The sequence below is a fragment of the Anabaena sp. FACHB-83 genome, from assembly GCF_014697485.1.
Taxonomy (GTDB): Bacteria; Cyanobacteriota; Cyanobacteriia; order Cyanobacteriales; family Nostocaceae; genus Nostoc_B.
This window is the reverse complement of record NZ_JACJRY010000050.1, coordinates 1-41,676: the sequence shown is the minus strand read 5'-3', so window position 1 is coordinate 41,676 and position 41,676 is coordinate 1. Positions and strand designations below refer to the sequence as shown.

29 protein-coding genes are annotated in these 41,676 nt (G+C 42.2%); 10 read left to right on the top strand and 19 right to left on the bottom strand.

Going from position 1 to position 41,676, the window contains the following annotated elements; genetic code table 11:
* Nucleotides 1-582: 582 nt before the first annotated feature.
* The 9 genes from H6G79_RS37530 to H6G79_RS30910 all read right to left on the bottom strand — a co-directional run bounded on the left by H6G79_RS37530 (nucleotide 583) and on the right by H6G79_RS30910 (nucleotide 7,581).
* Nucleotides 583-708: a hypothetical protein gene (locus H6G79_RS37530; RefSeq protein WP_277877378.1), complete on the bottom strand. Its 126-nt coding sequence runs from the start codon at nucleotides 706-708 to the stop codon at nucleotides 583-585.
* 85 nt (nucleotides 709-793) lie between these two features.
* Nucleotides 794-1,504, bottom strand: coding sequence for an ADP-ribosyltransferase (locus tag H6G79_RS30945; protein ID WP_190594174.1), 711 nt, complete (start codon nucleotides 1,502-1,504; stop codon nucleotides 794-796).
* Between the two features lie 236 nt (nucleotides 1,505-1,740).
* Nucleotides 1,741-2,931, bottom strand: a complete 1,191-nt coding sequence (locus tag H6G79_RS30940) for a strawberry notch C-terminal domain-containing protein (RefSeq protein ID WP_242048645.1) — start codon at nucleotides 2,929-2,931, stop codon at nucleotides 1,741-1,743.
* A 47-nt stretch (nucleotides 2,932-2,978) separates the two neighbouring features.
* The gene (locus tag H6G79_RS30935; RefSeq protein WP_190594173.1) at nucleotides 2,979-4,454 is read right to left on the bottom strand and encodes a hypothetical protein; all 1,476 of its coding nucleotides are present in this window, start codon (nucleotides 4,452-4,454) and stop codon (nucleotides 2,979-2,981) included.
* A gap of 52 nt (nucleotides 4,455-4,506) precedes the next feature.
* Nucleotides 4,507-4,896: a hypothetical protein gene (locus H6G79_RS30930; RefSeq protein WP_190594172.1), complete on the bottom strand. Its 390-nt coding sequence runs from the start codon at nucleotides 4,894-4,896 to the stop codon at nucleotides 4,507-4,509.
* 64 nt (nucleotides 4,897-4,960) lie between these two features.
* Nucleotides 4,961-5,299 carry a hypothetical protein gene (locus H6G79_RS30925; RefSeq protein WP_190594171.1) on the bottom strand — a complete coding sequence of 113 codons (339 nt, stop codon included), beginning with the start codon at nucleotides 5,297-5,299 and terminating at the stop codon, nucleotides 4,961-4,963.
* 50 nt (nucleotides 5,300-5,349) lie between these two features.
* Entirely contained in the window at nucleotides 5,350-6,105 is a 756-nt protein-coding gene (locus H6G79_RS30920) for a hypothetical protein (RefSeq protein ID WP_190594170.1), read from the bottom strand.
* An 87-nt stretch (nucleotides 6,106-6,192) separates the two neighbouring features.
* Nucleotides 6,193-6,747, bottom strand: coding sequence for a hypothetical protein (locus H6G79_RS30915; RefSeq protein WP_190594169.1), 555 nt, complete (start codon nucleotides 6,745-6,747; stop codon nucleotides 6,193-6,195).
* Between the two features lie 108 nt (nucleotides 6,748-6,855).
* Nucleotides 6,856-7,581: a hypothetical protein gene (locus H6G79_RS30910; RefSeq protein WP_190594168.1), complete on the bottom strand. Its 726-nt coding sequence runs from the start codon at nucleotides 7,579-7,581 to the stop codon at nucleotides 6,856-6,858.
* On the opposite strand from H6G79_RS30910, the gene H6G79_RS30905 reads away from it, so the two are divergent.
* The 5 genes from H6G79_RS30905 (at nucleotide 7,564) to H6G79_RS30885 (ending at nucleotide 12,238) form a co-directional block, all read left to right on the top strand.
* Nucleotides 7,564-7,809 (top strand): hypothetical protein, encoded by a 246-nt coding sequence (locus H6G79_RS30905; protein WP_190594167.1) that lies wholly within the window; start codon nucleotides 7,564-7,566, stop codon nucleotides 7,807-7,809. The two genes, H6G79_RS30910 and H6G79_RS30905, sit on opposite strands and share 18 nt — an antisense overlap.
* A 255-nt stretch (nucleotides 7,810-8,064) precedes the next feature.
* Nucleotides 8,065-8,391 carry a helix-turn-helix transcriptional regulator gene (locus H6G79_RS30900; RefSeq protein ID WP_242048644.1) on the top strand — a complete coding sequence of 109 codons (327 nt, stop codon included), beginning with the start codon at nucleotides 8,065-8,067 and terminating at the stop codon, nucleotides 8,389-8,391.
* Nucleotides 8,392-8,567: 176 nt separating this feature from the next.
* On the top strand, nucleotides 8,568-10,250 hold the full coding sequence (locus H6G79_RS30895) for a hypothetical protein (RefSeq protein WP_190594166.1): 1,683 nt from the start codon (nucleotides 8,568-8,570) through the stop codon (nucleotides 10,248-10,250).
* Between the two features lie 88 nt (nucleotides 10,251-10,338).
* The gene (locus H6G79_RS30890) at nucleotides 10,339-11,130 is read left to right on the top strand and encodes a BRO family protein (RefSeq protein WP_190594165.1); all 792 of its coding nucleotides are present in this window, start codon (nucleotides 10,339-10,341) and stop codon (nucleotides 11,128-11,130) included.
* 34 nt (nucleotides 11,131-11,164) lie between these two features.
* The gene (locus tag H6G79_RS30885; protein WP_190594176.1) at nucleotides 11,165-12,238 is read left to right on the top strand and encodes a hypothetical protein; all 1,074 of its coding nucleotides are present in this window, start codon (nucleotides 11,165-11,167) and stop codon (nucleotides 12,236-12,238) included.
* Here the strand turns inward: H6G79_RS30885 and H6G79_RS30880 are convergent, their stop codons facing one another.
* From H6G79_RS30880 to H6G79_RS30865, 4 genes are all read right to left on the bottom strand, one after another.
* Nucleotides 12,239-13,000, bottom strand: a complete 762-nt coding sequence (locus H6G79_RS30880) for a hypothetical protein (RefSeq protein WP_190594164.1) — start codon at nucleotides 12,998-13,000, stop codon at nucleotides 12,239-12,241.
* A gap of 281 nt (nucleotides 13,001-13,281) precedes the next feature.
* Complete coding sequence (locus tag H6G79_RS30875) at nucleotides 13,282-14,538, bottom strand: DUF2934 domain-containing protein (protein ID WP_190594163.1); 1,257 nt, start codon at nucleotides 14,536-14,538, stop codon at nucleotides 13,282-13,284.
* Between the two features lie 94 nt (nucleotides 14,539-14,632).
* Nucleotides 14,633-16,240: a restriction endonuclease subunit S gene (locus H6G79_RS30870; protein WP_190594162.1), complete on the bottom strand. Its 1,608-nt coding sequence runs from the start codon at nucleotides 16,238-16,240 to the stop codon at nucleotides 14,633-14,635.
* 95 nt (nucleotides 16,241-16,335) lie between these two features.
* The gene (locus H6G79_RS30865; RefSeq protein ID WP_190594161.1) at nucleotides 16,336-17,790 is read right to left on the bottom strand and encodes an N-6 DNA methylase; all 1,455 of its coding nucleotides are present in this window, start codon (nucleotides 17,788-17,790) and stop codon (nucleotides 16,336-16,338) included.
* 285 nt (nucleotides 17,791-18,075) lie between these two features.
* Here H6G79_RS30865 and H6G79_RS30860 point away from each other — a divergent pair, with 285 nt between their 5' ends.
* From H6G79_RS30860 to H6G79_RS30850, 3 genes are read left to right on the top strand one after another with little or no spacing between them, the layout of a single operon-like run.
* Complete coding sequence (locus H6G79_RS30860; protein WP_190594160.1) at nucleotides 18,076-18,690, top strand: Uma2 family endonuclease; 615 nt, start codon at nucleotides 18,076-18,078, stop codon at nucleotides 18,688-18,690.
* A gap of 19 nt (nucleotides 18,691-18,709) precedes the next feature.
* Nucleotides 18,710-18,982, top strand: coding sequence for a hypothetical protein (locus H6G79_RS30855; RefSeq protein WP_190594159.1), 273 nt, complete (start codon nucleotides 18,710-18,712; stop codon nucleotides 18,980-18,982).
* Nucleotides 18,983-19,000: 18 nt separating this feature from the next.
* Nucleotides 19,001-19,447 carry an HNH endonuclease gene (locus tag H6G79_RS30850; RefSeq protein WP_190594158.1) on the top strand — a complete coding sequence of 149 codons (447 nt, stop codon included), beginning with the start codon at nucleotides 19,001-19,003 and terminating at the stop codon, nucleotides 19,445-19,447.
* A gap of 20 nt (nucleotides 19,448-19,467) precedes the next feature.
* On the opposite strand, the gene hsdR is transcribed toward H6G79_RS30850, so the two are convergent.
* The 3 genes from hsdR to H6G79_RS30835 form a co-directional block, all read right to left on the bottom strand.
* Nucleotides 19,468-22,800, bottom strand: a complete 3,333-nt coding sequence (hsdR, locus tag H6G79_RS30845) for a type I restriction-modification system endonuclease (RefSeq protein WP_190594157.1) — start codon at nucleotides 22,798-22,800, stop codon at nucleotides 19,468-19,470.
* A gap of 110 nt (nucleotides 22,801-22,910) precedes the next feature.
* Nucleotides 22,911-26,816 (bottom strand): eIF2A-related protein, encoded by a 3,906-nt coding sequence (locus H6G79_RS30840; protein WP_190594156.1) that lies wholly within the window; start codon nucleotides 26,814-26,816, stop codon nucleotides 22,911-22,913.
* Between the two features lie 9 nt (nucleotides 26,817-26,825).
* Entirely contained in the window at nucleotides 26,826-29,027 is a 2,202-nt protein-coding gene (locus H6G79_RS30835; protein ID WP_190594155.1) for a pentapeptide repeat-containing protein, read from the bottom strand.
* Nucleotides 29,028-29,311: 284 nt separating this feature from the next.
* Between H6G79_RS30835 and H6G79_RS30830 the strand changes: the two genes are divergently transcribed.
* The gene (locus tag H6G79_RS30830; RefSeq protein WP_190594154.1) at nucleotides 29,312-30,073 is read left to right on the top strand and encodes a DUF6748 domain-containing protein; all 762 of its coding nucleotides are present in this window, start codon (nucleotides 29,312-29,314) and stop codon (nucleotides 30,071-30,073) included.
* A gap of 18 nt (nucleotides 30,074-30,091) precedes the next feature.
* Nucleotides 30,092-31,903, top strand: a complete 1,812-nt coding sequence (locus H6G79_RS30825) for an endonuclease (RefSeq protein ID WP_190594153.1) — start codon at nucleotides 30,092-30,094, stop codon at nucleotides 31,901-31,903.
* 226 nt (nucleotides 31,904-32,129) lie between these two features.
* On the opposite strand, the gene H6G79_RS30820 is transcribed toward H6G79_RS30825, so the two are convergent.
* The 3 genes from H6G79_RS30820 to H6G79_RS30810 all read right to left on the bottom strand — a co-directional run.
* Complete coding sequence (locus H6G79_RS30820) at nucleotides 32,130-33,332, bottom strand: AIPR family protein (RefSeq protein ID WP_190594151.1); 1,203 nt, start codon at nucleotides 33,330-33,332, stop codon at nucleotides 32,130-32,132.
* Between the two features lie 114 nt (nucleotides 33,333-33,446).
* Nucleotides 33,447-37,655 (bottom strand): DEAD/DEAH box helicase, encoded by a 4,209-nt coding sequence (locus tag H6G79_RS30815; protein ID WP_190594149.1) that lies wholly within the window; start codon nucleotides 37,653-37,655, stop codon nucleotides 33,447-33,449.
* Nucleotides 37,656-37,893: 238 nt separating this feature from the next.
* Nucleotides 37,894-41,676: strawberry notch family protein (locus tag H6G79_RS30810; RefSeq protein ID WP_191049390.1), on the bottom strand; the 3,783-nt coding region annotated here is incomplete at its 5' end.

The window sequence follows — 41,676 nt, the reverse complement described above, 5'->3', positions numbered from 1 at the left end:
AGAAGCACCCAAACAGCAAAATCAATCAAACTTGATGAACCAATGTGGATATGTCCTGTTGTTGAAGTATTATGTGAATTTATCATTTTATTGAGTTATTTAGAAAAATCTAATGAAAATAGCTAACCTATTCAAAAATTGGCTTAAAATTTTAATTACCTAAAAGTTATAAATTAGGAACGTTACTATCTTAGTATGCAAAATGTTGTATCAACTAACTGTAGGCGTAATCAACAGTAGCTTGGACTTCTTTAATTGCTATCGGAAAGTTTTGAGGCAATTTACTGCTTACCTGACTTTGCAGATTACTTTTGTGTTTTTAACGGGAAATTGGGTGAAAACTTTTGATAGTTAGGTTTAAAATGTTTGCTTGTCAGGAAATTTTATGGAACAGAATAATAAATAAAATCCAAAGAGAACCTATATTTGTTATTGTGACTTAGTTTTAAGTTTTTGAGCTTTTCTATGAAACTGTAATTTTAATGCTCCACCATAAAAAGAACCGAAGAATCACAATGTTTTAGAAAAATAAAAGCCCGAAAATGGGGCTTTTATTAATTAGCTTTTTACACTGATTTCAGCTTAATCTTCTTCTTCAAAAACAGTACCATCTGCTTCGTCTTCTGATTCCCAACGTCCAGTTATTCCACCTTCAGAACTATCTTCTGGTTGGGTTGTGGTACTATTGATTTCAGTTGTGTCAATCATAAAATTTCTCCTGTGTTGATGAATAAAAAACCTTGGTCAGTTACTTATATTATAAATAACTGACTATTAATCTGCTGAAAATTGCTCAAAGTTCATCAAGTTCAATAACCACTAGTTCACGAATTTCTCCTGATGTAGTGACTGGATATTGTTGAGACTTGACATTACTTACTTGAAATCGAGTATGTGGAGGAAACAAGATTTCTCCCTCGCGGTTTGCACGTTTAATCGGGTCAACATATCTGCCTTTGGAGGCAGGGTTAGGATTGATGTGAAAAACCGCAGTTGCCTCTTGGCTATATCTTTGCATCAATCCTACAACATCTTGCCAGTAAGTTGTACTAGTAAAAGTGGTTTCAGTAATTGTTTTTCCTAATTTATATTTATCAAGTCTTTCTCTTGACAATTTCTTGTACCGTTTGAGATATTGATATTCGCTTGGAGTAGGTTGAGGCAAAGCTTGTAATTCATCTGTTGTAATTGCGGGAATTTTTAGAAGTGCAATTGTCGCTGCTTTGGCTACAAGTAAGAATTTCTCTGGTTCTTCATCAGAAGTTAAAGCATTTACCAAACTTAAATTGATATTGCGATAGTAATATGTCGGGCCTAAATACATTGATAAAGCCCAAGCCTCAACACGGGATAATGAAGGTGCAAAATTTAAGGTAAATTGAATTTTAGACTCGTGATAGCGACTGTCGAAGAGTCTTTCTGGGTTTGGCTGATTTGGAATTAAGGTTAGAAGGCGAAATTCTTCAACTTCACTCAATTCTAAGTTAAATGGTGGAGTCCACATTTTGTTTTATTCTGCAATACTTCACCAAAAATGTGCGAAGCGAAATTGTTAGAAAAAAATAAGCCACTCTACTAACCCGAATTTCTCACGTATGGGTAGCGGGTGTGGAGAGAGGGGAGTGTGGGGAGTGTGGGGGGAAAGATTTTTTCACCATCCTCCCACACTCCCCACCCCTCCCACACCCCTGGATTTCTCACAAGAGAGAAATCCAGGACTAAGAAAGTGGCTCAAGCCAGTTAACCCAAAATGCCTATCACTGCCGCCAGCACATCAGCAGCTTTATCTCTAGTTGGCACAAATACCCGCTTACGCCAATTTATAATTTCGGTGAAACAACCCTTAGCCACAAGTCTCTCTGCGAGGGAAAGAGCTTCAAGCAATTCCAAGCGAGGTTCACCAGCAATGTAAGAGCGACGCAACGTTACGCCTCCGGGCAATTGCTGAGAATAGCCTTCGTTGAGAACCAGAGATACTAACTCTTGTGGAGAAAGCAGCGTGTTCTTCAGCCCAAGCTGTTCAGTAACGGTCTGGATGTCTGAAGCATGAACCACACGCCCCAGAATTTTCTGACCATCGCTGGTTTGCAACCGAAACACCCGGCTGTTCTTCTGTGGCAGAACTTTCCAAATTGGTAGTAGGATTCCTGTGACCAAGTGCAAGTAGTCAGTTGTGAATCTGGGTAGTTCGTCTACTTCCTTTGACCAAGCTGTAACAAACTCCTGTATTGAAACTTGTTTCCAGGTGGACGATTCTAATCTCTCAACAGGTACGCGCATTTGATTTTGTGGTCGTACTAGCAACACTCTAGGTACTACACTACCATCACCATCGAATACACTATGCGTAGGAATTGATACTGCGGCTTGACCAGATTTTTCATTGATCAAGAACCGCCCCTGGTGCTGAGTTGAAAACTCCAACATTTCGGCAGCCGTTTTGATGTTGTTCCTTTGGGTGCGTTCTATCTTTAGGTAGTTAGTTACGCTACCAGTAGCAGGGTGAGTATATACGGTTTCGCAGCTTTCCACAGTGAACCGTTCAGCCCGAAGCGTTTCTACTCCGATTTCAAAAGTACCATTGGCGATCGCAGTTTCAATCTGTTGACTCAACAACAGTTCAAAACGCTCGAAAATCACGTTTTGCATCCCGATTGTCAAAGCCAGCAAGCGATTGAGGAACTGTCGCAACGGTGGTAAATCTATCTTCATCCCGCCTTCGTGAGAAGTCAGAGATAAACCCGTCATCTGCTCGAACTTGCCCAAAGGCACTTCGTAAAATCGACCTTGGAATATCTGCTTAAAGAGTTCGTACAGCGCGTACTCTGCATACTGAGACTCAAGGTTATCCTTAGTGTCGAAGATGCCATTACCTCCGGTTTGCCGTTGCCGCTTATAAAAAGCTACACATATCAGGGCAGTAAAGCCCAAATCTATGTAGAGAGAAGTTAGCGGTTTATCTTCTTAGGAAATCGTCTTTAACGCCTTTGCTTGCTCTTGTCAGATTTCTCTGACCATTGCTTGACCAAAGACCCCCAGTTAGAGATAGCATAGAAACTGTGACGCTTAATGCTAGATTTCCGAATTAATCTATTTAGTTGATTCCACAGGCTCCATACGTGCTTTCCATCCTTCACGGACAGATAGGCGGTTATAGAGCCTGGAAGATTTTCCGTCAATCGCATACCACGTCTAGCAATGGCTAAAGCAGCAGCTTCATCACTGGCTAAACCGTACTGGCGTGCATATTTAACTAAACCAATTAAACTGGTGTAAGCGGGATTCACTTTCATCAAGTAAATGCCACGATTACTTAAAATACTGTCTAATAATTGATAAAAACGGTTATAAGCCCAACCAGAAAGCATCCGGGCATACTTTCTTCCACGTTCTCTTAATTCCTCTTTTTTACTAGAAAAGTCTAATTCTTCACAAACAATCGGACAAGCAAATATTGTGGCTAATCTCGCCAGATGTAAGCAAGCATGAACAATCTGCGCGTCTTGTTTGCCTGATGGCAGTCCCATCTGTAGCGGGATTTGACCGTGAGATTTAAGATTACCATCTTTATCAATGTATGCCCAACCAATAGAGCCGGGATTCAAATCAATCCCAATGCAGCCGTAAGCCGAATGGCGAGAAACACGCTCAACTGGTTTTGGTGTAAATTTTACGGCTGCATTCCATTTGTTGTGCTTGCGAAAGAAATGCCATGTCTTTGCGCCATCTTTGGGCAATCTGTTGATATTGCGGTCAAAGTTGCCTAGCTTTGTTATGACTTGTTTACCAAACCGTGATTCTAGACAAGCTGGGACACGAAATTTTAAAGTATGACCGTCCCATTGACAAACTTGATTACCAAAGCTTTCATCCTTGGAACCAACTACAAATACTTGATTTTTAGAAATAACTGTTTGAATGGGGGCTATGTTTAAGTGTTCGATTTGTTGAGATAACTTGTAAGCCAGACGTTTTTTATGGTGAATTTGAAAGCGTAAGTTGTTCCAGTTAGTGTTGCGGAGCTTTAAAGAACAATACAGTGGAAAGCGGCATCCTGTTTTAGAATTACGCCAGTTTTTTTGAGCGTAGAACTTAGCCGAATCAGATAATTTTTTCTCTGATTTTGTAATCCAAGAGTTGAGCGATTTTAGTTTTCCTTCCAGTGTTTTAATATGGAGTTTACGGTGTTCCTTAGAAGCATCAACCGCACCTTGAGCAAAACTGATTACACCACTGGTCTGTCGTCTTGATATGCCATAAGTCTTCTGTAAATGAGTGTTCCACTTTGATTTATTAAATGAGCGAGTGGATAAAAGATGATTAGCTGTTTCACACGCTGCTTTATGGAATACCGAGCTATAAACAGTCAGAAACATCTCAAATTCTGTGAATCCTAAGCTATTTAATTCTTCTTTTGGAGTCGGTAATCCTTTAACATACGTGAGAGTCGGCATTTATTTCAACTCGTCAATTATCTTTAGAAACCCTTAGTTTTACTACGAAAAACTACCCCACCAAATACCGAACAACCTGCGGATCTATTGCTGCAATCCGATGTCTAATTGGCTGTGGAGGATGTTTGAAAAACTGTTTTAAGTCTCGGCTTTTGACTTGATAACGATTAGCACAACGCTTTTTGGCTTTCAACCAACCTTGCCTCACCCAATTAACAACTGTGCTTGGAGGCACACAAAGGTTGTTGGCAATTTCACGGCAACTGTAATTATCAAGAACTGGGCGGATAGAGTAACCTAAAGAATGTAATTTATTCTTAACTGCTGATACTGTGCGTGTATATCCTCGTCTTTTGAGTCGAAAAGCTATTTGTTTTGGAGTATACATCTCGGCCATTTCGTCGAGTGTTGTTAATTCATTTTCATCCCATTTAATGCCCATAACTAAATTCCTGATATTCAATGTTGATAAATCAAATATTTCAGGCAGATTTTGTAGTTTTTTATTAGTTTGCTTCTACTGCCCGTGCTTGCTTTAATCGCTTGTATTCATCCCAATTTCTGGGATTGTGGCGTGATAACATTGCTTCTTCAAAATCCCAATTTTGAGAACTGATATCAAACAACTCAATTGCCGTATCAAAACCGCATTGCAAAAATCTGGTATACGATTCTTCTGACCAAAGAATTGATTGAATAATTGCTATCAAAAGATTGAGATTAGTTTCGCTTGCTGCACCCTCTTTTTGCAGCCAATCAATGGTGTTTAGTAATTGTTGTTTGGTAGAAGCCGCAGTTGATTCTGGCAGTGCAGCAATGGGGGTAAAACCTGTTAGTTGTTTCATAATTAGTTAGTGTGGCGATTCATCGGTGAACCGCCATTGTTAGTTTTTAATTACCTTCTCTTGCTGGGTACAACTGCCTGATTCTGTGGTTGTAACGATGCCCGTGCCTCTGTTTCCGAAACTGCTGGCAATGCAGGTCTAATCTCTGCATTTAAAGCCCAACGCTCGTAAGTCTCGTTAGTAACCCAGCCCAATGTCGCCCCAGACTCCGCACCGCTACGTATCATTTCAGCAGCTTCCAGTGCATCCTTTTCAAAATCAGACTGCGGGTTGCGGTATGACCACTGAATGAACCAGTACGTACCCAGCGCACCTTCCACCTTTTGAAACTCGGCACAGAAGATGTAGTTTTTCAACACACTAGCGATCGCCGCATAGCAAAACTCTTTCGGATCTCCCGGCATCCCTTCCTCGCACCACTGCTGAAAAGCACGATGCGCGAAGTGGTTGTACAGTCCTGCAAACGAATCCTTGCTCCGGCGGTGCATCAGAAAAGAAAGCAGCATCGAGGCTGGCCCTTTGAACTGGTCTTTTAACCCACCAGCAACGGGAATCACCCACAGTTCGGTAAATGGCTCGTTGGTGAAGTTCTCGTTAATGGTCATTGGGCGATCTGGGCGAGAAATAGCGATCGCAAAATCAGCCTTGTTACCTTTGAGGTATCCGCCCTGCTGTGCTTCTAAAATTGTCAACTTAGGAGGACAATCGAGAAGAAATTGCCCGTACTCCTTGGCGCAGTTGGCTTGTAATTTTGGTTGGCTGGGTGGAATGAGAAAGACGCTGTTGTTAATTTTGATTGTTTCCATAATTGGGTTGCTTTTGTTGAAAATTGCGTTGATTTGGGATACTGTTCGGGTTAGCTATTTGTGACAGAAACAGAGATTGCTTTAGCCTTAGTCAGCAATATCTAATGCAGGACTTTGATTCGGTTCGAGTTCCAATTCCAAATAAGAAAGCGCAGTTTCAGCATCGCCAATTGTTAAATCTGGCTGATATCCAAGTGTTAGATAATCGGGGTGTTTGGCAATTTCTTGAATGAGGAACTTTGCACCATTAACCAAATCATGCAGAGATGGATAACGCGGTTCCTGGGGCTGTTTGGTGCTTTCTTCAACCAGAGAATTAGCCGCTAAAACGGTGACACCAACTGCTTTCAACTCATGCTTTAGTGATTCAACTTGGTGCAGATGGTTGGTGATTTCGGTTTCTAAAACTGTTTTTAACTCCTGTGGTGAGAGCAGTTTTATGTCCTCTTCAATCCGTGTTTCATCGTCTTCAGTGTTTTTGTTTGGCAGCAAAATATAACGCCAACCCGCACCGTATTCGTCTGCTAAGTATGTGTCTTCGGTGTAATACTTCATGCCGATTATTTGCCCCCATTCTGTTCGTTGTCCAAAGCCAAATCGGGGGTATTGCCAACCCGGAGGAATCGAGATTGTGGGTTCCATGATTGTATTGATGAAGAGATTGGTATAGTTGATTACGTCATTGGATGAGGTGAAGTGCAGGAGGTGAGGGAGTGAATTTTCTCCCTCACCCCTATTTCTTCTCCTCCGCTACGCAGCTACAAACTCCGCACTATCCAGCAGATGCTTCAGTTCCACCGATGGCATTTGCTCAAGCGGTCGGTACTGCAAGTATTCGTCAACAAAATCGGCACACCCTGGCAACTCCGACCTTGAAACATACCAAACCGCGTCTGATGCAGAGTTACAAAAGACTTGCTGTTGATTCGCGTCCGAGGTGCGAGTGAACCACCAGTTACCGCCAGCGCAACCAACTTGTCCAAGTTTCTCGTCGTTGCGGTAAATGCCGTCATCAAGCAGTTCCAGTCCCAGGTTTTCGCATTCTTTGAAAATCTGCACCATGATTTCGTTACCCGTACAAGAGGCAACGGGGCAGGGTGCAGGGTGCAGAGGGGAAAATTCCTCACCTTGTCTCCCTGCTCCCTGCTCCCCTGCTTCTTCTTGAACTGGTAATGAGCCATCCAAGTGATGTGTGTAGATGTAGCGATAACACCTACCCCATGTATCAGCGCGGAATTCTTCTTTATCGTTGACTATTACCAGCCATCTTTGAGTCACAAAATCGCGGTGGTCGTAGGTGATGTGGGCGATGAGTTGACCGTAGGCGTAAATTTCGTGGTTGTAAAAGTCGATTTCAATGCTGGTAAATTCTTCTGGGGCTACAGCTTGTGCTTGCTGGCTGATGTGGTGTTCCAGTTCGGCTTGGGCTAGGGATTGCGCGTCAACTGGTTGCTCTGTATGTGCAATGTAGGTCATAATAATGGTTTCCATGTAGTGGATAAAAAGCGATCGCAAAGTTTGTCAGGCTGGGCGGTCGCTTTTGATTTTTCCGAACGTTGTGGGGGAGCCACAACGCATTCACAGATTTTTGGCGTAGCCGTAAATCGAATCTCAAAGCTAGTGGCATTTGAGCATGACCAAGGCAAACAGGGATGGTTGCAAAAGCCAACTATTGATTGCGCTTGTTTGTGCTGGCTGTCTTGATAGGTTTAATTTTGAAAATTCGGATCTTGGATGTCTGCAAACTCGGTCTAAATTAGGTGTTGGCAGTTTCTTTTCCCTATCTCATACATATAAATATATATGAGACGTAGAATTATGTCAATAAAAAAGCTAATATTATATTTATGAAATTTACTAATATCTATCACGCGTAGATAAAGCTGATTTTATTTCTGTATACTGATCAGTAGTCGATTTATCCAAGCAAGACGAGGATTAAACTAATGGAGGTGTCGCATGAAAAAGCAGATGATTGTTTGGAAGTTAAATGAAGTGATGGCAAGGCAACGCATCAAAAACAAAGACTTGGCAGCATTTCTAGGAATTGACGAAAATTCTGTTTCTCGACTTAGAAAAACAGATGAAATGCCTCGTTTGACAGCAGAAAGGCTGAATGGACTTTGTATTGCTCTTGGATGCCAACCTGGAGACTTAATTGTTTTTGTCCCCGATGATGATGCAGGGGTTGGAGAAGATAGTTCACAACAAATAGGAATAATACCGGCTGTTAAACGCAGAATTCCAAAGACTAGTGAACCCAATACACAGGATATTGCAGCATAAAGCGATCGCCCGCCGCCAAGCAAATGCGATCGCCTGCTCGTTCCTTTGACTGCAAAGTGAGCTAATTATAATGCTGACATACTTTTGGTTAAACCTAAAAGTCAGTAAGAGACTCACTTTGGTTAAATTGCATTCCTTGTCTGTTTTTGTGCATTTACCAATAGTGGGCAATAATCATGCTGACACTAGACCGCGAAACAACATCACCACCCAGCTATAGCATTCTCAATACCAGCATCAAAGAAACCTTCACCGCCATTGACCGCTTCGAGTGGCAAGCTGTCGAGGAAATCTTGCAGATGCGTGACAATCAGCTTTACCGTGAAGCTGGTTACAAAAGCTTTAAGGAATACTGCCAAAAAGAACTATCGGACTGGGGTGGATACCGAAGAATTAACCAATTGCTGGGAGCCAAAAAAGTTAAGGACACAGCCGATGAATTGGGTGAATATATCAAAAATGAGCGTCAAGCCCGTTCGTTAATGCGATTAGTCAAGGAACCAGAGAAACTGAAGCAAGCCGTTACGATCGCACTCTCTGAAAACCCCTCACCCAGCGAATCAGACTTTGCCGCAGCTGCAAATAAAGTAGTTCCTCGTCTACCACGCCAAAAAACTCAGGAACCAATGGTTCCTAAAATTGAAGAACCAATTGTTTCTCAAATCCAGGAACCACTGGTTCCCCAATCTGCCAAAGTCACGGTTACGTCACCAACTCATCCAAGACATGGGCAATCAGGAAGCATCTCAGCCGAACCACCCAATCAAAGGCAGCAGATTGTTAGCTTTGAGGATGGCAGCAGGGAACTGGTCAATAATGCGGATTTGAGTAATAACGCAATTGAGTCATTCCCCACCGAAAGAACTTACCCGAAAGAATACGCTGAAGCTATCGCACAACTGAAGCAGCAGCACCAGCAAGAATTGGAACAACTGGAAAAGGATTTGAGGATTGGCTTACTCTCGGAAGCAACGACCCAAGCCCAGCAACAGGTACAAGAACAACTCACCACTTTACAAAACCTGTTTCAGCAGCAGAGGGAAGAAAACATCCAGCTACAGCATCGGCTTTTTGAATTGGAAGGCTTGAGGCAGTTGGAGCTTGAGAACCAGCGATTACAAAAACGTATTCAGGAATTAGAACTTGCTGTACAAGAACGCCCTGCTCAGGAGTGGGGTAATACTCTTACTAAGCAAGCAACCAAAGCGTTAAATAAGGAAGTCAAGCGATCGCTAGAAAAAACTATTGATCTGCGATCACTTGCCGAAGAACCACCCAAAGAAAACGCTCAAGAATGCCTACGACTGATGGGTATTGCGTTGGGTAATCTGGCCACAGCTATGAATAACACCCAAGCCCTGCAAGCTGCGGCGTTAATTCTGGGGAGTGAACCAACACCCAAAGCGATCGCATATCGAGCCGAACAATTGCAACTACTCCCGCAAGCTGTTAGTGATATTCGGGCGGTGCTATCCAAGCCTGGGTGTAGTTGGTGGGACTATTTAGAAGTTGCCCAAGAGTACGAGGTGATCAAAAAAGATTATCTGGCAGAGTTAACCCCACAAGAAACAGAACTGATCACCGCTTTGGAGAAAGCCGAATCCTCTCAAATTACGGAACCATTGGTTCCTGAAGAAGCCCTTACCGAATCTGTTGTTTCTGATGCTGAAGTGATTGGGCTTGGCTCTATTGTTGCCCATGCCGATATTTACTGCGCTTTATATAACGCTAAGGGTGAAGTTATCGAAGACATGGGCGAAGAAGTTTGGGTGGCTTGGGAGCATTGGAAAGACAAGCCCAAGAAAACTGACCGTTACTTCAAAGATGAGTTGCGTTTCTGGCAAGAAACAAACCAGTAAATAGAACTCTCGCTTATTGCCAAAAGAACTGAATGCAGCATGGCTCAAGTGCTGCCGATATTTTCATGCGTCAAAAATTGGAGTCAATATGAATATAATCGCATCCAATCAAGCTACTGATAGCCCTTTTGACCAAATCAAGAAAATTGACGAGCAGAATAATGAGTATTGGTTAGCGCGTGATCTCATGTCCATTCTGGGATATCAGCAATGGCGACAATTTGAGGATGCCATAGACCGAGCGATCGCCGCTTGCGAAAACATTGGTCAAGATAGCAAAAAACACTTTTTGCGTCTGCCCGCAAAAAGTTCAGGAGGTAGACCCAGAGATGATTTCAAGCTTTCTCGTCATGGTTGTTACCTGACTGCAATGAATGGAGATTCTCGAAAACCAGAAATAGCTGCTGCACAGAATTACTTTGCTTACAAAACTCATGAGGCGGAGTTATCCTCCCAAAACTCAGAATTACTGACCCAATTTTTAGAACGGTTGGAACAGCAAAGTCAAATCATCGAGGCGCAAGGCAAGGCTCTAGCCCAATTACAAGCCCAAGTTCAAACCCTGTTACCTCCATCATCTGATTTTGCACCTCCTGGCTGGGATGCCGAAGTCTGGCGATCGCTACCTCCACAAGATAAACGCCATTTCCGGTTTTTGTTCCGTCGCCGCAACTTCCGACCATCTACAAAAAATGAAACCCTGGCTTTACCTGCTGTAGACACTGAACAGATGAAGCAAAGGCAACGCGATGAAGTAGCGCGTTTGGTTGGTGAGGTGTCACCCGAAGAGAAACAGCAATTACAAGCCGCTAAACGCCAACAACTTCGAGAGTTTTGGTCGCAAGCCCCAGAAGAAGACCAAGAAAATATGCCGTTTTAGCCAGTCAGTTTTTAGAAATTATGGAAGGTGAATTATGAGCAGCATTGCCTCTACTGAGAAATTTTCTATCCTGGTGATATTGCGCCGGGAGTATCTTGATATCACTGGTAACTTCTGTGCAGCCAAGCTGATTGAGTATTTTCGGCACTGGACAAAGTGGAAGATGAAGAATCACCGCACCCCTTGGATTTATCAGCCTCTCAAGAAAATTTACGCTGATTTGATGGGTGAACATAGCCTTCATGTAATCAGGAGTGCGATCGCTCTACTTGACGAGATGGGTATTATCTCCAAGCAGAAGAACCCAGGTAATGGGCAAGATAGGACGTGGCAGTATAAATTGAACTTCGATGTACTGAATAGGCTATTAGAACATGGCAGGTGCAAAACTGAACCTTCAAGACTCAATGCAGAACAATACCACAGATCCCATCCAGAAGTTTCAAAGCCACAGCAACACTCTGCTGTTGAGCTTGAAAAAAGTGAACAGGTGGAAACCGAAATTTTGGACTATGACCAGGAAGGGATTTGTCAAACCTCAGAACAAGATTTACCCGAAATTACTCACTTCGTTGAAGAGATAGAACAGGTTGACTCGACTATCGAGACAGATACTCATGAGGATCGTTCTTCCGCCGCCCCTGCCGTGTCAAATTTTTATGATGAAGATGCTAGTGATGATGATTGCGCTTTTGAGCGTGTAGAAAAACCAGTGCAGCCGAGTAAGCAAGAAGTTCAAGAAGTGCTGCAACAGTTACGAGAAATACCCTGTACTCCACAGTTTCGACTCAATGCAGAGATTCAACGCACGGTTAGGCGGTGTTGGGAGAATGTGCCGGGTGCGATCGCTTATTTGAAGGAGGCGATACGGACTTGGAAAGGGATCAAGTCACCGGAGGCTGTATTCGTCGCTGCTTGTAAAGAAGGCAGGAAACCGGAAGCGCAACAGGCCAAGTCTAGTGTGGTTGCTTGGTTTGAGTGGGCGAGGAAAAACAGGATTGTGATTGCGATGTCTGGTGAGGTCGTGTATACGCCGGATGGGGAGGCGGTGGCGTTGGCTGAGATGATGCGGCGGTTTCCGTCAGAAAGCCCATACTCACAAGATTAATCATTGGCGAGGTGGTACTGGGTCTACTTGCAAGGTTAATGCTTCAGGCTCAAATTGTTCTATACACCGTTTGAGTATGCCTAACATAAATTCAACACTAAACCCCATTACTGGCGGTGTGCTATACAGCCAGCTACTGTATGTCGGCCTTTCTTTCCCACCGTATAACGACGAAATCTCATGCGCTCCCTTTCCTGCTTGTCCTTCATGAATATAGGCATTTCGGAATGCTTTGTAAGCGATCGCGCCATATCGGGAAAGAATCAGCCATTGCTCAATTTCATCTCGATTAGCGTCAGGGTAATTTGTAACGACTTGATAAACAACATCATCTATGTTCAAATCATCTGAAGGCGAGCGAGTTGTTCGCGCATCCATATCAGAATCGTCTTCATATTTGTAGATACTAGAGCTATTTTTCTGCCTTTTAATTCCGCTTAAAAATATACATACATTCTTAGGTAATTTGGAAACATCGCCTCGATCTGCTCGACTCCACACATCCGGGAGCGAAACCAGTTGAAATACATCACCGCCATAACGTGCAAGAAACGCATCAAAAATAATTCGCTTACTACTATTACCACACTCCTTCTTGCCGACCTCCTTTGCCCATAAATTAGAAAGAGCGTCAAAAGCTCCCCATAGTAAAACGTTGGCTTCGTACCTTTGTTCGCTCAGGTCTAACTTACTGATGAATGCGTGTCTTTTTCTCCAGTAATCAAAAAAAGCTCTGATGCGCCATTCTAAGTTTTCATCCATATTTTATGTTAGTTAAACTTGTTCCATTTTAAATTTATGTCATTAAATAGCAAATTATAACAGGTTAACTACTTCCTGAATATTGGAAGTGATTGGCTAACGCCTCAATTGTTCCCCTTAATGAGTGTTCTTTTTGGCCAGTGTTACATTTCAGCAGAAGAAGCATTATGGCTTGGTAGTCAGGGATGGGCATACAGTGTTTTCAGGGGAGATAAAAATTTACTGGAGGATAGCAATTTATACTTCAATTGGAAACGGCAAACTAGACAAAGCTTGAAAAATTATATTGGTTTAGAAAGAGAGATAATATCTTCTTTTATGGCGACATACCAATCACGATCAGCATCCCATAGTTGCATACCTCTTGACTTCCATAGGTAATAAGCTCTTTCTCTAATTTCATTTTCTCGCAGAGATATATAACTGTTTCTCACACGTTCGTAGAGTGAACTGCCAATAGTTTCAACTCCTTCCTGAAGGATACATTTCATATTATAAGCAGCACTCGCCGAATTACTCAAACATAGATTGGCAATAATTTCTTCATGGATTTTATAGTGATTTCTAAAGTGTATATGTCTATAGTTTTTATCTGTACATATAAATCCTGGTTGATATGCAAAAATTTCAATTTTAAGTTCTTTATTATCTAAACGTTTAATATAGTAGTTCTTTAAAGCATCCCAAAATTCATATATAGTGGCTAATGATTCAACTCTTATCCCAGAGGCTCTATGATGTTCACCATAAAATAGAGGAGCAAGTAAATTTACTGCAAATTCAGTCAACCAAGAATATGAACGAATTCCAGTATGGATATAGATATTTCCCCACTCATAAATCCGTTTAACAACATCAAACCTGGGATGTACTGATATTTTATTACTATTTATAAATGTTCGATAAACTTCAAGAAAGTCACTCATGTTACCTGGACTTTTTGAAACTATATATCCTGATATTCCCATGCTCCATTTCAATCGAAGTTCGATCATAACTCGAATTAAAACAGGGCTAACTTCACTCTGATCTGAAGGCTCATCAAATTGTAATTCACCAAATATAATCTGTTCACAAGTATCATAGTAGAGACTGTAATCAGGATTTTTAGTTAAAGATATCTCTGGAAATAATATATTTTTGTCCTTCATATTAGAATAATCATTCATCAACAATAAGCTATTTAAAATACATTTTCTGATCAATCCTCTCATCTTTACTGAGGCTGAATTTCTAATATTTTGACTTTGCAATCTCTCTAAAATATTTCTTATGACAAGATTAAATGCAGAACAATTTCCTCTATAATAAGCAATATTATTGATCTTATTTTCGTAATCCGATGGAGTGGTATAATATATTGATTCAGCTATTTGGATTTTGTTGGATAAAAAAGCTTTGTTAAACCCTAATATTTGAGTACATAAAGCTTCATATAAACTCAAGTATTGTTGGCATTCTGTGATTAAAGTTTCTAAATTTCCTGAATAAGAAATCTGTTCAATAAAGAAATATTTTTCTAAAATTTGTTCTTTCATGTAATTAATAGCCATATAATAAAGACTACTGAAAATAGAATATGAGTATGAATATTTTAGGTACTATTTTTTGTATATTGACGCTTAAGTATTATCATTCCAGCCCCAATTCTAGCTGCACAGCTTCTTCCCCTTGCAGTTGTTGTTTTTTGGTACGTTGAGTGCTTGTGTTAGCTGTAGATTTCTTAACTGTTTTGGTTTGGAGTTTGTCTCGTTCTGTACGGATGCGTTCTAGCAGGACGGATGCGGGTTCATCGTTGGGATCTTGGTTTACAAGTTCACCGCGAAACGCTTTGGCTAGGATTGATTGATCAAGTGTTACCGCTAACTCCAATTTGTTATTTACCAAGGTTTTTAATTCTGATACTGTTGAAATTTGATGGTTTAGTAGTTTTATAATTACTTGAAGTTCCTCCTGTGGGGGTATCGGAATTTTAATATTACGAACAATTTCTGTGTTCAAATTAGGTTGAGCAGCACCTTGATTTATTTTTCTTAAAGTTTGAGTTAAGGTTGTTAAAAAATAGTAGAGATAAATCTGAATTTCTCCATTAACAAACAATAAAGCTACTGAACCGTCATTAATACATCCCCCAATTTTAGTAATTTTTGGTACACCAAGAGTAGCTCCACTATTAGTCAGCAAAAAAGTTCCAGGCTCAATAAATCTACTAGCTTTGCAACCTTCTTCAGTTACAAATCCAGATGTTTGCGTTAAATATATCTCGTCATCCTTAGTAATTTCGGCAACTGTAATCCAAGGAATATTTCCACCGAAATATTTTGGATCACCCGCAGGACGTGGAGAAGCACCACGAACTACAAAGGAAATATTATTGATATCAGTCCAAATCCATCCTTCAGGTATTTTGGGCAATTCCTCATTACTAAACGCTTCAGGTTCTTTATATTTATCCTTCCATTTATCATCCTTCGGCAGTTTACCACTTGCCTCCATTTTCTTCCATTCCGCTTCTTCCCAACGGCGGCGACGTTCTGCACGAATGCGCTCAAGTAAAACCGAAGCAGGTTCAACATCAGGATTTTGCTCCCGCCAATCAGCAGTGAGGTCGCCACGAAAGGCAGCAGCGAGGACAGATTGCCGGAACTGGTCTAGCAGTTGAGGGATATCCTCAAGCGCATCCTTCACTCGCTGGCTTCTGGCTTTCAGTGACTCTACTTTGGCAACTATACGGCGTTGTTCGTTGAGGGGTGGAAGCGGTAGCGTAACGGTTTCAAGCGTACTCAAATTCAAAGTTTTACGTGCAACTTCTCGCGCTCCACGTACCAAGGAATCTTGCATAATAGGAGTTTGAAACCAGAGTGCAGCCCAGTGTACATCTATCTCATCAACTAACACAATCTTAGCTATTGCACGCGCGATATTAGCCCCGCGTGCTTCTATTGGAACAATAGCAACTCTTCCAATTGTTCCAACAATAGATATTAATAACTCCCCACCGTATACTTTGGATCGTTTATACTCTTTATCAACTTTATGATCAATTGTTCTTAATGATTCAAGATTTATACCATTACCGTGGATATTACAAACACGAATTAGTGGTACGCCTTCCTTAACTTCATTGCCAGGCTGCACAACACCATAGCATAATGGGTAAAGTGGTGATATTAGTTCTGACAAAATAGCCCATTGCCATTTATTAGGTAATTTAATAATATTAGTAATTTCATTAGACATTTAACTAGTTTTCATTCTCCCTATATTTACACCGCAGATAGGAAATATTTTTGTTAAAATTTAGCCCATCAATTTGATTCATTATGGGTTTATTTTTACTCTAAAAGCGCAGCTTCTTCCTCAGTCACTTCATCCCCTGCCAGCAACGCCGTCAACTCCTCCATCTGGGCGATCGCTGTTTGCAACTTCGTCATAATAGCCGCAGCAATCACATCAGGTTCAGGTAAATCATCCCCTGACTGCAAACTTTCATCCCGCAGCCAAGTTATATCAAGGTTTTCGCCGCGTTTAGCAATATCTTCGCGTGTAAAACACCGCCAACGCCCCAACTCTCCTTGATCAACACGGGGACTGTTGCCATTGGAGTCATCGCCGTAGGCTGACTCAAACAGTTGAAAATGCAGCTTAGTTAAAGGTGTGCGCTTGCCAAAAACAGGTATATTCGTCCGCATATCGTAAAACCACACCTGTTTGGTGTTCCCCTTGTCTGTTGTCCCCCTTTGGAAAAACAGCACGTTAGTCTTGACACCTTGAGCGTAGAAAATTCCTGTGGGCAACCGCAAAATTGTATGCAGGTTGCACTTATCCATCAAATCAGCCCGGATGTTACGCCCTTGCCCATCTTCAAACAGGACATTATCAGGTAACACTACCGCAGCCCGTCCTCCGGGCAACAGCCCACGATAGATATGCTGTAGAAAAGCTAACTGCTTGTTCGACGTAGGATAAGTAAAGTCATCCCGTGTAGGCAACCCGCCGCCCTTCTTCGTTCCAAACGGGGGATTAGTCAAAATAACATTGGCTTTTGGTAATTGCTGGCCATCGCTGGAAAGAGTATCGCCTATGTCTACAGCCCCTTCAATGCCGTGTAACAGCATATTCATCAGTAACAGCCGATGGGCATCCTGTACTAGCTCAATGCCGTAGAATGCTTGATGACGCTGAAACGATTGGTCTGCTTCACTTAAATCAAATAAATCATCAGTATGTTTTTTGATGTAGCGATCGGCAGCAATTAAAAACCCACCAGTTCCGGCGGCGGGGTCTTGTATCAGTTCCCCAGGCTGCGGCTTGATGAGTTCGACCATGCAATCAATCAAAGGACGCGGCGTAAAGTATTGCCCTGCACCTGATTTTTTCTCACTGGCGTTTTTCTCTAGCAGTCCTTCGTACAAATCGCCTAAGCCTTCTTCCTTAGCAGAGTACCAGTCAAGCTCATCAATGCTTTTGACCAGTTTATTAAGGATTTGCGGTTTCTTGAGGGCAGTTTGGGCATTGGCAAAGATAGCTTGCACTCGTGGCGGACTGTCGGAACCCAGCTTCAATAAGGTGGCGCGGTAGAAGTTCATTTGGTCGATGCCATCCTTGACCACCAAATCACCCCAACGACAGCCTTCAGGGATTTGGCCTTCTGTCCCTGTTTCCTGCGCCATCTTCAGAAACAGCAGGTAAGTTAGCTCAGTTACGTAGTCCAGATAAGTAATCCCGTCATCCCGCAGGACATGACAGAGATTCCACAGTTTTTGTACGATGTCGGTAGTTGCGCTCAAGGTTTTAAATAAATGCTCAGTATACAAATGCTGCTTTGTAATTATAAGCAATTGGGTAATGTTGTCAAAGCTGATTGCTTTTATAATTAGGTAAAAAAGATAAAAACAAATAAAGATATTTGTATGGTTAATTATAGAATCAGCTTACTTACCCCAGGTATGTTAGTTGTTGAATCAAAACTTGATTACCCATTAGATATATTTTAACAGTTAAAAATCAGTAAGATATGCTAACACAAACTTAAAATATTATTGATAGATTTCAACATATTTAAAGGTAAAATCATGACTCAATCCTTACCTGAATTAATTACATTTGATGAATTTATCGAATGGTATCCTAACGATGGTAAACGGTATGAATTGCACAAGGGAGTAATTGTTGAAATGCCGCCGCCAACCGGAGAACATGAGAAAGTTATTGCTTTTTTGTCACGAAAGTTAACTATAGAATTTGATCGCCTTAACTTAACCTACGGGATACCCAAAACTGCATTTGTAAAAACGCCTTCGGCTGAATCTGCTTATTCGCCGGATGTGTTGCTGTTAAACCTGGATAATCTCCGCAATGAGCCGCTTTTTCAAAAACAGTCAACAGTAACCCAAGCTGCATCTGTTCCTCTAGTGGTTGAGGTTGTATCAACTAACTGGCGCGATGATTACTACAGTAAGCTTGGTGATTACGAGGAAATGGGCATTCCTGAATATTGGATTGCTGATTATGCGGCGTTGGGGGCAAGAAAATTCATCGGTAATCCTAAACAGCCTACAATTTTTGTATGTCAATTAGTTGATGGGGAATATCAAATGACCCCGTTTCAAGGGAACGCTGCGATCGCTTCCCCGACTTTTCCCGAATTAAAGGTAACGGCACAGCAAATTTTTGATGCGGCTAACTAATTGACAGGAAATAATTCCCATGACAATCAATTTACCTCTGAAATTGACCCACTTGCCCAATAGTCTACCTTTAGATGGCGCTGTTCGCATCGAGTTAGTAGAAGGAGTGCCAATATTTCGTGCATCCAGTTTAGTCCAAGGACGAATTGAAGCTTTATTAATTAAACAAAAAGACTCGGCTCTAACTTCCGAAGAAGAAACCGAATTAGACGGATATGAAGAATTAGACGATTATTTGAGTTTGGTGAATCGGATTATTAGGAATACATCATTAATTCAAAACGAAAGCTAATTATAGGAAATTAGAGATTTGTCTGCAAATCGTTATATTAGTGAAGCTACTCAAAATCAAGTTAGACAAAGAGCCAAGTCTCTGTGTGAATATTGTCATGCGTCAGAACAATGGCAGTATGTTTCTTTCACTGTAGACCATGTGATTCCTCTTTCCAAAGGTGGCGCTAATTCAATTGATAATTTAGCTTTGGCTTGTTTTCATTGCAATCGCAAAAAATCTGATAAAGTTAAAGTATTTGATGAACAGTCGTCATCGGAAGTACCTTTATTTCATCCGCGTACTGACAGTTGGCAAGAACACTTTATTTGGTCAACAGATACACTTTCTATTATTGGCTTAACACCAACAGGACGCGCCACCGTAACAGCATTGGAATTTAATCGCTCCAGAATAATTAATATTCGCGCTGCTGATAGAGAAATTGAACGGCATCCACCAACTAATGACCCAATTCAAAGTTGAAGATTTATCAACATACAATATCATCCCACATCCTGCCACAGTGATTCATTAATCTGCACCAAAATATCTTCTAATTGCCCGTTAAAAGCTTTATTTAACCTAACAAAACCACCACCTTGGGTTTTAAATTCGCCTTGGTCTAATGATTCCCTATCCACAATAGTTTCTATCTTTAATTGCTTACCAATACGTTCTAACCATTTACGTTGAGGTGGTGTCCAGTTTTGAGAAGTCAGAATGTTCTTCATTGCTTTATCTACCCTTTCCTCATAGGAAACCAAGGCATCACCCAAAGTTGCTTGACGGATAAAGCCAATGATTGAGGCAGCAATATCAGCATTAGTCATTTCTCGCCATGCTACTTGCAATGTTTTTTCGGAATATCCAGCAAGGTCTAGCATTAACCGCAATTCTTTCAACTGCGTCCTAGTCAACTCACGCGGACGAGTAGTAACAACGGTCAAAGCTGGAATTTTATTGATGTTCTCGCGTAGATATGCGCTGAAACTGTCTAGGTAATCTTCGGGTTTTTGGGCATTACCGTAACCCCGTTCTACACGACGCAATTCATCAGCATGGCGGGAAATGAGTATTGGTTGCCTACCGCCATCTCGTGCATCTAACATTTGCGCGATCGCTGCCCTTTGTTTAAACCATTCCTTGAGTTGCTCTTTGTTGCTTTGTCGCAGGTGGTTAATCATCTCAGGCAACGGCATTCCAGCAGCAGCTTCAATATTCTCCCGGTTGCGATCGCCCCATCTCCTCTGTTGGCGTTGCAGTTTGGCTAGGAGTTGTTCAACAATGGTAGCCGTAGCTGTGCTGTCGTTAACTGTCTGCAATTCTTCCACCAGTTGAGTAAACGAAATCTTGGGGTTAACTGCCACTGGTTTCATCGTGGACAGAGGCGACAGGGCTGAATATAAATTTACTGCATCGTAAATGTAGAAGACTTCCTTTTTAATTTCATCACAGCGACGTGTAGCCCTTCCTAGCATTTGTTCGTAAAGGATGCGCGAATTCACCCGGCGAATGAAAACTAAATTGCAGATTTCAGGTACATCAATGCCAGTAGTCAATAAGTCTACTGTCACGGCAATTTTAGGATTAGCTTCGTTTTTATAACGGCGAATTAATTGTGATGGTTGGTCTGCCTTGCCAGTTATTTTTAGGACTGCATCATCTTCAACGCTGCCATACTGCTCAATCAAGGCTTGTTTTAATAAGTTAACCACAATATCTGCATGAGAGTCATTCACGCAAAATATTAATGTTTTCCCTGGTAGTGAAGGATCAATATTTTGGGCTAAGTATTCACAGATGACTCGATTAAATTCTTCGGTAACAACTTGGCGGTTAAAGTGTTCTACTTCAATTTTGACTTCATCAGGGGCATTAACTAGATCAATTTTGCTTGTAATGGGGTCAAAATATTCCATCTCTGCCCCTGGTTGCCACACTATGCCATCTTCACTTAGGGCTGTAACAATGCGGATGGGAGGTTCACAGTCGATGAGGTATCCATCAATTACCGCTTCTTTGTAACTGTAGGTATAAACAGGTTGACCAAATATTTGGGTGGTTTGTAGGGCTGGGGTGGCAGTCAGCCCAATTTTTACTGCGTCAAAATGGTCGAGGACTCGGCGATACTTGGAAATGTAATCATCATAGTCGCGGAAGGTAATTTCACAATCGCTTAATTCCCGATCTAGCAAATACCCTCTATGGCATTCATCCACGACAATGCAATCATACTGGTCGGCTGTAGGAACGGTTGCGTTCTCGCCTGGGTAAAGAATACGTTTAACAAGGGCTTGCACAGTGGCAATGTGGACTTTGGTATCGCTTTCTGGTGCAGCTTCCCCCAGTTCTTTAATCCCAAAAATATCAGCAAAGGTTTGCAAATTCTCTACTCGCGTTTCTTTAAAGACATTGCCTGTTTGTTCTCCTAATGCTCTGCGGTCTACCAGAAACAGAACGCGGCGAAAACGTTTGGTTTTGAGAAGGCGATAAACCAGAATAAGGCAGGTTTTAGTTTTACCTGTCCCGGTGGCCATTGCTAGTAACAGTTCTCTAAAACCTTTAGCTAATCTATCTTCGACTGCTTGAATGGCTTTAATTTGGTAATCCCGCAGTTGCAGATTATAGTTAAAACCTTCTTCGGCAAGTCGTTCATGTGCTTGGTCTACATCTTGATTCAGGGCATCAACGAAAGCTTCTGGTCTGTACCAAGTCGTCAGAGGACGGCGGATATTTTCAGGGCGGCGGACATCACAAAACCATATACCGCTTTTGGTTTGCAACTGTCTCAAGAATTCTCGCCCATTGGTGGCAAAGACGAAAGGTACTTTGTATTCTCTCCAGGGGCCGCCGGGTAAGGTTTCGTTATCCTTAATTTTGTAACCGCGACTGTAACGCTTGGCTTGGTCGATGGCAGCATAAACATCTGTACTTTGGCGTTTGGCTTCGACTACCGCCATTACCTGAAGTCCCACAAACAGAACGTAGTCAGCGCGTCCTTGGTCAGTTGGCCATTCTGCGATCGCAATATTTTTTCCTTTTTGGGGACGAGTGCCTGTACTGTACGTTAGCTGTTCTGAGTCCACTTCCCAACCTGCTGACCGCAATTGAGCATCGATGAGGCGACGGGTTTCACGTTCATCTAAGTCAATGTTATTCCCTGCTTGTTGCGAACGCTGAATGGTTTCTTGAATTGCTTGTGCAGGTTGGGTTTGAGCTACAGTTTGAATTTGAGCAAGATGATTTAAAGCTGCTTGTTTTTGTGCTTCGGCTTCCTTGGCTAATTCTTGGGCTGATATGCGACGCTGTTCTTCTTGCTGGGCAGCTATTTGTGCTAGTTCGGCTGCGGTGCGGCTGGCTTGTAATTCCGAGCGCAGATGTGACAATTCTTGTTTAAGTGCTAAGTTTTCAACTGCCTCATCTGGAGGCGGAACAAACGGGCCAGGGTTGAAATCGGTATTTTTAGTGTTAACTCGATGAAACCACACCGCTAGTTGACGCGCATACTTCAGGTTGCTAAGGGCGGTTCCTTGGTCAGATGCAAATGCGTGTGTAGCATCATTGCCAGCTAGACGTAATTCGTTAAACAAATCATACGCCCTGCCTTTTAAGACTCCTTTATCTCGCAAGCGACGTATCAAATCAATTTGTCGTTCTTCACCCTCATATATCCCTACATTAGCGGCTATCATCTGCGCGAGGAGTTCGCCAAACTGACGCAGTTTTATCAGGCAGGTGTTGGGATCATCAGTAAAATATCTTTCCGCTAAAGCTCCCAGGCGCACCAGTTGGGGGTCATGGACTGCTAAAAACCCAAAGTTTGGTGATACTAACATTGTGCTAGTCTTTCTCCTGAGAGCTTGGGGGTGTAGATTGCTACCTGTCTACTATCTTTTTAACAGATGATTACTTAATCTACAATCACAAGACTTTTGGAAAATTTTAATCAACGGCATACACTAAATTTTTTCTTTACATCAGGAGCGGTAACAAAGTAATCTTTGAGGCGATCGCATCCTTCATTCAACAATTCATTTAATCCCCGGATACGCCACACAATCACTGTTTTGTCGGTACTGGCTGTAGCCAGAAATTTACCATCCGGGCTAAAATCTGCACTTTTAATATTGCCTTGATGACCTGTAAGTTCTGCAACTTGTTGTCCTGATAAATTCCACAGGCGGATTTTGTTAGTCGCAGAAGCTGTAGCTAAGAACTTACCATCCGGGCTAAAAGTTATGTATGTAACTCTACCTTGATAAGTCTTAAATGGTTTTGTTACCTCCTTTCCAGAGAAATCCCACAACCTGATCATTCCATCATCTCCAGCAGTAGCAAGTTTATTTTCCTTTGGGCTAAAACTTATAGTGCGAACATAGCCCTGGTCTAATTTCAATTCTGCTAATGGTTTTTTGTCATCATTAATATTCCACAACCGTCCTCCATTCTCTCCAACTGTAGCTATGAGCTTACTGTCTGGGCTAAACCTGGTAGTTTCCAGCTTGCCTGGATGTTTAAATTCTGCTAACTTTTCCCCTTTGCTGTTCCAGAGTTTGACCATATCATCATCCCCAGCGGTAGCAAACTCGTCAATATTTTTATTAAAATTGATACTTCTAATTGGTCTATCATGACCTTTAAATTCTTTTAGCCAGTTTCCACTATAGTCCCAAAGACCTATTTTGCCATTCTTTCCACCTGTAGCAAGTATGTTTTCTTTTGGGCTAAAGCGCACACTAGCAACACCTTTGTGTTTAGTTGGAAATGACGTTATCTGCATAATCGTATCTCCTTCCCTCTTCCAAAGCTTAACGGTGTCATCATCTGAAGCTGTAACCAGTAAGTCACCCTTTGGGTGAAAACGAACACTATTAACAGTTTGTGTATGTTCTTTTAATTCCGTTAAGGGATTTTTGGGTTTGATTGATGATTTTCGTGGAACAGCCCAGAATCTTACTGTACCATCATCTTTTCCAGCACTAGCAAGAGTATTGCCGTCATCGTTAAACCGGATGCTCACAACATTGCCTTTATGACCCTTTAATTCTGCTTGCAGCTTGCCATTAAAATCCCACAGTTTCACTGTGCCATCGCTACCTGATGTAGCAATCAGCTCATCTTTAATACGAACTGTCTCCACACCTTCAGGGTGAGCCTCAAATTTTGCCACTTCTTTTCCTGAAAAATCCCACAGCCTGAAGGTACCATCATCTCCAGCAGTAGCAAGTTGCTTTCTCTTGGGGTAAAACCAGACACTATTAACACTACATTTTTTAGTGTCTTTGACATTGCATTGATGACCTTTAAATGTTGCTATGGGTTTTGTCTGATTGATATCCCAAAGCTGTGCCAGTCCATCCTCTCCAGCCGTGGCAAATTGCTGGTTATTATCAGGGTTGGGGTTAAGGCTTTTGATACTTTTCTGATGGGCATTTATGGTTAAAATAGGTTCTTTTGTGACAAATTTTCCTTGGAAAGACCACAGTTTGACTTTGCCATCATCTCCAGTTGTTGCCAACAGTTCCGAATTTCTCCCAATAAAACGGACATTGTTAACACTACATTTCTGATCATCCTCTTTCACTGAGTCGTCTTCTATGTCACATTGATGCTGGATAGATGCTATGTTAGGTGGTGTCCATTGCTGATCTTGTGATAAGAAATTCTGTTTCTGTGAGACATCCCATAGCTTCACCCAACCGTTACTTGCACCTGTAGCTAATATTGTTTGGTCTTCGTTAAAATCGATACTCTTGATACTATTATTAGGATGCAGCTTAACATATTTTAATCTTTCCAATTTCTTCTTCTGATAATTCCACCAAGTAACCGTGCCATTTTCTCCGCCAGCAACAATCAACTCTTGTTCCTCTTGTTTGTCTTTCTGAGTGAAATTATTAATAAAACGGATACTATTTACACCTTTTTGATAAGTATTGATTTGATTTGTTTGATGAATATTATCTAGAATCTTCTGTAAAGCTAGTAGTGGACTTGTTGCTGGACAGTCTTGTAAACATTGACTATTCCAAAAAGTTATCTTTTTAACTTCTTGTCCAGCTTCCATTGCTGACACTAAAGCTTCTATCTCTCCATCGCCAGACTCAAAATTTCTTAAAGCGGTGACTCCTGAAGCTTCGACTTTAGCCGTCCATCGTAGCCAAAATGCTATCACAGCCAGCATTGAGACTACTACTAAACCACCTGTCAGTCCAAATAGAGTCAGCTTGCGGCGACCTTCTTTTTGCTTGCGATCGCGATCGCGCAGTGCCAAACTCAGTTGAATGAAACCTTGCTCTGCTTGGCTCAACTCATTTTGGCGTTGCTTAAGCCAATTTTCTGCCTCTGCTAGTGGAATACCTCGCAGCAATAAATCCTCGTCTCGTCTGGCATTTTCCCACTCTCTAATTCTTAATCGTAATATTTCTTGCCAAGTGCGAAAGATGCGATCGCTCTTTATCCACCCACGCAATCGTCCCCATTCTCGAACTAGGGCTTCATGCACTAACTCAACAGTATTTTCTCTAGAGTGTTCATTGTGTCCTGTCACTACCAGCCGTGCTTCATTGCCTGCTAAAAATGTCACCAACTCCCAATTTTTTACTTCTGCACGGGTCGCTAATCTTCGAGTATCTTCTGTGCCTTCACCTGGACGAACTAATTGTAAAAAGATAATCTGTGCTTGTTTTTGTGCCTCCTGACTGAGCTTGTTGTATACTTCTTCTGCATGATTGGCAAGAGCTTGTTCCACTCCTCCAATCTCTGAGTATGCTTGATGAGTTAATACACCTTGACGCTGCTTTACCCACAGTTGCGTCAGGGCAAACTCTAGCAGAGGCAAGTTTCCTGGTTCTTGCTTAACATCATCCAGAATGCGTTTTACTAACCCCGCTTCAAAGGAGACTCCCAACTTTTGAGCAGGTTTCTCAATCACTTGTGAAAGCTCAGAGTGGTTCATCGACCCGATCAGTTTGACATCGGCTTTTAATACATCTGCAAATATAGGATACGCAAGTGCATTTCCTAAAAAATCTGTTCGCATTGTTGACACCAACACAGGAGGCGATGAAAACTGCTTAAATTCAGATTGAAAAGTAGTTATTAAGGTATCTAAAAAACTGTAACGGATTTCTTCATCGCTACATAAGGTATAAAGTTCTTCAAATTGATCAGCAATTAAAAGCACCCGATGATTGGCATAGTTTCTTTCAATTCGCTGAAAAACATCCTTTAATGGAACAGAACCATTAATCAAATATTCAGCTAATTGACGAGCCTGATACATTTGCTCAGTAGCATTTATTTCAGACTCATAAAGTGGAACAAGTGCTTGTGCCAGAGCATAAAAAGGTTCAGAACCAGGCCGAAAGTGAGTAAATAGCCAGTGTCCTTGCTGTTGGAGTTTCGGTACTAATCCTGCTAATACAACAGAAGATTTACCACTTCCTGACGCACCCAGCACAGGGATAAAATTTTGGGTTTGAGTTGCCCTAAACAGTTCTTCTATAAATACTTCTCTGCCAAAAAAGTATTCGGCATCATCTGGGCTAAAGTGATATAAACCACGATAAGGACATGGCAGTTTTTCATCAGTAGAAAAATCTGACGCAGGTTTAGCAGCATATACCCGAATATCTTCCCGGTAATAATAATTTATGATGTGAATATTCTGGGTAATGTTATTACCTTGAACTACTGTGTTATCATCACCTAAAACAGATTGGTTTTCATTACCTTGAATAACTCGGTTTTGATTTCCCTCCAGTGAATTTTGAGGTGTATAACTATGTGCCTGCTGCGTTGAATTTGCATTAGGCTGTTGTGGTTCCAAGCTGTTAGGTGGCTGAGTCATAAAGAAATTTTATAATCCCAACAAGTGAGAACCAGCCGCGACACTTAACCAAGTGGCAATTTTTACGATAATTGGCTTGGCAGAACTCCAAATTTTTTGTCCTGCTTCTACACTCTTGCTACTTTTCTCAAGTGTTTCTGCCACACCTGTTAAACGGTCTAATGCACGTTGTTTATTTGGTTCTTCCTTATCCGTGGCTTTTTTTGCAGCACTTAAATCTTCAACTAATTCTTCTTTTGTATCAGATGGTAATTCTGCTTCTTTAATCAAAGTTTCAAGTTCTGCCAGTAGCTTAACAACATCTTCTTTAGTAAGAGATTCTGCTGTTTCTACACCGACTTGATTTGGTTGTGTTACTTGATTATTCTCACCAAGTACAGCTTGATTATTATCTCCTTGAACTGCACGGTTATTATCACCTTGAACGTTGTTAAAGTTGCCGCCAACGGAACCACCAACTGAAAATCCACCGGGATTGTTGCTCATAAAACCTACCTGCTCAACATTTGAATAAAAGCTGGGACGCTCCAAGGCAGTCATCACCATATTTTCTAATCTGCGGATTTGATTTTCTTTTTCTGCCAGTAATAATTTAATTTCTCTGTCTGGTAAATTTTTAAGTTGATTATAGTTGACGAAATATTCTGCACTCAGTTCGGATTTGTCGGCAGTGATCGCAGTCTTGGCACGGAGCAGAAACTTGTCCTGACCTCGTTTCTCCATTGCGACTATCTCAAGTTCTGCGTCAGGGTGATTTTCGGCTAACTGTTTAAACGAAATGGCGATCGCTCTGGGGTCAACACCTTGGCTGTGGTACAAGTCGAGTGTGTCGAAGATGGGCTTAATAAAATCCCCAAACTCTCCGTCTGCAAACACTTCCTGGCGATTGTCTGGTTTGCGGTGCGGATCAGGGTTATCAGGGGTCGGCAAGCGCATATAAACGTACTCACAGCGCACTCCGTCGAATTTGGTGTCAGTAGTGATGTTCCAATCTTCGATGTATGCTCCCGTGAGAGTCGCGCCTGTGAAGTCAGTGCCGTCGAGTTGGGTTTGTACTAGCTTGGCTCTGGTTAAATCTGCGTCTTGTAAGTTCGCTCCGCTCAAGTCTGCACCGATCAAGCTGGCATCTGTTAGGTTTGCTCCTTGTAAGTTCACTCCCCGTAAATCCTCACGGTCAAATTTTTTGTCTTGTCCCTGACCTGTGACTAACACATTTACCACTTGCGGTTTTTGCAGGTAAGTTGTACCAGGGCGAATATGCTCTAGTTTTTTCGTTATATGGAAACAGGTACGAGTTAAATTAGCTTTTCTCAAATCTGTACTTTTTAGTGTGGCAGATGTGAAATTCGCGTCTGTTAAGTTGGCATTGCGAAACCTTGTACTACCTGTAGCACCACAAGCGACGGCAATGTTGCGAATTAAAGAGTATTTTTCATCTCCTTTCATTGCTCTCCAACCGATGTAAATGCTAAGTAAAGTTCCGGCTCCGTCTAAAATTACTGCTCCAGCCGAAAATTTATCAAAGGTAAAATCTAAGTTTATGCCTTGGGTTGCCAAAGCAAAGGCATAGACTAGAGCTATGGGTACAACTTTGCTTCCAGCCATAGCAAAAGCTACAGCTATAGCAAAGGACACAGCCAAAGTTTTGTTTCCAGCTATGGCAAAGACTACAGAGCTGCCGATAGAACCGCCAACAGAAGCAGCTACGGCAAAGGCTAAAGCTAAAGCTCCTGCCCCAGCCCCTATTCCTACTCCTCCTTCGAGCGCAACTTTTACTCCAACGAAGACAAAGGCGACAGAGCCAGCTACCGCAAAAACTGCGGCCCCGGCGATGGCAAAGGCTACGGCTCCGCCTACAGTACCTACTCCTTGAACAATTGTGGCAAAAAAGTAGGCAATCAATAAGATTAAGATAGTCCAGCCCACTATTTGGTTTTCTAATCCAGAGATGTCAAATATCAGTGATACCAAGTAACCATTTATCGACCAGATAAATCCTGAAACTCCAGACAGCACCCAAGAAACACAAACTAAAAACATAGCCCAAGGCTTTTGCAGTCCAGCAGTAGCATGACTAAAGTTTGCAAGAGTTAAATTAGACCCTGTAAAATCTGTTCCTCGAATATCTGCATAGCTAAAGCTTGCCCCAGTAAGGTCTTGACCCTTGAACGAACGACCTCTGAGATTTTGGTGAGAGAAGTCTTGCGGCATGATGAGGCTAGTGAAAACGAGGATTGACGCTAGATACACCTTGAATATGCGCTTTTACGGACTTTTGCACAAAATTTTTGAGCTATTGCGATCGCACTTGTATGCAGTCAGGCAATTCTGGGATAAGTTTGGCAAACATAATGAGTTCTTAAAACTGTTTTAAGATTTACAGTATAGTTTTTTAACCTATAACCAGTAGTATAAAAGTTTTCGTGTTCCAAGCTACCGTGTTAACTCTGCTTTTAACAAAAGTATTAAACCCACAAATACAATCTAAAGTCGATATGAACAAACAATCCTTTAACCAAAAATACGCAATCGTTCCTCTATTAGGCACTTTAATTATTAGCAACGGATTTTTCGCCAAAGTATCTGCTCAAGACATTTCTGCTCCAAAGACTACTGATTCTGTTGCCGTAACTGTCAAAAACCAAGAGTTTCCCCAATGGGGATATTACACGGTACGAAGAGATTTTCGCAGATGCGCTTCTCCAATCTGTGGTGGATATTTCATCAAGCAAGTCAATTTAAAGGCTACTCCTTGCGTCGATGGTGTTTTTCGCTCCGAATGCTATGTGTCGGCAATTGATTGGAATTCTTTGAAAGTCTCACCTTCCCAATTGGCAAAAATTCAAAATGATGATGGTAGTCGTTTGCTCCTCAGAGGTAACATCGTTCCAGTGACATTTCCTGGATTAGGTGAGTTTGGGAATTTGCAAGTCAAAGAAGCATTCATAGCCGCTACAAATGCCCCAGCGAAAGGTACTTTTGCGGGACTAAAAGACAATGGTATTCGCTGTATCACAACTCCTTGCTTCTCTACAGATCAGCTAGTTCTAAACAAGCCTTATATTTCTCAAGTTTCGTCAATCGATTTGAGTCAAACGGGTGCAACACAAAAACAACTTGATGCAGCAGCAAGTGAAATTTTTGGTCAAGGTTTGATTGCTGTAGGTACAACAAAGGTAGTCGAAAACGTAGATCCAACCAAGAGAGATACTCAGTTTGTGGCTACACAGTTTTATTTGAGAGTGGAACCGAATTAAAGGAATTTTGGAGAAACCATGAAATTTATTAAGCTGCTACTGAGTATTGCACTCATTTACTGTGCTTGGATTAGTCCAGTGCAAGCTAGTCCATTAGCTCAATTACCAACTACTGCACCTCCATCTCTGGAACGGGAAACAACATCTTTAAAAAGCTCAAAAAATGTATTGACAGTTGCTACTTTTAATGTAGAAAATTTAGGTGCTAACGACCGACGTTTTGATAGAATTGCTCAAGTTATTGTCAATAATTTAAACGCACCTGATGTCATCAGTTTAGTTGAAATTCAGGATAACAACGGAGCAATTAATGATGAAGTTGTTGAGGCTAATGAAACTTACCAAAAACTGATTAATGCCATCAAAAATATCAACGGTTTAACCTATAACTTTGTTGACATTGCACCCATTGATGACCAAGATGGTGGGGAGCCTGGAGGTAATATTCGTGTTGGCTTTTTATTTCAACCAAGTCGGATAACTCTAGCGAAACTGTCTCCCGGTGGTTCATTAGATGCTGTGGCTATTCGTAAAGGTTCAAATGGTCTAGAACTTTCTTTAAATCCTGGTCGGATTGACCCTACTAACAATGCTTTCGATGAAAGTCGTAAGTCGTTGACAGCAGAATTTTTATTTAATGAGCAAAAACTGTTGATCATCGCTAACCACTTTGCTTCTAAAAGGGGAGGGACAGCCAGTGATGAAAAACGGGTGAAACAAGCCCAAGTTGTCAATGGTTTCGTACAACAATTATTGCAGATTGACCCGCAAGCAAATGTAATTGTACTGGGGGATCTGAATGACACGCCCAATTCTCCAACTCTGAAAACTTTGAAGGGTGACATTCTGGAGAATTTACCGGAAGGTTTACCAAAAAATGACCAGTTTAGTTACGCATTTAGAGGAAATCGGGAATTAATTGACCATGTGCTGGTAAGTAAAAATCTTCTTAGTGCTGCAAAACCGAAGATTGACATTGTGCATATAAACATTGGTTTCAGCAGACCCGTTAGTGACCATGAGCCAGTTGTTGCAGCGTTTACATTACCTGCTAACACAACCACTTCTCAACCAGTTCCCTCCAATCCATCAACTAACAAACCTACTCCTGTCAGTGACTCAGCAATTATATTGCCGCAGTTATCTAACTCAGATTTAGTTAAGGAATTAGAAAAGAAGTATAAACCCAGCAAAGTTTTGGGTTATGACCGAGCTAGAGACACAATGTTTGGTCTGATTGATAACCAAGCAGGTATTGTCACTGATGTTTATGCTGGTTACTCAATTCGTTTAACTGGTAGTGGTGATCCAAGCCAAGAAGCGGACAAACTCGGCTTGAATACTGAACATACCTGGCCACAAAGCAAAGGGGCTAACAAAGGTAACGCCCAAAGTGACCTTCATCATCTATTTCCAGCACGAGAAAATATCAATAGTGATCGAGGGAATAAACCTTTTGCTGATATAGCTGATACAACTACTAGCAGATGGTATCGAGGTAATTCTGCTCAATCTACAATTCCTATTGCTGCAATTGACGAATTCAGCGAATCAGCCTCTTCTAAATTTGAGCCGAGAGAAAAGGTCAAGGGTGATGTAGCCAGAGCGATGTTTTATTTCTACACTATCTATCGTGAACAGGCTGACCAACAAGATCCAGACTATTTCAAAATACAGCGAGAGACTTTATGTAAATGGAATCAGCAAGACCCTCCAGACAATACTGAAATTGAACGCAATCAGGCGATCTCCAAAATACAGGGTAACGATAATCCTTTTGTGCTAGATGTTACATTAGCGCAACGAACATACTGTAATTCTCAAATGTAGTATTTGAGATTAAAGCTCAAATAGTAGGATTATTGCAACGATCCATAAATCTTTGCAATAACCCTACTACACTTGCTAACCTGAATTTCATGTAGCACAAGAATAGTAAGGCTTGAGCCATAATCTTACCTTTAAATATGTTTTAAGCGATAGCGTAGGGTGGGATAGTTCATATATGTTTTACTTGAGCGACCGTCTAATTTTCACTACACTTCTACCACACAAACTAATTCACCAGCTTCAACTCTTCGCGCTTGCTGTTCGACCCCACCATCTTAATCAACTGCTGATTCAGGTAACTCTGGGCTGAAACATAAACGTTATCCCAAATCACCGGGTTACGGCAGATTTTACTGCCAACAGTATTACCTGCTAATTTCTCCGACACCAAGTATTTTTTGTAATAGTTGTTCCAAAGGTGTTGCAGAAAATCTTCTGCAAACTCATCAAAGGGAATTATCCAGTTGTACTGCTCATCCAAAAACACCCGATAAGCAGCAACAATTGGCATGGCAATATCAGCAGGTGCAGCAAATCCAAACGAATACCTGCTATCCGGCAGCAGCGTATTCTTACGCGGGTCGATTGAAGCGAGGTCAACGACTCCCTTTCTTTTGGGTTTAGTAATATGTTCCTCGATCATCTGAAATAGCCGTTGCTCAATCCATAACCCTTTGGGCAGTAACGGTAACAATTTCGACAGCCGTTGTCTTTCCGCCTCACTCAATGAAGGTGTATTGCTGACAGGTGGGTGTTTGGTTCTACTTTTGCTGTCTGGGTTGTATTTATTCCTGTCCAAGCAGTTCATCAACTTAATGAGATGGTTGACATTACACTGCGGACTTTTGGGCGCACCGCTTTGGTTTTGGTAGTAAGCAATGCGGAATTTGGTTTTTTCCTCTCGCTCCAGTTGAGTTAAAAACTGTTTCAAAAATTTATAATCACCCCTAGCGTTAACTTTAGAACGCGCATCCACTGGGGCAGAAGTATTAGAAGCCAGGGCGATGTCTTTGGCTTCGTCTTCGCTTAACCCAATATGTATTGTGACTTTGACTCTGGCTTTGGAGAGATCGGATTTATTTTCTCTGGCTTGCTGAAAAGCTAAAACTGTATGCCCCCCATTAATGATGCCATCGTTACCGCCCTCACTGGCCTCAAGTATTTCTAGTTCTAGCTGTGTCTTTTTGCTGTTGGGCTTGACCTTGTTGGCACACAGTACGATTCCACTATGCCGCTCGAAGAACTTTTCGGGTTCGTTTGTCAACGAGTCATAGATTTGCTTGTAGGTCGAGCTTTTGCGGTTGGGTTCTCGAATATTTGGCTCTAGCGGCAGGTCGGCGGGGAAGCTGTCAACGTGAACGTTAGCGATAATGCAGTGGGAATTTGCATTGAAAAACTGGTCTACTTTCAAAGCCCAATTTTTTGGCATAATTTCTTTGGTGTGGGGAGCGTAGCTGATATTAAAGAAGGATACAAAATTTAGGAGCAATTGACCAAGCCCTGTAAGTTCAAAACTTTTAAAGGGTTGGAAAAGCCTTTGCTTCTAACTATGAATCAACTGTAACAACGCCTCTGTTGATATCTTGCCACTCATATCAGAACCTTCCAAGAGACTATCCGCTAAATCCCGCTTATGGTGATGCAGTTCCACAATCTTGTCTTCAATAGTATCCTTAGCCACCAAGCGATAAATTGTGACTGGGCGTTGTTGCCCAATGCGGTGGGCGCGGTCTGAAGCTTGGTCTTCTACTGCGGGATTCCACCAGGGGTCTGTATGAATGACATAATCAGCGGCAGTAAGATTGAGTCCAGTACCCCCAGCTTTGAGACTAATCAGAAACACATCACCATCCCCAGCTTGAAAAGCATCTACGCTTTTTTTTCGTTCTGCCATTGAGGTACTGCCATCTAAGTATTGATACTTAATACCTTGTTGCTCCAGAAAATCGCGGATGATGTGCAAATGATCAACAAATTGACTAAATACTAAAGCTTTATGGCGATTTTCGAGAAGTTCGTCCAGCACCTCACCAAAAAGTTGCAATTTGGAACTAGATAAGGCAGTATCAGGCATAACGAGGCTGGGATTACAGCAAGCGCGACGCAGTTTCATAATTTCTGCTAAAACTTGCAAATGTTTCTGTCCTGCATCCGCATTACTTTCACTCAATTTAGATATAGCTTGACGACGCAAAGCTTCATAGAATGCCTTTTCTTCTGTACTCAACTCCACATGAAGCAGAATTTCAGTTCGGGAAGGCAATTCTTCTAATACCTGATTTTTGGTGCGGCGTAATAAGAATGGTTGAATCAGTTTTTTCAATTTATTACGCGCAAGTTTATCTTGATATTTTTCAATGGGGGTAGCAAAGCGTTGATTGAAACTTTCAAAAGAACCTAATAACCCAGGATTAATAAAACGGAACAAATTCCACAATTCACCTAGATGATTTTCAATCGGAGTCCCAGTAGTCAGCAATTTAAAATTAGATTTCAAATTCATGGCTGCCTGAGAACGTTTAGTGTTCATATTTTTGATCGCCTGGGCTTCATCCAGGACAATCGTTTGCCATTGCACTTGAGCAAGCATTTGAGCAACTTCTTCTTGTTGCAATAAACCATAGCTGCATATCAACATATCCAAAGGTTGTAATTCATCTAACAACTTTTGGCGATTAGCACCAGAGAATTGAATGATATTGAGAGTTGGGGCAAACTTTTGCGCTTCACTCACCCAATTCATGCACACAGAAGTTGGAGCAATAATTAGGGTTGGCCCCTGATGGGCATTTCTCAGGATGACAGCCAATGCCTGCACGGTCTTTCCCAGTCCCATTTGGTCAGCCAAGCAAGCTCCTACACCCCAATGTGCTAGACGCGCCAACCAGCAAAAACCTTCCATTTGATAGTCACGCAGTTCGGCTTGGAAAGTAGATGGGAGTTCTGGTTGGAGGTTTTGTACTTCCTTGAGGCGTTTGATATGTTCTTTCCAGTGTTTATCTGCTTTTACCTTACCGACTTCATCAACAAAATCTTCTAATCCTAATGTAGCCAAGGGGTGAAAACGCATCCCTGTACCATGTTTTTCCGAAAACATCCGCAATTCGTCCAGACGTTTGCGAAAAGCTTGAGTTAAAGCCAGAAATTGACCATCTCCAAGCGGAATAAAACGGCTTGGGGTTTTCTCTAATAGTTCTAGTAGTTGCTGCATATCCAGCACTAGGTCGTTATTCAATTTCAATTCCCCAGTGGCTGCAAACCAATCTTGCTGACGTTGAATCGATAAATTAAAGTCTTTTAAGTCGGCATTGTGGCTAACACGCAGTTTTTCTCCTTGCGGCCATTCTATGACGACATTACTTCCCAAAGCTTGCAGTTCTAGCAGCAGTTCTAAACAGTCCTCTGGGTCTTCTATTGTCCATTCACCATCTTGTTCTTCATTGCGAGCCAAAGTGGCGCAGGCTGCTACAGCGTTTGCGGCAAGTTGTTTCTCTTGTAACAAATTTCGTCTGGTTTGTAGACGTTTACCATCAATCTCGGCAATAACAGTTTCACCACCTGTACCAGGACGATAGTAGGGGCCACCTTGGGCAAATGGGCGCGACAATATGGTAACTTTTAAGCCAGCATTGGCAGGCAAAAGGTGGATATGAGGTAATGTCTGAGCGGGTACAACTTCTGCTCCTTCTGCGCCACCACCAATATCCGAATGCACGGTGACAATGCCAGAAACGGCATTAATGGCAGCCAAAACTTGTTTTTCGGCACTTGCTGGTACATTTAATTTATTATCTTTACCAATAATTTCTGCAATACGTCTGTGTTGGGCAGTGATTTCAATAACTTTGATGCGGGTTGGAGTTTCTTTAATATGCAGAATACTCTGCGATTCGATGATTTTGGGAGAAAATTCCAAGGTGAGACGACCAAGTTTCTCTTTTTTAACTAAAAGTTCTGGTTCTCCCTTGACAATTTCTACACGGACATCAGGGCTATCTTCCCAAAAAACTAACGGGTGTCCAATTAAAGCAGAGATGGCTTTTTCCCCGAAAGTATAATCAACTTTGCCATAATAGCCCTCGCTATATACCTCAATACAACTACATACCCGCATATCTTGGGGGGTGATGTAATCAAACTCAGCTAATCCACTGTTCAGACGCTTGAGGGCGATGGGGCGACCTTTACTCCATTCTCCTTTGGCATTTATTTTCTGTTCTTTTGGTTGCAAAACACATCTACTGGGATAGAAGGTAATGAACCATGCTAAACGTAATTCTGACTCTGGTTTTCCTGGTGTTTGTGGTTCTTTCTGGAGATTGGCTAGGGCATTGAGGCACATTTCCCAAGCTTCTTGGGGTCGAATTAAGTCGATAATAGTTTGGATAGCACTATCTTCTCGCAGTGCCTCTGCCTGTTTTTGATAGTTACTACTAGGTTTGAGTCGGGATAGGAGTTCTGCGGTTTCCATTGCCAACCAATGATGCCCTGAAGTAAGCGCTCTCCGATATAATGGCTCTAATAAATTAGGTAAACGTTTTTTTGCAGCGTCGGCATCCATCCAGTAAAGGCAGAGTGAGCAAAACAATGTTTGTAAGCTGTTTTCTTCTTCCACTGAAGAAATGTGAGAGCTAAGGACTAATTGTTTTTGAGTAAGATCACCTTGATGGACTTGCAGTACCATTTTCAGTCTGCCATAAATAAACCTCAGCCAATGATCTGATTGGCGGGACATCGCACTGGTGTAATCTTCTGCTTGCTGGAGGCTCTGCACTGAACCATCTTTTAACAGTGCCAGGATAAAAAATAAGCCCCCCATCGTATTAAAATATATTTGGCGTTTGCCTGTCGCTTTTCTCAGTTTTTTCAGGGCATCTGTATAATACTTCATCGCTTGTTCATTTTCCCCTCGGAGAAAACTTAACCAGCCCCAAAAGATAGCAGCGTTATGTTGATATTCATCTGATATCTGCTCCAAAATTGCTTGTGCTTCTTGAGTACAACCTCGGAGTAACATTTGTTCTGTCAAAATCAAACGTAGATAATCTGAACAATGTTTTCCAGATGTAGAACATTCTTCTTCCAGCAACGTAAACGCATCTTCGGAAATAGACAATTTTAAGGCTGAATTGAGTAGAATACTGAATATTCCATTTTCATATAATCCTTGTGGTAGGGTATTAAACCATTCGGCATCAAATGGGTTATTGCATATCTGCTCAAAGATATTTTGGATGACTATTTTTTCTTCGCTATCAGCATATTTATTGTAATCTTCAATTTGCTGATTAATAAAATTAGGGTCTTGGCGATAAAAACCTATACGGATTTCCCGAATACACTCGCGTAAGCTGCGAAATATCCGAGCATTTTTGTTCCAATGAGTACGTATGGGTAACTTTTCTTCTACTGCTGTGACCAGAATTTCAAAATGTCCGGTTTTTACTGCATGACGAGTAGCAATTTCTGTGAGTAAAGGATGACATTCAGGACTTTGCCTACCTGACTGCACTAGCAAACCTACTTTTAACAATTTATCAATTTGGGGGCTAAGGGTTTTAGTTCCCCAAGGTTTATTATTTTCATCTAAAGCACCCGTTTTACTAATACAACTCACGAATGAATTTTTATCTATCGGTGCATAAATTACTGAGAACAACTGGATAATCTTTTGGGCAGAAGGGTGTAACTCGAAGTATTTCTCAGTGAGTTGTGCTTGTAGTTTTATGGATTTAGACGCAATATTAGTCATTAAGGGCAAAAGACACTTCTGATATATTAAAAATACTAATTTAGATAATTTAACTCAAAACTATTTTGGATATAAATGTTTGCTTTTGGGCTAATGATTAATTGAACATCTTAAGCAGCTATTGAACCTATTTTAAAGGAACTTGTGACGTTATGGTACCTTAATAAAAAGTGCAACTGCAAACCCGAATTTGAGAAAAAACAAAGCGACGGGTAAACACCACATCGCTTTGCGTTCATTAACCTAGAATCTCAATCACCTCACTCAAAACAGCAGCAGCGCGATCTCCCGTTGGCACAAATACCCGCTTGCGCCAGTCGATGATCTCGGTGAAGCAACCTATACTCACCAATCGATCAGCCAACGATAACGCATTGACTAACTCCAGACGTGGCTCACCAGCAATGAAAGACCGCCGCAGCGTTATACCTCCTGGGAGTTGTTGTGTATACTTTTCGTTTAAGACTAGTGAAACCAGTTCTGTGGGACTTAGCAACTGGTTCTTGAGTCCGAGTTGCTCTCGCACAGTTTGGATATCCACTGCATTCACCACCCGACCAAGTACTTTCGCGCCATCACTGGTTTGCAACCGGAACACCCGACTGCTGGTTTGCGGTAGTATCTTCCAAATAGGTAACAAAATGCCTGTTACCAAATGCAGATAGTCGGTGTTGAATCTGGGCAATACGTCCACTTCCTTCGACCATGCCGCGATGAACACTTCAGTAGGAACTTGCTTCCATGTGGATGATTCCAAATCCGTGAGTGTGACGCGAGTTTCTTTTTGCGATCGCACCAACAAAACCCGTGGAATAACACCACCGTCACTGTCGAAGATACTGTGTGTCGGAATTGACACAGCAGCATTTCCCGACTTGGTATTTACCATCAGTCTCCCCTGATATTGAGTGGCAAACTCCAGCATTTCCTCAGCAGTTCTGATGTTGTTTTTCTGAGTTCGTTCTACCTTCAAATAGCTTGTTGCGCTACCAGTGGCAGGATGAGTGTACACAGTTTCCTGGCTCTCGACAGTAAACCGTTCTGCTCGGAGTGTTTCAACACCGACTTCATAGACACCAGCCGCTTGTGCTGCTTCAATCTGCTGAGAAAGCAACAACTCAAAACGCTCGAAAATCAAGTTTTGCATATCAATCCTCAAAGCCAGCAGCCGATTGAGGAATTGACGCAGGGGTGGAAGGTCTATCTTCATTCCGCCCTCATGAGAGGTTAAGCTGAGTCCGGTCATTGTTTCAAAACTTCCCAAAGAAATTTCATAAAACCGACCTTGGTAAATTTGCCGAAATAACTCGTACAGCGCACGTTCGGCATATTGCGACTCCAGGTTATCCTTAGTATCAAAAATACCATTGCCCCCAGTTTGCCGTTGACCGCGAGTTAAAGCACCCAAGCTGTCCAGCCGTCGAGCAATTGTGCTGATAAACCTGCGTTCCCCGCGCACATTTGTTGTGACTGGTCTGAACACTGGTGCTGATGCTTGGTTAGTACGATGCGATCGCCCAAGCCCTTGAATAGCATTGTCAGCCCTCCACCCGGCCTCCAAAAGGTAATGCGATCGCCTACGACGATTCACAGCGTTAAGGTCGGCGTGGTAGCTGCGACCTGTACCGCCAGCATCAGAGAAGATGAGAATTTGCTTATCGCCCTGCATAAATGCAGCAGTTTCAGCAATATTCGCCCCACTGCCACGCGAATCAACGAACAAACGACCAGATTCATCTTTTAAAACTCGTTTACTACGACCAGTTACTTCAGCAACCTGTTTGTGACCGAAGTGCCACAGCAATTGTTCTAGTGCGCCGGGGATGGGGTCAAGGCTGGCCAGTCTGTCAACCAACGCATCTCTTAAACCCACAGCTTCAAGTGAGACAATCGGAGAACCGTCCGCGTCAAACAGTGGTTCAGAGCGTTCTGAGCCATCTTCGGCGGAATGGATTTCATGCAAATGGATTGGGAAAGCACTCATCAAATAATCCATGAGATATTCCCTTGGAGTCAGATCCAAGTTTAAATCCTTCCATTCCTCGGCAGGAACTTCGTCTAACCGTCGCTTCAGTAGTTCTTCGTTTGTGGAGACGATTTGCACAACAACAGCATTCTCCGCAGCTAAATCATTTTCAATCGCCTTAATTAACTGAGGGCATTTCATCCCCGTGAGCAAATGATTGAAGAATCTTTGCTTATGCGATTCAAACTGCGATTTGGCGGACATCTTAGCAGCGCGATTGTACGTTTTGGAGCTAGAGATATTACAAGCCTCCAATGCCTTCTCTAAATTATTATGAATAACCTGAAAAGCGTCAGAATAGCTGTCGTAAATGCGTTCTTGCGTCGGCGTTAACTCAATTTGAAGTGTGTCATATTCTACACCATCGAAGGAAAGCGATCGCGCCAAATACAAACCGAGTGCCTTGAGATCCCGTGCAACAACTTCCATCGCCGCAATGCCGCCAACAGAGATAGACTCCACAAAATTCTCTCGTGAGGTAAACGGGAAGTCGCCAGTCTGCCAAAGTCCTAAACGATTAGCATAAGAGAGGTTTGAGACTTTGGTTGCTCCGGTTGCCGACACGTAAACAACCCTGGCATTGGCAAGTGCATTTTGCAGTCTCAGCCCGACAATGCCCTGCTGAGAAGCTGCAACCATACCGAGCGTTCCTTCTTGCGCCATTGCATTTCCCATGCTGTGGCACTCATCAAATGAAATGACACCCTCAAAGTCCGCACCAGCCCACTCCACGATTTGTTTGAGCCGACTTTTACCGTTCTTTTGTGAGCGCAGAGTTGAGTATGTGCAGAATAGAATGCCTTGGGTGAATGGGATTGGCTCACCCAGCTTGATGTTCGAGAGGTCGATGATGTCTTTGTCAGTACTACCTAAAGCACACCAATCTCTACGGGCATCTTCAATTAATGCGGCACTTTTGGATACCCAGATAGCTTTTCGCCGCCCCTGACACCAGTTATCTAATATAATACCTGCACACTGTCTACCCTTACCCGCACCCGTCCCATCGCCAAGGAACCAGCCACGACGAAACTTTACGGCATTTTCTTCGCCTTGTGCTGCGACTGTTACGTTATCCCAGGAATCATCCACAATATAAGAACCAGACAGAAATTCTGAGTGCGCTTGCCCTGCATAAATCACGCTTTCAAGCTGTGCTTCAGATAATAAGCCTTGTGTGACAATATTTTGTGGAAGATATGGTTTGTATGTAGGAGCCGGTGGTGAGACAAGTGCTAGGGCTGCACTCTCACAAAGCAGCGAGGGATGGGGTAAAGCATCTTTGATTCTAATGCGTTGTGGGCGATATGTTTCATAGAGGGTATCTTTCAAACCATCGGTAGCCGTCCACTCCACTACCTCATACTCCAGAACTACTACATCGAGAATTTCTGAATAGGGTTCTGGTTGTGGCACTGTAGTACGTTTGGGCAGTTTAACAACCTTCGTGGCAATGAAAGCAGCTTTAACAGTGGCAGCTTCAAGGGGCGAACGCTCAGGCAATTGCCCAATCAACGCCAGTATTTCAGGCAAGTCCAGCGTTTCTCGAATACAAGGGATGTCGCCGGAGTTAGATGCCGGGACTTTATCAATAACGGTAATTCGGGTTTCGATTGTTGTCCCATGCTTGGCGTAAGCTTGACCACTGACCCCGACCGAAAGCACCACGCTGGATTTCTCCTGCCACCTAACGAAAGTTTCGCGCCAAGTGGGATTATTAGGAGAGAACCAGTTAGCGGAGATTGTCACCAATCGCCCACCGTCCGCCAGCTTTTGTAGTGCTGAGTTGATATGCCGAGGAGTTGCGTCGGGATTGCGATCGCCGATTCTTGGAGATGAGGAAAACGGCGGGTTCATCAACACCACTGAGGGCTGAGTCTTTCCTGCCAAATAATCGTTAATCTGCTCGGCGTTAACAGAGAACAGTGGAGTACCAGGAAACAGCCGTCGGAGAATTTTGGTTCTGTCTTCTGCCAGTTCGTTGAGCATCAGACT

What these genes read in the sequence shown, in the direction of transcription:
- H6G79_RS37530 (WP_277877378.1), bottom strand. Translation starts at nt 708, where the DNA reads ATGATTGACACAACTGAAATCAATAGTACCACAACCCAACCAGAAGAT.
- H6G79_RS30945 (WP_190594174.1), bottom strand. Translation starts at nt 1,504, where the DNA reads ATGTGGACTCCACCATTTAACTTAGAATTGAGTGAAGTTGAAGAATTT.
- H6G79_RS30935 (WP_190594173.1), bottom strand. Translation starts at nt 4,454, where the DNA reads ATGCCGACTCTCACGTATGTTAAAGGATTACCGACTCCAAAAGAAGAA.
- H6G79_RS30930 (WP_190594172.1), bottom strand. Translation starts at nt 4,896, where the DNA reads ATGGGCATTAAATGGGATGAAAATGAATTAACAACACTCGACGAAATG.
- H6G79_RS30925 (WP_190594171.1), bottom strand. Translation starts at nt 5,299, where the DNA reads ATGAAACAACTAACAGGTTTTACCCCCATTGCTGCACTGCCAGAATCA.
- H6G79_RS30920 (WP_190594170.1), bottom strand. Translation starts at nt 6,105, where the DNA reads ATGGAAACAATCAAAATTAACAACAGCGTCTTTCTCATTCCACCCAGC.
- H6G79_RS30915 (WP_190594169.1), bottom strand. Translation starts at nt 6,747, where the DNA reads ATGGAACCCACAATCTCGATTCCTCCGGGTTGGCAATACCCCCGATTT.
- H6G79_RS30905 (WP_190594167.1), top strand. Translation starts at nt 7,564, where the DNA reads ATGTGCAATGTAGGTCATAATAATGGTTTCCATGTAGTGGATAAAAAG.
- H6G79_RS30910 (WP_190594168.1), bottom strand. Translation starts at nt 7,581, where the DNA reads ATGACCTACATTGCACATACAGAGCAACCAGTTGACGCGCAATCCCTA.
- H6G79_RS30900 (WP_242048644.1), top strand. Translation starts at nt 8,065, where the DNA reads ATGAAAAAGCAGATGATTGTTTGGAAGTTAAATGAAGTGATGGCAAGG.
- H6G79_RS30895 (WP_190594166.1), top strand. Translation starts at nt 8,568, where the DNA reads ATGCTGACACTAGACCGCGAAACAACATCACCACCCAGCTATAGCATT.
- H6G79_RS30890 (WP_190594165.1), top strand. Translation starts at nt 10,339, where the DNA reads ATGAATATAATCGCATCCAATCAAGCTACTGATAGCCCTTTTGACCAA.
- H6G79_RS30885 (WP_190594176.1), top strand. Translation starts at nt 11,165, where the DNA reads ATGAGCAGCATTGCCTCTACTGAGAAATTTTCTATCCTGGTGATATTG.
- H6G79_RS30880 (WP_190594164.1), bottom strand. Translation starts at nt 13,000, where the DNA reads ATGGATGAAAACTTAGAATGGCGCATCAGAGCTTTTTTTGATTACTGG.
- H6G79_RS30875 (WP_190594163.1), bottom strand. Translation starts at nt 14,538, where the DNA reads ATGAAAGAACAAATTTTAGAAAAATATTTCTTTATTGAACAGATTTCT.
- H6G79_RS30870 (WP_190594162.1), bottom strand. Translation starts at nt 16,240, where the DNA reads ATGTCTAATGAAATTACTAATATTATTAAATTACCTAATAAATGGCAA.
- H6G79_RS30860 (WP_190594160.1), top strand. Translation starts at nt 18,076, where the DNA reads ATGACTCAATCCTTACCTGAATTAATTACATTTGATGAATTTATCGAA.
- H6G79_RS30855 (WP_190594159.1), top strand. Translation starts at nt 18,710, where the DNA reads ATGACAATCAATTTACCTCTGAAATTGACCCACTTGCCCAATAGTCTA.
- hsdR (WP_190594157.1), bottom strand. Translation starts at nt 22,800, where the DNA reads ATGTTAGTATCACCAAACTTTGGGTTTTTAGCAGTCCATGACCCCCAA.
- H6G79_RS30840 (WP_190594156.1), bottom strand. Translation starts at nt 26,816, where the DNA reads ATGACTCAGCCACCTAACAGCTTGGAACCACAACAGCCTAATGCAAAT.
- H6G79_RS30835 (WP_190594155.1), bottom strand. Translation starts at nt 29,027, where the DNA reads ATGCCGCAAGACTTCTCTCACCAAAATCTCAGAGGTCGTTCGTTCAAG.
- H6G79_RS30830 (WP_190594154.1), top strand. Translation starts at nt 29,312, where the DNA reads ATGAACAAACAATCCTTTAACCAAAAATACGCAATCGTTCCTCTATTA.
- H6G79_RS30825 (WP_190594153.1), top strand. Translation starts at nt 30,092, where the DNA reads ATGAAATTTATTAAGCTGCTACTGAGTATTGCACTCATTTACTGTGCT.
- H6G79_RS30820 (WP_190594151.1), bottom strand. Translation starts at nt 33,332, where the DNA reads ATGCCAAAAAATTGGGCTTTGAAAGTAGACCAGTTTTTCAATGCAAAT.
- H6G79_RS30815 (WP_190594149.1), bottom strand. Translation starts at nt 37,655, where the DNA reads ATGACTAATATTGCGTCTAAATCCATAAAACTACAAGCACAACTCACT.